Source organism: Spirosoma humi (genome assembly GCF_054776575.1).
The window spans coordinates 1-57671 of the sequence record NZ_BAAHBR010000017.1 but is presented as its reverse complement, the minus strand read 5'-3'; the positions used below and the strand labels follow the sequence as shown (position 1 = coordinate 57671).

Here is a 57671-nt window from a genome sequence, read left to right as displayed (position 1 = left end):
CCACCCCATAAAATAGTGGTCAAGACCGATGAACATTAAGCAGGATATCATCCAACGGGCGAATCACGTCTTTTACATTGTCATTTTCCTGGCCGTTGGTGTCGTGATCCGGCTCGTTTCGGTGCAGTATTTCAAGAAAGACCTGAAAGGAAAATTCTGGCGGGAACGGGTAGCTGCCACCCTGATTCAGCGGGACACCGTGCGGGCGATGCGGGGCAATATCTACGCGAATGATGGCAGCCTGCTGGCGACTTCGCTGCCAACGTATGTAGTTGGTCTGGACCCCACGATGGCCAAACCCGAATACTTCAACAAAAAGGTAGACTCCCTGGGCTTGCTGCTATCCCGAATTTACCGGGATCGCTCGGCGCGCGACTATACGGACCTTGTTCGGGATGCCCGCGCCCACAAACGCCGGTATGTGCTGCTCAACCGCCGGCGGGTCACGTTTCAGGAGCGGCAGCAAATGCTTAAGTGGCCGTTTTTCCGGTCTTCCAACAAAGTTGCAGCCCGGGGTGGCGTCCTCCGCCCCTACTACGAACGTTACCACCCATACGACCAGATGGCCGAACGCACGATTGGTAACCTCAACGCCAAAACGGGGCGCGGCCTGATTGGCCTGGAGGCTAGTTTTCAACCAGCCCTGGCAGGCCGAAATGCGGTTGGTCTGGTGGAAGTACTATCGGGAGGAATCCGGAAACCCGTTGACGATGGCCCCGAGATGCGCCCCGAACCGGGCATGGATTTATACACGACCATTGATGTCAACTACCAGGATATGGCCGAATCGGCGCTCCGGTCAACACTGGAAAAGTACAGTGCATCGAAGGGCTGCGTTATTGTGATGGAAGTGGCCACGGGCGAAATTCGTGCGATGGCTAACCTGACCAAAGTAAAAAGCAACGCCGGTGGCGATCGCTACGTTGAGAATTTCAACCACGCGCTGGCTGGCCGAACCGACCCCGGCTCTACATTCAAGCTGGCTACCATGATGGCTCTGATGGAAGAAAAAGCGATTTCGCTCAATCAGACGGTTGAAACAGGCCAGCATGCGGTTAAGTACAACGGACTGAAAATCGTAGATTCCAACGGCGGTGGCTCGGGTACGCTCACTGCCCGTCAGGTATTTGAGAAATCATCGAACATCGGTACGCATTTGCTGATGCGCAGTTATTTCTACAAGCGCCCCGACCTCTATTGCCGCTACCTGCGCAAGTTTCACCTGACCCAGCCCACGGGTATTCACATGAAAGGCGAGGCCATGCCCGTTGTGCGCAATCCTGACATGAAAGGCTGGAGCAAAGTATCGCTAACGTCGATGTGCTACGGCTATGAAATGCAGATTACCCCGTTGCAGATGCTGGCCTTCTACAATGCCGTCGCCAACGGAGGCCGGTGGGTTCGTCCAGTTATCGTTAAGCAAATCAAACTAGCCGATGAGCTTATTGAGGACAATAAACCTTACATCGCTCCCGATCCCATCTGCTCAAAAGAAACGGCGCGTAAGGCACAGGAGTTGTTGCGGGGTGTTGTCGAACATGGAACGGCCAAACACATTAACAACCCATTTTATGCGATTGCGGGGAAAACAGGCACCGCCCAGAAAGTTATCGACGGACAGTATCAGGTAGGGCGTTATTATACATCGTTCATCGGTTATTTTCCGGCCAACAACCCCAAGTATAGCATGATTGCGGTGGTTGATAACCCACAGCAGGGCGAAAATAAGGGTAGCTTGTATGCGGGAGCCGTGTCGGCACCGGTCTTCAAGGCCGTAGCAGATCGGATTGTTGCTTACGATTATCAGATGCACGCGCCAATTCGCGCCAACGTATCACAACCCAATTCGTCGACTGATTTGGTAGCGGGCTACGCCGATGATATCCATACGATCAGTTCGGCCCTGAACCTGCCCAACGAGCCATCGACCGAAGGCTGGGTTGAAACAACGCCAAACGGGCGCTGGAAAGGTCGGCCAACCCGCGCCGACCGCGTTCCCGATGTGCGGGGCCTGCCCCTGCGCGATGCGTTGTTCCTGCTCGAAAATCGCGGCTTCCGGGTACTGGTCGAAGGGCGGGGGAAAGTAAAAGAGCAGTCGATAACGCCGGGCCAGGAAACCGATAAAACGACCGGAAAGGTAATAACCCTGACGCTGGGGTAATTCTTGTCAGACAAGGAATTCGCTAAACGTTTTTTTTGTCATTGCGACGCAGGAGCAATCTTCGGATGAGGAAATTTTTACAGCACCCGAAGATTCTTCCTGCGTCAGAATGACAGAAAGGAATATCACGTAAAAGTTTAAACAGACTCAGCGTCAAAATTAGGTAGTCCTGACCCTAATCTGTTTTTTTGCATATAGCAAGCGAACCCGTTGTTCGTTCACCCCGCGAATGCAACTCAAAGATCTCTTTTATAAAATTCCGCTGCTGGCGACATCCGGCAGCATGAACACCGACGTAACGAGCCTGACCATGGACTCGCGCAAAGTCGGACCAGGCAGTTTGTTCATTGCCGTACGCGGCACCCTTACCGACGGACATTCGTATATAGAAACTGCCATTCTGCAGGGGGCCAGCGCCATCTTGTGCGAAGAGCTTCCGGCAGCTATCGACGCCAACGTAAGCTATGTTCGGGTGCAGGACTCGGCCAGAACGATGGGTTTTGCGGCAGCCAACTTTTATGATCAGCCCTCGAAAAAAGTAAAGCTGGTCGGTGTCACCGGTACAAATGGCAAAACTTCTGTAGCCACGCTGCTCTTCCGGCTGTTCCGTTCGTTAGGCTACCGTTGTGGACTTCTCTCGACGGTCCAGAACCAGATTGACGACGAGGTAATACCCGCCACCCACACAACGCCCGATGTCATCACGACAAATCAACTACTCACCCGAATGCTGGCGCACGGCTGTACGCATGTGTTTATGGAGGTCAGTTCGCATGCGGTCGTACAGGAGCGTATCGCCGGACTAACGTTTGCGGGCGGTATTTTCACCAATATCACGCACGATCACCTTGATTTTCACGGAACGTTCGATAAGTACATACGGGCGAAAAAAGGTTTTTTTGATCAGCTTCCGGCAGCCGCCTTTGCCCTCACCAATGTAGACGATAAGCGTGGTTTGGTGATGCTTCAGAATACGGCTGCCCGAAAAGAAACGTATTCCCTTCAAACCCTGGCTACATTTAAGGGGAAAATCATTGCCGACAGCCTGTTTGGGCTCAATATGCTTGTCGACGAACGCGAGGTCTGGTTCAAGCTCATTGGCCGTTTCAATGCGTACAACCTGCTGAGTGTATACGGAACCGCTCTGTTACTGGGCGAAGACCCGACTGAAGTCCTGACGTCGTTATCGGGCATTACGCCCCCATCGGGCCGTTTCGAGCAAGTGGTTTCCGATGACCAGATTGTAGGTATTGTGGATTATGCCCACACCCCCGATGCCCTGCTGAATGTTCTGGAAACGATCAATGAGTTACGCACGACTGATGAACAGGACTATCTGCCACAGGTCATCACCGTGGTTGGCTGCGGAGGCAACCGGGATGCGGCCAAACGCCCGATTATGGCCGACATAGCGTGCCGGTTGAGCAACCAGGTCATTCTGACCTCCGACAACCCCCGCAACGAAGATCCAATGGCAATTCTGGAACAGATGCAGGCGGGTGTTTCTCCGGTTGACGTTAAGAAAACAATAATGATACAGGACCGGCACGAGGCCATCCGTCGGGCCGTTGCCCTCGCGCGTCCGCACGATATTATTTTGATAGCCGGCAAAGGCCACGAGACCTATCAGGAGATAAAAGGCGTTAAATATGACTTCGATGATCGGGTTGTCCTGCGGGAAGCTTTTACAGAACGTCGAAATCAGTAACTTTGGTCCATATACAATTTTGAATGATTGAATGATTGAGTGATTGAATAATTGCCTGTGCTCTATTCAATCACTCAATCATTCAATCATTCAATCATTCGCCATCATGCTCTATTACCTCTTTCAGTTTCTTGACGAACGCTACAACTTCCCCGGCGCGGGAGTTTTCCAATATATTTCTTTCCGGGCACTCGGCGCTGTTATTACTTCCCTGCTCATCGCGGCTATTTTCGGTCGACGCATCATCGACACGTTGCGTAATCTGCAAATTGGTGAGTCGATTCGCGATCTGGGACTGGAAGGCCAGCTCCAAAAACGCGGTACGCCTACCATGGGCGGCTTTATCATCCTGGCATCTCTGCTAATTCCCGCCCTGTTGTTTGCCAAACTGTCAAACGTCTATGTGATACTGGCACTTGTATCAACCGTCTGGACCGGTTTGATTGGTTTCCTCGACGACTATATCAAGGTTTTCAAGAAGAACAAAGAAGGGCTGGAAGGGAAGTTCAAAGTGGTTGGACAGGTTGGTCTGGGGCTGATTGTTGGCTTAACCCTGTACTTTAATGACTCCGTCAAAATTCGGGTCTACGCTCCTCGGCTACTCAGCACCTCCAACGTACCGGACGTGTACACCGACATCAAGTCCACGCTGACAACGGTTCCGTTCATAAAGAACAATGAATTCGACTATCACTCGCTGCTGTTCGGGTTGGTGCCGGATAGTTATACGTGGATCATTTACGTCATTATCTGCATCTTCATTATTACGGCCGTCTCGAACGGAGCGAACATCACGGACGGTATCGACGGGCTGGCCGCCGGAACGTCTGTCATCATTGGCCTTACGATTGGGGTACTGGCCTACCTATCGGGTAACAAGGTTTTCTCGCAATACCTCAACATCATGTACATCCCGAATTCGGGCGAGCTGGTAATCTTCTGTGCGGCCTTTGTGGGAGCCTGCGTCGGGTTTTTGTGGTACAACTCCTACCCTGCCCAGGTATTTATGGGCGACACGGGCAGTTTGATGTTGGGGGGCGTTATTGCGGTGTTGTTTTTAGCCATTCGAAAGGAGCTGATGATTCCCATTATTTGCGGCATTTTTCTGGTCGAGCTGGTTTCGGTGATCATGCAGGTCAGTTATTTTAAATACACGAAACGCAAGTATGGGGAAGGCAGGCGAATCTTCCTGATGTCACCCCTGCACCACCATTTCCAGAAAAAAGGGTACCACGAAGCCAAGCTCGTCACGCGCTTCTGGATCGTCGGTATTATCTTGGCAGTACTGGCCTTAGCGACGCTGAAGCTGCGGTAGTAACTCATTAAAGAAGGGTCAAGATTCTTATTCGCGACTCTTCCTTAATTGTTCTATATCGTTCAAGTCTCTTGGTCGTCCAGCCGCTTCTTTTGCACGAATAAGATGATTGTAGTGGATAAGCCGTATCGTTAGTCCATCCACCTCTACTTCGGAAGAATGGGCAAAAACCTCCGTAAATGTGAGCCCTTTGATTGCGGTCAAAATGTCAATAGCTACAGGTTGCCGACCAAATGTAAACACATCAAAAGCTGGATTGCCAAGAAAATTATCAGCAGTCATATCGAACGTTGGCATGCCAAAATCCAGAAATGCGTCAACAATGCGCCCATAATTTTCAACGGTTTTTTCAACCAGAATATCCATATCACCTGTGGTCCGGCTGTAGCCGTGTAGAATTACAGAATACCCGCCAACCAATACATAGAGGACCTTTCGTTTCTGTAAGGCTATCAGAAAATCCTGGAAATCTACATTAAATAGATCAGCCATTTTCGTGTTTTCGAGTGGAAAAAGCAGTGCGGTCTAAGGAAGGAGGGGTATTTATATCGTACCGAAAAGCGATACTATTCAAATAAGCAGCCACCTTTAGCCGGTCAGCAAACGTTTCTGGTTGATTTCGGGCGTGATAGCGTTCTGTTTCTTCGTGAGTGCCCATATTAAACGCAGTCCTGTCAAGTCGAAAAGAATCAGCCATTTGATGTGATCAAGTTAGATAGGGCGAAAATAAGGCTTCGCTTTCATATTTTAACTATAGCCTTGTATTTCAGTGCTATATCTCCTATATTTGCACTCCCGTTTCAGGACGGGCCTGTTTTTTATACAGGTAAGGTATTATAAATCAAACAATTAGTCTCCATAATAGTGAATACGCTCAGTTACAAAACCATCTCTGCCAACAAAGAAACGGCGCAGAAGGAGTGGGTTGTGGTTGACGCTCAGGGTGAAGTGCTCGGTCGGCTGGCCAGCAACATCGCACGCCTGATTCGCGGCAAACACAAAACCAACTTCACGCCACACGTTGACTGCGGAGACAACGTGATTGTCATCAATGCCGATAAGGTTCGCCTGACCGGTGCCAAGATGACCGACAAAGTCTACGTCCGCCACACAGGTTATCCTGGTGGTCAACGGTTCGCATCGCCCCGGTTGCTGCTTGAAAAACACCCCGAGCGTATCATCGAACACGCCGTAAAAGGTATGTTGCCGAAAAATCGGCTCGGTCGTCGGTTGTATACCAACTTGTACGTTTATGCCGGTGGTCAACACCCTCACGAGGCTCAGCAACCAACAGAAGTTAAATTCTAAGTCATAATGGATCGTATTAATACCATTGGCCGCCGTAAAACTGCCATCTCCCGCATTTATATGTCGGCGGGCAGCGGAGCCATCTCGGTGAACGGAAAAGATTACAAACAATATTTTCCTACCGAAGTCCTGCAAATCATTCTGAACCAGCCGTTCGCAACGGTCAACGGTGTTGGCGGTTACGACGTAAAAGTGAACGTTCGCGGTGGTGGTGTATCCGGCCAAGCCGAAGCTACACGGATGGCTATTGCCCGTGCACTTGTCGAAATGAACGCTGAGTTTCGTCCAGCCCTCAAGAAAGAAGGCTTCCTGACGCGGGATTCGCGTATGGTAGAACGGAAAAAATATGGCCGTCGGAAAGCCCGTCGCCGGTTCCAGTTCTCGAAACGTTAACAGCGTTTTCGGTTCAATGTTTTGGATCATTTCGATGGCCCTGGACCAGAAGCCGTACAGCAAATTTATTTGTCCAGACTACCCTTAGATGATGCCGACGGGTGGTGCTGCGTATTTTTTAACAACATTCATTTTTTAAGTCGGAAATGGCACAAATTGAATATAAAGACCTCCTCGACGCTGGTGTGCACTTTGGCCACCTTACGCGTAAGTGGGACCCCCGGATGGCTCCGTATATCTTCATGGAGAAGAACGGCATCCATATTATTGACCTCAACAAAACAGTTGCTGCGCTGGACGAAGCTGCGAACGCCATCAAAGGTATCGTTCGCTCAGGCCGGAAAGTGATGTTTGTGGCTACGAAGAAACAGGCTCAGGAAATCGTTTCGGAAGAAGCGCGTCGCCTGAAAATGCCTTACGTTACAGATCGCTGGCAGGGCGGTATGTTGACGAACTTCGCCACGATCCGCAAGTCGCTGAAGAAAATGCAAACGCTGGACAAAATGCTGAAAGACGAGGAGACCGTCAAAAGTATTGCCAAGCGGGAGCGTTTGACTCGTACCCGCGACAAAGAAAAACTGGAGCGCGTATTGGGCGGTATTGCCGACCTGACTCGTTTGCCAGCCGCTTTGTTCGTTGTTGACGTAAAGCGTGAACACATTGCGGTTGCCGAAGCACACCGTCTGGGTATCCCCGTATTTGCCATGTGCGATACGAACTCGAACCCCGAAGAAGTTGACTTCGCTATCCCAGCCAACGACGATGCATACAAGTCGATTTCACTGATTACGCTTGCCATCGGTAAGGCCATCGAAGAAGGTCTGATGGAGCGGAAACAGGATAAAGACGATCAACGCGTTCAGGAAGAAGAAGAAGCCAAACGGTCTGAAGATCTTGCCCAGGCTAAGGCCGAAGGTGAAACTCAGCCTGAAGCTACTGCTGCTCCGGCCGCTGTCGCTGAAGACGAGCAAGACGCATAAAAGGTTTAGGGTATACCGTCTTTGGCGGCCCGTTGCTACGGTTGCCGACAAATTAGAACTGTATACCGAATACTATAAACCTGAACTTGAAATAGCCCGTAGCCAGCCGCTATGGGCTATTCCATTTCGGGACGCAACGCCTTGAGTACCAAACATTTTTTGGCAATTTAATTAGACAATCACCTATTATTATGGCAATTACTGCTGCTGACGTAAATAAACTTCGGCAAGAGACCGGAGCCGGCATGATGGACTGTAAAAAAGCCCTTACCGAAGCCGATGGCGACTTTGAAAAAGCAAAAGAAATCCTGCGGAAGCAGGGTCAGAAAATAGCCGACAAACGGGCTGACAACACAACAGCCGAAGGCATTGTACTGGCGCACGTTAGTCCTGATGGCAAAAGCGGTAAAGTAATCGCCCTGGCCTGCGAAACCGAGCCAGTGTCTAAAGTAGCTGATTTTCAAAACTTGGCAATGACCGTCATGAGCACGGCTGTTGCTACAGAGGCAACGGACAAAGCTACGTTGCTGGCTACTCCTCAAGCTGACGGTCGTTCCCTCCAGGATCACATCACCGACCTAATGGGCAAAATTGGTGAGAAAGTTGACGTTGCTTCTTTTGAAACCGTTTCTGCCGATCAGGTTGTGTCGTATATCCACTCGAATGGCAAATTAGGCGTATTGGTTGGGATGACGAATACGAATGGTACCGACGTTACGGAAGTAGGCAAAGATATCGCTATGCAGATTGCGGCTATGAAGCCCGTTGCGTTGGATAAAGACGGCGTTGATGCAACAATTGTACAGCGCGAAATTGAAATTGGCAAAGAACAGGCTCGTCAGGAAGGCAAGCCAGAAGCTATGCTCGAAAAAATTGCAATGGGTAAACTCAACAAGTTCTACAAGGATAATACCTTATTGAATCAGGAGTTTGTTAAAGACAACTCGGTAACGATTGCCCAGTTGTTGGAAAAAACAAGCAAAGGACTAACCGTAACGGCTTTCAAGCGGGTATCGATTGGTTAATAGTGCTCGTTTGTAGCATTGAAAAATACCCGGCTCATGAGTCGGGTATTTTTTTGTTTATAGGAACCCCTTGTAAGCCTGAGCTGAAAAGGGTAAGGACAACAAAAGTTTTCCATAAAGTGAAGCCACAGAAGCAAAGACAGCTATAAAGCAAATCGGTAATTCATATCTAAAAGAAATAAATATGGCTATGATCAATTCTGTTTTTATATACTTACCCAACTTATGAATATAAGTAAGTATCCATTTTTTATTATTTTTGAGTTTTATAGGTGTTCCTTACTTAACTCAATATTGTCCCAGAAGCCAGTTTTGTAAGGCCGACATAGCCCATATCCAAGGGCATCCTGCAATTTGTAACCTTTCCCATATCTATTTAACACTAATGAACTTTTTCTTAACAAGACCTTAAGTTGCTGTTACTTTCAGCACCTTTTCATGTCTTATCAACCATCCCTGCAAAGAATGGACACGATTTCAGATGAGGAGCTAGTACGTTTATACGTAGAGACACAGCGGAACATATATTTTGAGCGGTTATACAAACGATACTGTGACAAAGTGTATCGAAAATGTCTGTCGTTTACCAAAGACCCGCTTCGTGCGGAAGATCTAACCCACGATATTTTCCTCAAATTAGTTGTAAAACTGAGCAGCTTTCGGGAACAGGCTAAATTTTCAACCTGGCTGTACTCAATCACCTACAATCACTGCACCGATCAGTTACGATCGCAAAACCTGCGCCGGGAAGTGTATATGGATGATGGTTGGGAACGATTAGACGTTGGCAACGACGACGGCCTGGCCGAGATAGCCGAGATGGAGGCTAAACAACTTCAAAAAGCCCTACGGCAACTTCCTCTGGAAGAACAAACCCTGTTGCTTATGAAATACCAGGATGACATCAGCATCCGGGATATTGCCGATTTAAACGGTCTGACAGAGAGCGCAGTCAAAATGCGGCTCAAACGGTCCCGTGATAAACTACGCAAACACTACCTCGAAGGGGCTGTTTTCTGGCTGCTCGTAGTCATAAAAGTCGCTCTTTCCATTCGCTGGCCTTTTCGCTAAACAACTCCCGATGGAAACTCCAAACCCATTTAAAGAATTTGAATCAGACGCTGTCTGCCCACCTCATCTGAAAGACGAGTTAGTTTCTGAAATCGATCTGATCCGAAACGCGATCACGCTTGTCGATGTCTATATCGGCGATTTGTTCGACCTCGTTTCTACCCTGGCAGACCCACTTCTCATCACGTCAACTGAAAAAAAATCCCCTTTATGAAACAGCTTCCTAATCTGGCCGAAGTAATACGCAATACATTTCAGAATCTGATCAATCAATTCATTGAATTTGTACCCCGCATATTTGGGGCCATGCTGATCCTGTTAATTGGCGTTGGTGTTGCCCGGCTAGCAGCGTTTATCATTCAGCGAGTTTTGGGCAAGGTAGGTTTCGATAAAATTGGAAATCGGTTAAACGAAATCAGTATTATAAAGCAGCTAAAAACCGAAATCAAACTCAGCGAAATCATTGCCAAAGTCCTCTACTATTACATTCTGCTGATGTTCATTACAGCCTCAACCGAAACGCTGGGTGTGGCTGTAATTACCGATATGGTATCGTCGCTGGTGAATTTCATTCCCAAGCTGGTTGTGGCAGCCATCATGCTGCAGGTAGGCGTTTTACTGGCCGATGCATTGCGCGAAGCCGTCCTCGGATTATGTAAATCGTTCAATATCAGTTCCGGACGCCTGCTCAGCATGATTGTCTTCGTGTTTTTTCTAATTATAACCGTTATCAGTGCACTTGGGCAGGCGGGCATCAATACGGAACTCCTCGAATCGAGTTTTAATCTTATTATTGGAGGCATAATTTTCTCGTTCGCCGTAGGTTATGGCTTTGCCTCACGGGATTTGATGGCCAACATTCTGTCATCATTCTATACAAAAAATAAGTATCAGGAAGGGCAGACGGTTCAGATTGATAATGTGAAGGGCGAAATTATTAAAATTGACTCCTTGTCATTGACACTTCGCACAGGCGATACAACCACAGTCATTCCAATCCAGGTATTGCAAACGAAAAATGTAGAAATATTCCAACCGTCTGATTTGCAATAGTCTAAGCGCACATTCTTCTTTTTATTCATGAAAAACGTAGTATACCTACTTGTGAGCTGGCTTTGCGTAACTCAGGCAACAGCACAGGACTCAGTTAGAGTAACAACAAATTTTAAGGATACAGTAGCCGTTAAAATTGACACTTCTTACTGGCAACGATCATTTAGTGGCGGGGTTAATTTCAATCAGGCCTCATTCAGCAACTGGTCAGGCGGGGGAGTAAATTCGATCGCGATTGGGGGCGTTATTGCCGCCCGCGCTTTATATGAGAAAGGAAAAACATCCTGGGACAATACCGCCGATCTTCAGTTGGGCTATGTTACCCAGTTAGGAAACACCCGCAAAGCAGCCGACCAGATTATTATTATCTCGGTGTTGGGTCATCAAATAGCGCCTAAGTGGGATTTATTTCTTTCAGGCACGTTCAATACATTCTTCGCTGCCGGTTATCGATACGACAAGCTTCCGACGGATCAAACCAGCCTCAAAGTATCTAACTTTTTTGCACCCGCCCAATTAACCTTTGCCGCCGGTTTGGCCTACAAGCCCACAGACTGGTTTGCTCTCCGGCTGAGTCCTATAGCCCCCCGCTTTACGTTCCTGGCGGATCAGAGCGTGCGCGTACGGCAAGACGCCGTAACGGGTAATTATGTTCCCGATCCCACACAAAAAGCTTATGGTGTTGATCCCGGAAAAAGCAGCCGGACCGAATGGCTGGCGTTTCAATTACAGGCGGTACTCAATAAAAACCTCAGCGAAAATATATCGTTAAATGCACGTTATCAACTCTTTACAGAATACTCGCAACTCGATAACATCAACCACCGGCTCGACCTCATTTTGACAGCAAAAGTCAGTCGGTATTTAAATACGACGTTTGGCTTAATTGCGCTTTACAACAAGGATTTTAGCGCTTCTCTACAAATTCAGCAAACACTGGCGATTGGCCTTTCCTATAACTTGAGTTCTTTCCGTAAAAAGAAAGACAAAGCAGATCCTACTTTTGGCCGCTTTTAGCGTATATTAATTTTCTAACTAACTTAATAACCTTATGCTAAGCGAATTCCGTACATTCATTGCTCAGGGCAACGTGTTAGATTTAGCCGTTGGTGTCATTATTGGCGCTGCTTTTGGTAAGATCACAACCTCTTTGGTCGAGGACATTATCAACCCGATACTGGGTCTGGTTCTTGGCGGTGTTGACTTCAGTCAATTAAAAATTGTGCTCAAAGAGGCCGTTGGTACAACCCCGGAAGTGGCCATCCGGTATGGTAATTTCATGAATACACTTATACAGTTCCTGATCATTGCCTGGGTCGTTTTCCTGATTGTTAAACTAGCCAATCGCGCCCGTTTATCAAGCTCATTAGCCGCCAAAGGCTAACGCCTGTTAAGAAAAATTTACCATCCAAGCCCTGACCTATAGTCAGGGCTTCTCCATTTATGCGTTATTTTGCTGATTGTAACGTTTTTTTATGTCAGCGCAAAAAATAGTCATTCTGGGTGGGGGCGAAAGTGGCGTCGGGGCGGCTCTGCTGGCGCAAGCCAAAGGTTTCGATGTCTTTCTCTCTGATAGAGGGGCACTTAAGCCCGAATACAAGGCCACTCTTCTGGCAGCAGGCATTCCCTTTGAAGAGGGCCAACATACCGAAGAGCGTATTCTGGCGGGCACTGAAGTCGTAAAAAGTCCAGGTATCCCATCCACTGTTCCACTTGTTCAAAAGCTACGGGCCCACAACATACCCATAATCTCTGAGATCGAATTTGCGGCCCGCTACACCCAGGCAAAGTTGATTGGGATAACTGGCAGCAATGGCAAAACCACCACTACGCTTCTAGCTTACCATATACTCAAAACGGCGGGGCTGAATGTAGGGCTGGCCGGAAACATCGGCGATAGTTTTGCCGAGCAGGTTATTACGGATCGTTTCGATTACTATGTACTGGAGTTGAGCAGTTTTCAACTGGATGATATGTACCAAACGCATCTCGACGTTATGGTGCTGCTCAACATTACCCCCGATCACCTCGATCGCTACAACTACGACTTCCAGAATTACGTAGATTCCAAATTCCGTATTTTGCAGAATGTACGGCCGCAGGACGACTTCATTTATTTTATGGAAAGCCAGCCCATCCTGGATGAATTGGCAAAGCGACAGCCAGACGTCTATCAGCTCCCCATTTCCCTGAAAGCCGCCCCATCGCCCGGTGGCTATGCGGTCGATGGAACGTTAACGGCAAAAAACAAGGCTCATTCATTTACTATTTCACAAAGCGATACACCCTTACGCGGACCACATAATGCCATCAATATGCTGGCGGCCATATTGGTGGCCCAATCGGTGGGTATACCCAATGACAGTATCGACGCTGGCCTGAAAACATTCCAGAATGCCGCCCACCGACTCGAGCCCGCCGGGACGATCAATGCCGTTGAGTTCATCAATGATTCGAAAGCCACGAATGTCGATTCCGTTTTTTACGCGCTCTCCAGCATGGACGCGCCGACAATCTGGATTGCAGGGGGCCAGGACAAGGGAAACGATTATCGTCAGTTAGATGAACTGGTGCATGACAAAGTAAAAGCGCTGATTTGTTTAGGCGTAGACAATCATAAATTAGTAGACCATTTTGGCGGTACGGTTCCCTTGCTGTATGAAACGCAGGACATTACCGATGCCATAGCAAAAGGACTGGAATGGGGCGCTCCCGGCGATGTCGTGCTGCTATCACCCGCCTGTGCGAGCTTTGACTTATTCAAAAATTACGAAGACCGCGGAAATCAGTTTAAAGCGGCCGTCCAAACCTTTCTGATGAAAGACAACTGATGGATACGCGTATCCATCAGTTGTCTTTCATCATTTATCATTCAAAAAAGCATGTTTCTTCGCGACTGGATTCGTACACATCTTAAAGGCGACCGTCAGATCTGGTGGATCGTGCTTTATCTATCCATCATGAGTGTGCTGGTTGTTTACAGCGCAACGGGTACCAAGGCCTTTCGTGAACTCGATGGGAATACTGAAATCTTTCTGCTCAAGCACGGGTCTCTCCTGCTCATTGGGCTAGCCTGTACGTATTTTGCGCACAAGATCAACTATGTGTACTACGCCCGGCTATCGAAGTTTGGCTTATGGCTCTCCATTCCCCTGTTACTCTGGGCCTTCTTTAAAGGGTCAACCCTGAATGATGCCTCGCGCTGGGTAACAATCCCCATTATTAACCAAACGTTTCAGCCCTCCGATTTGGCCAAGCTGGCCCTTATTTCCAACCTGGCTGCGATGCTGGCCAAGCGGCAGCGATTCATGAGCGACCCCATTGTGCTCTTCAACCTGATTCTCTGGATTGGGGTTATTTGCTCGCTCATTATTCTGTCAAATACGTCCACAGCTCTGTTGCTGGGTGCCACCTGCTTTTTGCTGATGTACATTGGCCGGGTGCCTGTGCGCTACCTGGGTTATATGATTGCGGTCTGCGTCGTGTTTGGTGGTATAGCCCTGGCAGCCGGGCAACGCTTTGGTACAGCCTCGAACAGGGTAAAGAATTTCATGAGTTCCGATACGATTTTTTATCAGGTCGAGCAATCCTACATTGCCCTTGCCAATGGCGGGCTAACGGGCCAGGGGCCTGGCAATAGCCACCAGCGAAATACCCTGCCAAACCCATTCTCCGATTTTATTTACGCCATCATTGTCGAAGAATACGGGCTGTTGCTGGGGGGCATTCCGGTCGTGCTGGCCTACATCTGGTTTTTGTGGCGAGGCATGAAAACCCTTCAAAAGGCAACCCGCCCCTTTGGAGGACTGTTATCGGCGGGTTTAACGTTCAGCATTGTCTTTCAGGCCTTTGCCAGTATTTGTGTGGCGATTGGGTTGGCCCCCGTAACGGGTCAGCCACTCCCTTTACTTAGTATGGGCGGCACATCGCTCATTTTCACGGGTCTGGCAATTGGTATTGTGTTGAGCGTAAGCCGCGACGAGGCCGACGAGAGTAAAATTTAATGTTCATGGTTTGTGCTATGTAGTTTGTCAGGGTAAGGTCAATAAGCACGACCAACGCTCCGCAAGCAACTACATAACACAATCCATAAGCCCATAATAAATGAAAGTTATAATTAGTGGGGGCGGTACTGGAGGGCATATCTATCCAGCTATTGCTATTGCCAACGAGCTCAAGACCATCGACTCAACCACCGAAATTCTATTCGTTGGCGCTGAAGGAAAAATGGAAATGGAAAAAGTACCCCGCGCTGGCTATACCATCGTGGGGTTACCTATTGTTGGCATAAAGCGTGAACTGACACTGGCAAACCTGGCTTTTCCGTTCAAATTAGGCACCAGTTTACTCCGGGCCCGGCAAATTGTTCGCGACTTCCGGCCCGACGTGGCCGTAGGCGTAGGAGGGTACGCCAGCGGTCCTCTTCTCCTGGCTGCGTCTATGAATGGCACGCCGACCTTAATTCAGGAGCAAAATTCGTACGCTGGTCTGACCAACAAAGTGCTGGCCCGCTGGGCGAAACGTATTTGCGTGGCTTATCCGGGCATGGATGCGTTTTTCCCGGCCGAGAAGATCAAGATTACCGGTAACCCCGTTCGCAGTGACATTCAGTTTTCCAGCGAAAAAGTAGCAGCTGGTCAAGCCCTGTTTGGTTTGCAAACAAGCCGACCGACGTTATTGATTATTGGTGGTAGCCAGGGAGCCCGAACAATAAACGAAAGCATAGAAACTGGGCTGCAACGCTTTGTAGAGGCCGGCATCCAGGTAATCTGGCAAACAGGGCCGGCCTTTATCGAACGGGCCAGAACAGCCATAGCCGCCACAGGATCTGATCTGATTAAAGCCTATGACTTCATTTACGACATGGATAAGGCCTATGCGGTTGCCGACTCGGTTGTGTCGCGGGCAGGTGCATTATCCGTATCGGAGTTATGTCTGGTTGGTCGCCCGGCCATTTTGGTGCCATTTCCCGCAGCCGCCGAAGACCATCAAACTAAAAACGCCATGAGTCTGGTCGACCACAACGCAGCTTTGCTCGTCACGGATCGAACAGCCAGACAGGAACTGGTTACGGCGGCCCTTGCGCTGTTAGCGAATGAAGCCCAACAGCAGCAGTTAAGTCAGCAAATAAAGACGTTGGCCCGGCCAAATGCCGCTCGGGACATTGCCAGTGAAGTAGTAAATCTAACAAAATGAGGCAAGTTGGAGTAGTGTATTAGCATGTGACGTATATTCATGCTCTTCGGCTCCCTCCTCCCCAAAAGAATGACAGTAGACCAATTTAAGTACGTTTATTTTCTGGGAATCGGCGGAATCGGCATGAGTGCGCTTGCCCGCTGGTTTCGGGTAAATGGCTATACCGTAGCCGGATACGACAAAACGCCCACTGCCCTTACCGAAGCGCTTCAGGCCGAGGGTATGGTTATTCACTTTACGGACGATGTTGAGCAGATTCCGGCCGAGTTTCGGGCAAACCCAACCGAAACGCTGGTTATTTATACGCCTGCCGTTCCCAAAACTCATTCTGAATATATATACTTTACCGAACAGGCGTTTACCCTTCAAAAACGCTCACAGGTGCTGGGCCTGCTGGCGGGCCAGATGACAACGATTGGGGTTGCCGGTACGCACGGAAAAACTACAACCTCATCCATGGTGGCGCACATTCTGCGTGACGCCGGGGTTAACTGCGCGGCTTTTCTGGGGGGTATTACCAATAATTATGGCACAAATTTTCTGCTTAACCAACCCACCGACGACCTTCGATCGGTAGTATGTGTGGTCGAAGCCGATGAATTTGACCGTTCTTTTTTAACCCTGTTTCCAACCTACGCCATTGTTACCTCCACCGATGCCGATCACCTCGACATTTATGGAGCCCATGACGCTGTTCTCGACTCGTTCGGCAAGTTTGTTAGCCAGATCGAACCCGAGGGTGTGCTGTTTATGAAGCAGGGCTTGTCGCTTGCCGATAAAACGAAGGCTTCTGTTCGCCCTTATTCATTGACAGAAGGCGACTACTACAGCCAGAACTTACGCATCGAGCAGGCCATGTTCGTCTTTGACCTAGTCTATCCGGGTGGTGTTATTACCGATATTCGGTTAAGTGTTCCGGGCTTCCACAATGTCGAGAATGCGGTGGCTGCTGGCGCGGTGGCGCTTGAAGTCGGCGTATCGCCGGAAGCTACCCGCCTGGCACTCAACAGTTATAAGGGCGTTCGCCGTCGGTTCGAGTACATTTTAAAAACCGATTCTGTCGTATTTATTGATGATTATGCTCACCACCCGGCTGAAGTGCAGGCTTTTCTGTCGTCAGTGAAAGCGCTTTATCCGGATCGAGAAATAACGGCGATTTTTCAACCCCATTTGTTCAGCCGTACCCGGGATTTTGCTGAGGGCTTTGCCCAAAGTCTGTCCGTAGCCGACCATGTTATTCTGCTGGATATTTATCCGGCCCGTGAATTACCCATAGAAGGCGTTACCTCAGACCTGATTTTTGAGGGCGTTCACTCGAAAACAAAGAAAAAATGCACCAAAGCTGAATTACCCGACGTTCTTCGAAAAATGAAACCTACCTTACTTGTAACCATTGGGGCGGGAGACATTGACCAAATGTTAACCCCATTAAAAAACATACTTGTAGACCAATAGATAAATATATCCCAGAAACAATCCAGCTTATTTACAGATGTTTTCTACCTTTAAATCATCCAAAAAGTGGTTACTCACGGTCGGAAGTGTTTTATGCCTGTTTGGGCTTATTGCGTTTACCGAAATTCGGCACGGCCAAAAGTCTGTTCGGGATGTACTTATTCAGTTGGATCAGGTAGATGGTCATCGTTTTCTGACACGTCGGGATGTGATGGGGTATTTAACCAATCAGGGAGCAGACCCAGTCATTGGTGAAAATTACAGTGAGGTTGATTTGCGTAAGTTGGAAACAAGGTTACAACAACATGGCTTAGTAAAAAAATGCCAGGTTTTTCGTGACTTAAGCGGCAGCCTCCTCGTCGTGATTGAGCAACCTCGCCCGTTAGCCAGGCTAATGCCCTCGGGCGATGGAGTTCGACACGTATCAGGACAGTATGTAAGTGAAGAAGGGCGTTTTTTTCCGGTTTCAATGAATTACTCGGCACGGGTGCCGGTTTTAACGGGCAGTTATTTTGCCCAAAACCGTTCACTGGCCAATGAGCGAAACAAACCGCTGCTGGACTTACTGAAACGGATTCACGACGATCCGTTCTGGCGGGCACAGATTACCGAATTATCGGTCGATGAGCGGGGTGAAATAACAATGTGGCCTCAGGTGGGTAATCATACCATTGACTTTGGGCCACCTACGGAACTGGACGAGAAACTTAAGAAGTTGAAACTAGTATATACAGACGTTTTACCGGCCAAAGGCTGGGACCGCTATAGCAGGGTAAGCGTTCAGTATCGAAATCAAATAGTGTGCGAATGATACCAACGGGCATGGACGAGAAAATAGTGGTGGGTCTGGACATTGGCAGCACCAAGGTATGTGCGGTTGCCGGTCGATTGATTCGAAACAATAAAGAACAGGAAACGCTCGAAGTATTGGGCGTGGGCGAAACGAACTTGACCGATGGCGTAGCGAAAGGCTCCGTTGTCAACGTCAACAATACAGTAAATGCCATTAAACGGGCGGTCTCTGATGCATCGAACCAGTCGAACTTAAACATTCACCTGGTCAATGTCAGCTTTAGTGGCTCGCACGTAACGTCGGTCAAGTCAAGCGGTAGCATTACCCGGTCGTCTTCGGGCGACGAAGTGCAGATCGAAGACATTGACCACTTGCTCAACGATATGTATCGTACCTCTATTCCGGCCGACAAGGAAATTATCCATGTGCTGCCAATGGACTTTGTGGTCGATAACGAAACCAGTGTCAATCAGCCCGTCGGTCGAAACGGCGTCAAATTAGGTGCTGATTTTCAACTCATTACAGCCCAAGCTAACGCAGCCCGAAACATTCGTAAATGTATTTTGCGCAACAACTTAGCGCAGGATACCATGATGCTATCGGCCCTGGCATCGGGTTTGGCGGTGTTAACCGACGAAGAGAAATACGCGGGTGTTGCCCTGGTCGATATTGGGGGTGGTACCACCGAAATGGCGATCTATTACCGAAACGTATTACGCCATGTCGCGGTATTTCCCTGGGCCGGCAATAGCCTGACGTCTGATATTCAGACCGGTTGCAAAATTCTTCCCAATCAGGCAGAACTCCTCAAGAAGAAATTTGGCAGTGCTAATCCCGGCGAATACAATCTCAATGAAGTTGTAGCCGTTCCGGGTCTCAGCAACCGCAAGCCTAAAGATGTGCTGCTCAAAAACGTAGCCGTCATTATTGAAGACCGGCTTCGCGAAATTGCCGCGTTGGTTCAGGCTGAAATTATTCGGTCGGGTTACGATGGCAAGTTACTGGGCGGTATTGTATTGACCGGGGGATCGGCCCTGATTCCGGGCGTAGAACACATTTTTGGCCGGGTGACCGGTGTCGAAGAAGTTCGTGTTGGCTATCCGGAGCATCTTGAACCCAATGGTCGGGCCGACTTAGTTGGAGACCCAGCCTATGCTACGGCCGTTGGCCTTGTTTGGGCAGGTTACAAAACGATTGATAATCGAATCTCGTTTATCAGTGATCCTAATCGGGCTTACAAAGAAGACGAACAGCCTATTGGCCCCATTCGTCCTGCTTACCCAACAGGGGGTAGTACGCAAAAACCACCCGCCAGCGTTAAGGTACCCGAACCCGAACCAAAGAAGAGTTGGTTTGATAAGCTTAAAGAAGCACTTCAACCAACGCGGGGTAACGAAACCGATACGTATTGATGATGAGATCGAACCGGCCTGAGCCGGAACAGAGGCAAGCAGGCAGTTTTCACAACGAACAGACACCATATACCCACACGATGAATAGTCAGGGCTATAGATTCGAACTTCCAGACGACAACCCAATTATCATTAAGGTTGTCGGCGTGGGCGGCATGGGCGGCAATGCCGTCAAGCACATGCACAAATTAAAAATGCAGGATGTGAGTTTCGCCGTCTGCAATACTGACCGGCAAGCCCTTATGAGTAATCCTGTTCCAACCAAGTTGCAGTTGGGCGATGGATTGGGGGCCGGTACCGAAGCCAAAGCCGGTGAAGATGCGGCTCGTGCCAGTATCGATGAAATTCGGAATTTGCTGGCTCCTCCAACCAAAATGGTCTTCATTACGGCGGGGATGGGCGGTGGTACAGGTACGGGCGCAGCACCTGTAGTCGCTGAGGTTGCGCGAGAAATGGGCCTACTGACCGTAGCGGTAGTAACGGCCCCGTACTGGTACGAAGGAACGGACAAGAAAGAACAGGCCCGCGAGGGTATCGAAAAGCTTAAGAATAGCTGCGACACCGTACTGGTTGTCTTAAACGATAAGCTAGCTGAGTTATACAGCGAATTAACCTGGACAGAAGCCTACGCGCATGCTGATGACGTGCTGGCAAATGCGGTGAAAAGTATCGCGGAGATCATCACAACACAGGGTGATATCAACGCTGACTTTGCCGACGTTAAGAAAGTGCTCGAACAGGCTGGGCAATCCGTAATGGGATCGGCCGAGATCGGGGGTGAAGACCGCGCGCTACGGGCTATCGAAGCGGCCTTGAATTCGCCCTTGCTCAATGACCATGATATCCGGGGAGCCAAACGGATCCTGCTTACCATCTCATCGAGTAAGGAGCATGCTATGCGTTTGAAAGAACAGATGGCGATTTCGGAGCACGTGGCTAAAAAGATTCAGAGCGAAGCCAAAATGTTCAAGTTCGGCGCCATTACGGACGACAACCTTGGCGAAAATCTGCGCGTAACTATCATTGCAGCGGGATTCGACGGTACAACGACCCTGATGGATCAGTTGAAGGATACAACCTTACCAGAAGTTCCTGCTGAACCAGACGCCATACTTTCGGATGTGCCGGAAGATAGCCTGGATCAGGAGGACACGAAAGAAGAGCTGGTACTCGTCGACAGTGATGGCGAAGAGATTGACCCTGCTCTTCCGGGACTAAGTGTCAAGTCGGACGACAAGCAAACCCCAACCAGCTACAATGGGACAACGATCATTCGCCCCGAAACGCCCGGCATTATTCGCCCCTACCAGGATGAAGCCGATGTGCTGCTGCTCGACGATGAAGAGCGGCCTAGCGATGCCGATCTGATCAGGCGCACAGTAGAGGCCTTCACGAAGGGACAGTATTTAGCCGCCGACCTCGATCGGCCTACCTTCGAGCGGAACAAAACAATGCTTTACTCCCTACCGATGCTGTCTGAACAGGAGTTCGTTCGTTCGAAACTAAATGATTGATCGAACGCGTAAATGCGTTCCGGTAGTGGGCAGGGATTTGTGTAAATCCCTGCCTTTTATTTTGCTCTTATGGAATCAACGTTTGGGGATGTCAAAGACACATTGATAGCAATGGCCCAGCCGGAGCGGGCTATTCTTCTAACCCGCTTTTTCAAAACCGGGCCGGGTCAGTATGGCGAAGGCGATCAGTTTTTGGGACTTTCCATGCCACAGCAGCATGCGGTTGTCCGGCAGTATGCCAGCCTATCCCTATTGGATGTAGAAAAACTGGTGCAGGATCCACTCCACGAATGCAGAATGGTCGGATTACTCATCTGGGTGAAGCAATTCGGTAAAGCAACGTCCATTCGACAGGAAATTATTCGGGAACGCTATCTGGCTAACCGTCGCTACATTAACAATTGGGATCTTGTCGATGTTACGTGTACCCATATTCTCGGTAAACACGCCCTAACAAACGATCGGTCAACTCTTTACGAACTGGCGGGCGAGGCTAATTTATGGAGTCAGCGCCTGGCAATCGTCTCAACCCTGGCGCTGATTCGGGTTGGGCAGTTCAGCGACACGTTTGCCATTGCCGAACAACTATTGCCTCACAAACACGACCTTATCCACAAAGCTGTTGGCTGGATGCTTAGGGAAGTGGGCAAACGCAATGCTGACGCGCTGGAGGAATTCTTACATGACAACGTCAGCCGGATGCCCCGGACGGCCCTTCGCTATGCTATCGAGCGATTTGAGCCCGCGAAACGAGCTTACTACCTGGCATTATAACTTTTGAGGTTTGTCGTTAGCTGACACGTTAGCCAACGACAAACCTCAAACGTTGCTTCTTTCAACACGCTTATCGTGTCATCTTAGGCATCTTGCCAGACGCCTGCATGGTGTTCATTTTCTTCATCATCTTCCGCATCTCATCGAATTGCTTCAGCAGGTTATTCACCTGCGTGATGTTCGTGCCACTACCAGCAGCAATGCGTTTCTTGCGGCTTCCATCAATGATATCCGGACGACTACGTTCTTTGGGCGTCATCGAGCTAATGATGGCTTCGATAGGCTTGAACGAGTCATTATCAATATCCAGGTCTTTTATCATCTTGCCCATACCCGGAATCATACCGAGCAGGTCTTTGACGTTACCCATCTTTTTAATCTGCTGCAACTGCGACAGGAAATCGTCGAAATCGAACTGATTCTTACGCATTTTGGCGTTAATGCGCTTGGCTTCGTCTTCGTCAAATGCCTGTTGCGCCCGCTCTACCAGCGAAATAACATCGCCCATGCCCAAGATCCGGCTAGCCATCCGATCAGGATAGAACACATCGAGGGCTTCCATTTTTTCGCCTGTGCTAATGAACTTGATGGGCTTATTAACGACCGTCTTGATAGACAGGGCCGCTCCACCCCGTGCGTCGCCGTCGAGTTTGGTTAAAACAACGCCGTCGAAATTGAGCCGCTCGTTAAATGTTTTAGCGGTATTGACGGCGTCCTGTCCGGTCATGGAATCCACAACGAACAGCGTCTCGGAAGGAGAAATGGCCCGTTTAAGCGCTTCAATCTCCTGCATCATGGCTTCATCGACGGCCAAACGCCCAGCAGTATCTACAATAACGATTTTCTTACCGGCCTTTCGCGCCAACGCAATACCGTTTTGAGCAATCTGAACGGCATTCTTGTTTTCTGGTTCCGCATATACGTCTACGCCGACCTGCTCACCCAGTACTTTCAACTGGTCGATAGCGGCTGGACGGTAGATGTCGGCAGCAATCAGTTGCACACCCCGACCCTGCTTTTTCAGATACGAAGCCAGCTTACCCGAGAAGGTTGTTTTACCAGAGCCCTGTAAGCCCGCAATCAGGATGATCGCCGGATCACCTTTGGTATTGATTCCCTGTGCTTCGCCCCCCATCAGCTCGGTCAGTTCTTCCTGCACGATTTTGACGAACAACTGGCCGGGTTCAACCGATATAAGCACCTTCCGATCGAGTGCTTTTTCACGAATACGATCCGTGATTTCCTTCGCCACTTTGTAGTTAACGTCGGCATCCGTCAGCGCACGACGTACTTCTTTGATCGTCGCGGCAACGTTGATTTCGGTAATACGGCCCTGCCCCTTTAAGGTTTTTATGGCCTTATTTAATTTATCCTGAAGGTTTTCAAACATAGTCTATCACAAACAATGACACAAAGATAACAGTTTCTGCCGGGCGTTTTTGCAGAGACATACTACTAAGATAAGCTTATACGTTATTCTCGCATGATCGCTATTCACCCATCGGCAAAGAATTGCGAAAAAATCCCCACCCGCCTTCGGATCAATAAGAACTTTCTTTCCTGGCAGTATAATGATCGGCAAAATCAGGAACCAGGCAAAAAAAAGTTGGCACTGTGTTTGTAGCTGCCAACAGTAGGGCAATTATTTTTCAATTACTTAATACAAATATATGAGGTAATAATACTATTACATATATTTGTGATGAAGGCATATCGTTTTGCAGTCGTCACTGATGTACATCATTAGGGATTATAAAACCAATTTCTTTATGAGAGTCAATTTAAGAAAAACTGCAACGGGTTATTTGGCCATTGCCTCGCTACTAACCTGCCCGCTTATCTTATCAGAAATCAGCGCGATGCCAGTGCGAGATGCCTTTACAACCATATCGCCCTTAACGACAGCCCCCCTTATAGATACCCAAACACGACCGGTCAATTACGATAAAACACCCGTTTTAGTCAGAAACTCGTCGGCTAAGCCCGAATCGGCAGTAGCAACGGCTGTCGCAAAGGAGAAAAAAGCAGAAGATAAAAAGACTATTGGCCGGTGCTGGAAACGGCTTATGAATATGGCGCGGGAAATACGGCACGCGCATACGAACACTAGCAAGTAATATTTTCTACCCTCACCTACGCGAATGCCCGGTGGTCGACTCAGACTGCCGGGTATTTGTGTTTTAAGCTGGGCCTACTAAAAATGCTTAATATACAGTGTCCAGAGTTAACGGTCCCATAACATAGACACGCCTAATTTTGCGATATCCAAGACGTGTTTTGGCATTAAGAAGGACTGAGCATCGTGTCGTCTTTGTGTCATGATTCAAACTATCGAGCATTTATGTTTGTGTCTTGGGTCGATAGAAATACCCTAATTTTTGGTTTGTAGTCTGTAAAGGATATCACGGCGAATGACCTTACCCCTTAACAGACAATGAACCGCAAACCAATTATCTTTTTAAACTTGACAAAAATGCGTCTTTTGATTTTTCTCCTGCTTGGCAGTTTACTATCAACGACTACGTTCGCTCAAAAAGATACCCCAATGACTGTTGCTACCTATAACCTTCGCTACAACAACAAAGGCGATGGTGTGAACGCCTGGCCGAACCGGAAAGAGAATGTGAAAGCGCTCATCCAGTTTCATGAATTCGATCTGTTCGGCACCCAGGAAGCCCTGCGCGACCAGTTAAACGATGTGGCTGAATTAACCGAATTTGCCTTTCTGGGCGCGGGACGCGATGATGGCAAGGAAGCGGGCGAGCACTCGGCGATTTTCTACAAGAAAGACCGATTTAAACCCCTGGCGTCCGGCAATTTCTGGCTCAGCGAAACCCCCAACAAACCCGGCAAGGGCTGGGACGCCACTTGCTGCAACCGCATTTGCTCGTGGGCAAAATTCAACGACCTGAAAACGAAGAAAGACTTCTATTTCTTCAGCGTCCACTTCGACCACCAGGGCGTAGAGGCCCGGCGGCAATCGGGTAAACTGATGGTCCAGAAAATCAAGGAGATTGCGAAAAACACCCCCGTTATCCTCGTTGGTGACTTGAACTCGACGCCCGACACGGAGCAGGTGAAAACCATTAAGACGCTGCTGAGCGACGCGCACGATGTAACAAAAATGCCGCCCTACGGCCCGGAAGGAACGTTTAATAGTTTCAAGTTCGATGCACCGATGAATGATCGTATCGATTACATCTTTACCAGCAAACAGTTCGATGTGCTGAAATACGGTGTCCTGACCGACGCCAAAGAGCAACGTTATCCGTCGGACCACCAACCGGTCATGGTGAAGGTGATCCTGAAGTAATGGCTTTAAAACCAGAATAGCAGAACAGCATAACCGTCAGGTTAAGTCGTTCTGCTATTCTGGTTTTAGAGACTACCGGGAGGACGACGACGAAACTTTAGCCGCGGCTTTCTCCACTTCTTTTTTCACTGCTGCCCGCTGATCGTCGCGAACCGTTGGATATTTGATCCCTAACTGCTCCAAGTACGTTTTGTACTTACTTGGATCGTAGTAGAACTTCTCCAGCTTGGGCTTAAACTCGGTCATAATCTTCTTATTCAGGTAGATAGCCGGTTGCTCTTTCGACGTAATCAACGATTCATACTTGATGTCTTTAGTCTGTTCGTCTTTGTAATACGCCCAGGCATCTTTGATGATCTCCGGTTTTAGCAGCATATCCAGCAAGGTCATGGCCTCAGCCTTGGCACCCGCCACAATACCTTTGTGCGCAATGGGCGTCGCCATCGAAATGGCGTTGGCCCAGTGGTGACCGGGCAGTCCCGGAATGTTGCTGGGATAGCGCAGAACAATGGTTGGCAATGACCACGAAATATCGGCAATATCGTCCGAGCCGCCCCCCATTGGCGTCATCGCCTGTCCACCCATCATCACTACAGGAGCCGTAGACGTTGGCATACCCATCGAATCCAGCTTGACGGCCAGCCCCTCGACCTTGGGGGCCTGTAATTCCAGTTGAGAAGCCCGCGCTAACAGTTGATCGTCATCGGTCCAGGTTGGCAGCCCAACTTTCTTGATGTTGTCATACATAACCGAGGCAATCGGGCGGTTGGTGTGCACCGGCCAGGCCGACCCCAGTATCTCGTAGGTAAACTTGGTATCGGTCATCATGGCGGCTCCCTCGGCCATCTTCACGCCTGTTTCGAAAAGCTTCTTGATCTTCGGGTAAGTCCGTTCGCGAAAGTAGTACCAGACGGCGGCTTTGGAAGGGACTACGTTGGGCTGATCGCCCCCGTCAGAGATAACGTAATGCGAACGCTGGGTCAATTCGAGGTGTTCGCGCCGGAAGTTCCAGCCGATGTTCATTAACTCGACCGCATCCAGCGCCGACCGACCACGCCAGGGGGCACCCGCTGCGTGAGCCGCCTGCCCTTCGAAGTTAAACCGCACCGAAACCAAGCCATTGTAGCCATTGTCGCCCCAGGAAACGCCGAGGTTATTTCCAACGTGCGTAAAAATACAGGCATCTACATCCTTGAAATAGCCATCCCGAATGTAAAACGCTTTGGTGCCAACGAGTTCTTCCGCAACACCCGGCCAAAGCATGAGTGTACCGGGGATTTTTTCCCGTTCCATCAATTTTTTCACGGCCAGCACCGCCACAATATTGAGCGCCTGCCCGGAGTTGTGCCCTTCACCGTGGCCCGGCGCACCCTCTACAATCGGGTCTTTGTAAGCCACACCGGGTTTCTGGCTGGCTTTGGGGATACAGTCGATATCGGAGCCAACAGCAATCAGCGGTTTCCCCGATCCCCAGGTAGCAATCCAGGCCGTCGGGATTCCGGCGACGCCTTTCTTCACCGTAAAGCCTTCTTTTTCGAGGAGTGTAGTCAGGTATTTAAACGACTCTTCCTCCTGAAAGCCCAGTTCAGCAAAGCTAAACAGCATATCGTTGATTTGCTGCGCCTGCTCCTTGTTGGCCTCAACAGCCGCTACCGCTTCGGCCTTGAGTTTTTCTATTTTGTCTCCGCCCTTAGCTCCCTTCTTTGACTGACCGAAGAGCACAGCCGGCACCAGAAGAAAAGCCAATAATAGATTCGTACACTTTTTCATGAGTAATGCCAAATTTTGTTTAGGTCGTTTCCTTACGAACCAATAAATGTACCGAAAAACAGATTATAAGGCGTATCTATTTTTTCAAAAATTGATTTAAAGTGGAAAGGTAAAAGCGGAAGCGAACCTTCTCTCTTTCTTTTTAAGAATGACAGAATGGAGTAAACAGCAAGCGTTAAACCGGCTTTATGTTATTCGCGAAACCCGCATGCAAATCAGGCGTAGACTTGTTTCTTTTCATTTTCTCCCTTGCCCCGGTTTCACTACTTTTGCAAAGAACAGGCTGCCCTGTCAAGTTTTCGTATCGTTTTCAATCGTTTATAATCAAGTCAAATGGAAAAAATTAAAGTGGCGAATCCGGTTGTCGAACTGGATGGCGACGAAATGACCCGTATCATCTGGAAATTCATTAAAGACAAGTTGATTCTGCCCTACGTTGACGTTGACATTAAATACTATGACCTGGGTATCGAGTATCGCGATGAAACCAACGACCAGGTAACGATTGATGCAGCCAACGCTATCAAAGAATTCGGTGTCGGTATCAAATGTGCCACCATCACCCCCGACGAGGACCGCGTTAAAGAGTTCAATCTGAAGCAGATGTGGAAGTCGCCGAACGGCACGATCCGCAACATTCTGGATGGTACCGTTTTCCGGGAGCCTATCGTCATGAACAACGTTCCCCGTCTGGTCACCAACTGGAAAGCCCCCATCATTGTCGGCCGCCACGCCTTTGGTGACCAATACCGCGCAACCGATTTTCTGGTACCAGGCAAAGGTAAGCTGACCATGAAATTCGAAGGCGAGGACGGAACAGTACTGGAGTACGACGTATTCAACTTCCCCGGCGCCGGTGTCGCGATGGGTATGTATAACCTCGATGAGTCGATTCGTGGTTTTGCCAAAGCCTGTTTCAACATGGCGCTGCAAAAAGGCTGGCCGCTGTACCTGTCGACCAAAAACACGATCCTGAAAAAATACGACGGTCGTTTCAAGGATATCTTCCAGGAAATTTACGACGCTGAGTTCAAAGCAAAAGGCGTTCATTACGAACACCGTTTGATCGACGACATGGTTGCGTCGGCTCTGAAATGGGAAGGCAACTTTGTATGGGCTTGTAAAAACTACGATGGCGACGTTCAGTCGGATACCGTAGCCCAAGGATTCGGTTCGCTGGGTCTGATGACGTCGGTACTGGTTACGCCCGACGGCAAAACGATGGAAGCCGAAGCGGCTCACGGTACGGTTACGCGCCACTATCGCGAGTATCAGAAAGGCAACAAAACGTCGACGAACCCCATTGCCTCGATCTACGCCTGGACGCGTGGTCTGGCTTTCCGCGGCCAATTGGATGGCAACCAGGAACTTATCGATTTCGCTAACGCCCTAGAAGCCGTATGCGTAGAAACCGTTGAAAGCGGCAAAATGACGAAAGATCTGGCTCTGTCGGCTTACCCATCGGGTACGAAGTTAATCGCTGGTGAGCATTACCTGAACACCGAAGACTTCCTCGAAGCACTCGACGAAAATCTGAAAGTGAAATTAGCTTAATCCGAACCGCCCGCCCACCGGGCGGCTCAGACAATGCCGCTCATAGTAGAGCGGCATTTTTTTTATCTTTATAGCTCAAACCCCTGATCGCTTTATGAAGTACCTGCTCACAATCGCCGTTCTTTCGTTGCTTACGATCGCGGCTTATGCTCATACGCCAACCAGCGAACCACCCGTCAAAAAAATGAAAAGCAGCTCCGTTCAGCACATTGTGCTTTTTAAGTTCAAGCCTGAAACAACGGCCGAAAAAGTGAAAGAAATTGTGGCCGCTTTTGAAGCGCTGCCCTCGCAGATCAGTCAGATCAAGGGCTTTAAGTGGGGCACGAACAACAGCCCCGAAAATCTGAACAAAGGGTTGACACACGCGTTCATCCTGACCTTTGACAATGAAAAAGATCGGGATGCTTACCTACCTCACCCGGCGCATAAAGCATTTGGTGGCATCGTTGGCCCCTGGCTGGCCGAAGTTACCGTCGTCGATTTCACCGACCAGGCCAAGTAAGTGGTGTACTCCTTGTACCAGACAGCATCTTGCTGTCTGAGTGAATCTGCGAGTTAGTTTAGCGCAAGGCTACTCAGACAGCAAGATGCTGTCTGGTACAAATAAAAAGCGGTGATAAGGCTCAAAACCTTATTACCGCTTTTTGTCTATAAAATACGCTGGCTGCCGTTTTGGGAGCGGCAGGTAAATGGTATCAGTCACTCTTTAAGGAGCCGTTAGCTGGCCGTATGTACTGGGAAAGAAGGTCACCGAGCGACGGAACGGCCCTTGATGAATACGCAGCCGGAATAAGTTGTCGAAGTCGCCCGATTCTATTTTAGCCATTGAGGGTTTCGCACCTAGCCCGCGGGCAATTTCAAGGATCGTATTGCTATGCCCCACCACCAATACGGTTTTATGGCGTATTTGCTTAACTCGATTCACAATGGCTTCGATTGGCTTGGCCGGATAGTCTGTCACCGGAACGCCGATGCGCGTAGCCAATGCCTGAGCCGTCTGGCGGGTTCGGTAGTAGGGCGTCGAGAAAATCGAGTCGATTCCGCGGTTGCCCAGCGTTTTGGCAAGCGCAGTTGCCCGCTCATATCCCGCCGGAGTGAGGTCGGTTGTATCGGTTTCGTTTAGCTTCTCAGCATGGCGAACAATATATACGGTCGTTGTAGAACAGGCTGTCGACACGACGATCAGAAAAATAAGCAACGTAAAGAAGCGCATAGGTGTACGGACTTACGGAATAAAAGGTCAACACTCAGACTACAAGTATACAAAAAAAGCCCCCGGCATTCACCGAGGGCTTTCGTTACGGATTAAGTCAATGACTGTGCATACAGGTCATTATAACTCGCGAACCCAGATATTGCGAAAACCAACTGGATTGCCGTGATCCTGCAACAGGATTGGGCCAGCGCCGTGCGGCTGCACTTTCGGATAACCAATGTATTCGGTAGTACCCCGAATGGCTGCGTGGTTTTGCACCAGAATACCATTCAGCAACACCGTTACGTAGGCGTAATCGAGCATCATACCGGCTTTGTTGAACCGTGGCGCCTGATAAATGACATCGTATGATTGCCACTCGCCAGGTTTACGGCTTGGGTTGACCAACGGAATCGCCTGTTTGTAGATCGAACCAACCATCCCGTCCACATAGGTAGGGTTATTGTAGTTGTCGAGTACCTGCAGTTCATAACGGCCCTGCAAAAAGACACCGCTATTGCCCCGGCCCTGGCTGTTTCCCTCTACCTTCTCGGGCGTTTTGAACTCGATATGGAGCTGAAAATCATTAAACTCTTTCTTCGAGCGGGCCGAGAACCCTTTGGTCGAATACATCACCCCATCGGTTACGGGCCATTTCAATGGTCCCTCGTTGGTTTTCTCCCAGTTGGCGGGCGAGTAGCCTTTAATGGCAACCCATTGGTCCGTGTTTTTACCATCAAAAAGCACAATGGCATCAGACGGGGCCGTCGTGCCACTTGTGCTGGCCGAAAAATTACCGGGTGTCACAACGGGTGGTACCGGCTCCCAAATTTCGGTAGATTGTGGCGTTTGTTTGGATGGCTCAAGCTGGGCTAACGCCTGATTCATAAAGGCAAGGCTAAGGCAAACAGCCAGCGATACGCTTAGGTTTTTCATGAAAAAATTTCGGGTTAAAGAATTCCGACTATTAAACGCTCAAAGATAGGTTAAATGTCAATTTGCGGTCTTTTACATGGAAAAAATGTAATTTTCACTCCTCAAAACTTTACTATTTACTTCATGATAACCCCCTTTAGAACGACCCGTTTTTTCTGGTCGATGGGCGTAGGCTGGGCAGTTGGTATCGGGTTGGCCATGGCTCAACCGGCACCAACGCCTGGTATTACCATCCCGCTCAACGACTTAAGTGCGTTTACCTCCCCCACCGACAACTGGCGCATCGTTGGCAACGTTCGGGCTGACCTGAACAAAGCCAACACCATGACAACCGAAAAAGGCTCCGGCATTTTAGTCAACGTTCCGCTGGCAAAAATGCCCGTTGATGCCAAAAACCCCTACAAGTACGATCTGGTCACCACACTTCAGCACGGCGATATCGATCTGGAATTCGATTACATGATGGCGTCGAAAGCCAATTCAGGCGTATACCTGCAGGGCCGTTACGAAATTCAGTTGCGCGATAGCTGGGATATCCGCACGCCAAACGTGCACGACAACGGAGCCGTTTACGAACGCTGGGACGATAAACGTCCCGAAGGCCAGAAAGGCTACGAAGGCCACGCGGCCCGTCAGAACGCCAGCCGTGCACCGGGCTTGTGGCAGCACATGAAAATCTCGTTCCAGGCGCCACGCTTCAGTGCAAACGGGCCCGTCGGGGTACCGCAGAAGGCCGAGAATGGACGCGTGATCCGGATTGAGTTGAATGGGGTTCCCATCCAGGAAGATGTTGAACTGACCGGTCCTACCCGTGGCTCGGCGTTCAGCGATGAGAAACCCACGGGTCCACTCCGTTTTCAGGGTGATCACGGCGCGGTAGCGTTTCGGAATATCCGCTACATTGCTTACGACAAACCCCGCCCCGAACTGCTGAATCTGAAGTACGCGGTCTACAAAGGCAAATACGAAAAAGAACCCGATTACGACAAAACAGCACCCGAATCGGAAGGAGCGACGAAGGTACTTTCGGCTTCGGTCAGCCGAATCCCAAACGAGTTTTTGATTCGGTACTCGGGTACGTTGCGCGTTGCCGAGCCTGGTGAGTATCGCTTCAACCTCGGGGTACCAGGGGGCGGAGGTATGCTCAAGATCAACAACCAGTCGGTGGTTAGACCAGGGGGCTGGAATGGCAGCGGCAAAGTAACCCTACCCAAAGGCGATCTGCCCTTCGAACTCTTCTACGCCAAATTTGTGGATTGGGCACAGCCCGCCCTCGGCCTGACCGTAGCCGGACCCGGTGTGCGTGAGTTTGTTATCAGCGAAGGTGCGGGTAGCAATGGCGAAGAGGTCGACCCAATTATGATCGACGCCCCCAATAATACGGTTCTCCGCAGCTTTATGGACATGCCCGGCGTGGATTCGCCGGGTGAGAAGAATACCGCATCGGCGGACCGCCAGGGACGTACACTCCGCGTGGTTCATGCCATCTCAGTGGGCAGCCCCGAGCAGGTGCATTATACGTACGACCTGGACAAAGGCGCTCTGCTCCAGGTTTGGCGGGGTTCGTTTCTGGACGCTACACCCATGTGGCACGATCGGGGTGACGGTTCGTCACGGCCGATGGGTATGGTTCAGCGGTTAGGCGCGCCAGTACTGTTCCTGAGCAAACTGGCGTCGCCACAGGCCAGCTGGGCTACCGATACGACCGGTTCCAGCTACCGTCCCAAAGGCTACGTGCTGGACGAGAATGACCTGCCTACATTTCGTTACCAGAGCTTTGGCTCATCGATCAACGATAAAATCCGGGTGCTGCCCGAGGGCAAGGGCGTTCAGCGCGAAGTGACCATCACCAACCCCGCTGGCGACCTATACGCCCGGCTCATTAGCGGCTCAAGCATTACGCCCGTAGAAGGCGGCCTGTACCTGGTCGATGGACAGGAATATGTTCGGGTAGACGATGCCTCTGGCGCAAAGCCAGCCATTCGGGATGCCAACGGCCGCCAAGAGCTGATCGTTCCGGTAAAAGGAAAAGTGACCTACTCAATCTTGTTCTAAAAGAGAATGAAAAAGATACTAACCACGCTTCTAACAGCCGCCACACTGACGGCTGCTTTGGCTCAGGAATCGCCGAAGGAGGAAGATTTTTTCAAGATTCTGAAAGTATCAGCTCCCGAAGGTACGCTGCTGGAAGTGGGCGGCATGACGGTGCTGCCCGACGGTAATCTAGGGGTAGCGACTCGCCGGGGCGATGTCTGGATTGTCGAGAATCCAACCAGCCGCAAGCCCTTCTTCCGAAAGTTTGCCTCCGGTCTGCACGAGATTCTGGGACTTACCTACAGAGACGGTGCCCTTTACTGCGCGCAGCGTGGCGAGCTCACCAAGATGGTCGATTCCGACAAAAACGGGAAAGCCGATATCTTCGAAACCGTTTATGCCTGGCCATTATCGGGTCACTACCACGAGTATAGTTTCGGCCCGAAAATTGCGCCCGACGGCCAGTTCTTTGTAACGGGCAACGTGGCCTTCGGCGACGAAGAGTGGTGGCGGGGCGAAAGCCGCGTCCCCTGGCGGGGGTGGACGATGAAGATCAGCGAAAACGGGACGATGCAGCCCTGGGCAACCGGTATGCGCTCTCCCTGTGGGCTGGGTATTTACGAAGGTGAACTGTTCTATACCGACAACCAGGGCGAATGGATGGGCTCCGGGGGCGTTTTCCACGTCAAGAAAGGTTCCTTTACGGGTCACCCGGCGGGTTTACGCTGGACGGGGCTGGCCAACTCACCCGTTAAATTCACGACCGAACAGTTTGTGGCCAAGATCGACGAACGCCGTCGGCGGGACGAAAACGGCCGGGCCATTAAACCCGAAAACGTCGTTAACGAGACCCCTACCCTGCTCTACGGCCTGAAAGAGATGTTTCCCAATGTGGATGTGCAAACGCCCGCCGTTTGGTTGCCCCACGGTATTCTGGGTATCTCGAACTCCGAAATCGTGGAAATTCCTCAGGGTGCCTTTGGTCCTTTTTCGGGGCAACTGCTGGTTGGCGACCAGGGGATGAGCAAAATCTCGCGGGTCTTTATGGAAAAAGTAAACGGGGAATACCAGGGTGGTGCTATTGAATTTCGCAATGGATTTCGATCGGGGGTACTACGGATGGCCTTTGCGAAAGATGGCTCATTGTTTGTTGGCGAAACCAACCGGGGCTGGGGATCGGCTGGCGAAGCCAACGAAGGCTTGCAACGCGTAGCCTGGAATGGCGCTATCCCCTTCGAAATGCGAACGGTAAAAGCCATGCCCGATGGCTTCGAAGTCGAATTTACAAAGCCCGTCGATCGGAAATCGGCCGAGGATTTAGCCTCGTACCGGGTCGAAAGCTTCCTGTACAAATACCACGCCGTATACGGTAGCCCGACGATCAACAAAGAAGCGTTACCTCTGAAAGGGGTGAAAGTGTCGGCCGATGGCCTGAAAGCCCGAATCATTGTCGGTGATTTGCGTAAATACTATATCCACCAGTTAACGCTGGACGGCGTTCGGGGTGCCGAAGGTTCTTATTCGCTGGTTCATCCAATTGCCTACTACACGCTCAACAACATCCCTGAAGGTGAAAAACTAGCCATTGGTGACGTAAGCACGCGGAATTCGGCAGCTACTCCAGCCACACCAGCCGCGGCTGAAACGGGCAAAAAAGCCACTCCTACCAAAGCCGGAGCCAAACCTGTTACGGGTGCGAAACCCAAGTTGGTGGAAGGTCAGGCTGTTACGATGGCCAAAGCGCCAACCTACGATGAAGTAAAAGGACTACTCACTCGCCACACCTGTTCGGCCTGCCATCAGGCTAACAAACGGCAGGTGGGCCCGGCTTTCGCCGATGTGGCGAAACGCAAATACACCAACGATCAGATTTTGAACCTGATTTATAATCCAAAGCCAACCAACTGGCCCGACTATTCTACCGAAATGCCACCTATGCCACAGGTTCCCAAAGCGGATGCGCTGAAGATAGCGGCCTGGATCAACTCCCTGGCAACCTCGAGCGGTAGTGCGTCGGCATCAGAACCCAAGCCGTAAGGAGTTATCATTTTAGGATAATAAAGACGACAGAACAGTACAAAACGCGCATAGGAGCTCTTATGCGCGTTTTGTATTAACGTTAGGGAAGGTGAAGCCAGTTCGTACCGGTAAACTACCATTTTGATGTAATTTCCCTCCGACAAGCATTAATTTATTTGTTCAGTGGGTTTCACTTCAAACGAAAAATTAGCTGTAGCTACATGCTTATGCGTATCATAAACATGTATAAATAAGCGGTAAGCGCCTGGCTTTTGAGGAAGCCTGAAAAGAACACGCGATGAATTGGCCCCTGCCAGTAAGTGCTGCATATTGGAAGAGGGAGGAGTAGCCACCTTAAAGATTTTCGGATCAAAGCGAGGCCTAATTTCCCAATAGTAAGTCAGCGAATCGCCATCTGGGTCAATAACTTGTATATCAGCCTGGTGAGGATTCGGCGTAGGAGCAAACGATCCATGTGAGATCACCTGTTTATCCACACGCAACGACTGTATTACGGGAGCTTGATTTGCTGGTCGTTGGGCTGACCATAGTTCCTTCATCAAACCTACTATCGGCGTTTCATGTCCATCCTCATCAAATACACTAAACCAGGTGTGTGATTCTTCAACCTTGCTGCCCCAGTAAAAAAGGTACCCTCCAAAGCAGTTAAGCGGACGAGACCCAATGTATTTGGTGTAGTACTGTCGAACATACGCTGCTTTCTGCTGGCTGTTAGGTTCATCGGGGGCATCCCAGGGAGCTACAGGGGTCTCCCAGTAAGCCTGGGCACCGTATTCTGAGATAATATACGGTTTTGGCCAGCCATCTTTGCCGAAGAATGTACTCATTTCATCCTTCATGGCGTAATTATTAATTGACAAAATATCTACGTCTGGACAACGATCACTAATCAATTGTATGGCTCTTTCGGTAGGCGCCATTATGGCGGTACTTACGGGGTGGCTGGGGTCAAGTTCGTGAACCAGCTTAGCCAGACGGTTTACTTCATCATAAACATTAATATTATCGGCTCCCCAGGTCACTTCGTTTCCTATACACCAAAAAAGTAGCGCTGGATGATTTCGATATTTGATGATCGTTTTACGAATGCGCTCATGCTGCTGTTCAATAGCCTTACGATCATAGTAATCAAAGCCCTCACTCTGCCGCTCAACCCACAAACCAAACATTACGGTTAGCCCCAACTGTTGGGCTTCATCTAAAATTTGCTCCGCGTCAATATCATCCCAAATACGAACAGAGTTTCCACCACAGTCTTTTAGTTGCTCAAAATGGCTAACACCACCTGCACCTTTGATGAAATAGGGTTTACCATAGCGCAGCAATTCATAAGAAGTACCGTTGAAATGAACGGCGGTAGGAAGTGTCGCCTTATCCGCTACTGTTGGTCGACTTTGTTTGGCTGGCTGGCATCCAGTGAGCAATCCAGATAACAGTACAGTAAGAAACCAGGTTGACCGTAAAAAATGGCATGAACAACTGGACATTGGCATTTCTAAATCAGAAAAGAGTATAAAGTATCTCTACACAACAACGTGCTATAGACTAGACAGATACAACTAAAATTGAGTTTGTAATTTCCCCTCGCTGAAGACTTCTATCTGGAGGATTGCATGTTCATCGTTTGGATTATGTCCGCTCGTAAATGTGACTGGTCAGCGAACATAATACCTCGAATCTCGGGATAACGTTCTTGTATTATATTGATAGCTTCCGTTTCCCAATGCTGGGCTTCTTCTCCCCCTGCTTCTGAACCTAAAGATGTGATCAGAATTGGCTTTTGGCGAATACTATAAGATTCATGCATACGCACAGTTTTATACGGAACCTGAAAATGAGCGGCAAAAGAATGACGCTTGTGATCGGAAGAAACAAGTGGATTATCGATAACGGAAAAGCCGAGCCAATCAACGTACTCATCCCCCGGATAATGGGTAGCTAACGTATAGGGAATGGAGGGACACCAAACCCAGGCTACATTGTCGGCCTGCTGTGCCCTGCAGAAATGCACTATATACTGCCAGGCTCGGCGACATAGAATTAATGATTCTTCTTGCCCAACACCCCACGGCTTGTTCAGGTTGTCGAACTCCGGCATAAAACTGGCCATTACAGGTCGTCCGTAGCCTTTAACATCCTGGGAAAAACGATTCAGAACGGTATCAAGTTCGCCTTTGAGAATGCTACGAAGAAAGGATTTAACATTCACATCCCCTGTGGCCTGGGCAGTTCCAGGTTCAATATAAAGTAAGGGTATCTGGCTGGTTTTATCCGACCAGTGTGTTTCACGAATTACTGAGTGAGCATTCGTTGGCCAAGTCAGATGGTAAGGAACTATGGGAACGGATGAAGCGATCGTACTTGGCTGGGGCGCTGGTCCTGAAGTCAAGCCAAAATAAAAGGATTGTGTATTTGCATAGCGCAGGTCTTGACGATAAGAAGCCATTTTTTTGTAGTGCGAAAAAAATAGTATCCCTACCGTCAGTACCAGGACTCCACCAAATACTAGTATGGTTGACGAACGCAACCGATAATAAAAACCGTAAAGGGAACTCCAGAAAGTAACACGTATCGTCCGAAAAAACAGTGGATGATTGAGCGCTAGTCGACTCAGCAAATTGCGTAACCAGAGCACTACCTTTTCCTGGCCGATAAGTACATTTAAACTTAAAATCAGCGCGTTTAACAGGCCAAAGCCAATCATTAGGTGGGCATACACGTTGTGCACAGTAAACCGCCCATACCAATAAACACTAAAGCCAATAGCACCAAGCGTCAATAGACACATTAGTATGTTAGGCAACACAAGGAGGAAATTATTTTGAGGACGGTCGTCTTTGGGCGTAGGTATGTAAGGCACTTTTACGCGAAAAATTGTGTAAAGCAGCCCTAACACATACACCCACCAAGTACCACTTGCCAAAATACCACCGATAAGATGAAAGCCTATCTCATGACGCTCAATTAGCCATCGTTGCGCGTATTGACGAATTAAAAAACTTGTCAGTAACAGAGGTATATAAACGCTACCAAATAACAATAAGTCCAATTGCAAGGGAAGTCGCATCAACACAAGCGACGCAATAGGAATGAGCAGATCAATAAGTTGGATACAACCCACCAGGTAATAGAGCGGTAAAGTACCATAGTGAAATCGTTGACGCAGGGTAAAGCGGCTGAATAATTTAGGATAGGTTATAAACAGAAGTTCAAACGTGCCACGTGACCATTTAAGTTGCTGCTTATAATAAGCGGAGAGCGTAGCCGGTACTAATCCATAAGAAAGAGGCAACGGCACGTAGGCAGACTTCCAGCCCTTAGCATGTAGTTGCATAGCAGTATGCATATCCTCCGAAAGCCCATCAGCATGCCCACCTATAGAGTCAAGGGCCGCCCGTCTGAACATACAGTTAGCGCCAATGGCCTGAGCCGTGCCATAGTTTCCCATACAAGTCATCATGGGACCGTAGAAGCTATACGTTTGCTCGGCGGCCCCATACGCGACAATGCTTTCGTTACGGTTATAATAGCCCTGAGCACACTGCACAAATCCTATGTCTGGATCTTCGAAATAAGGCAAAACATGATCGATAAAGTCAGGTACTGGTATATGGTCAGGATCAATGACCAGGCAAATTTCGCCGGTAGCCTCACGGAGGGCATTATTAATATTACCTGCTTTTGCCTTACTTTTTTCTACTCGGGTTACGTGCCGAACCCCCAGATCAACGCACACCTGCTTTAAAGAAGGGTCATCCGCTTCATCACAAAGATAGGTCGTATGTGGATAAGGCAACCTCTGAATCGCCTTCAACGTATTGATAACCATTCCCTTAGGCTCTCCAGGGCAGTAAGTTGTCAACACATCAATTGTCCAAGTTCTGGTTAATGGTGGAGGTGTCGATGGAATCACTTTCCAGTAATGATACCACTCGTGCAGAAGTCGAAGTAACTTAAAGGCAACGGAGACTGTAAGCAGGCCAAATAGCCAGGAATACTCCTGATTTTCGGGTCGAAAGTAAACGGCTAAAAACACAGCCATAAATAGTAATCCGGCTATAATCAATAATTGAACCGGCCGATTATCCCCTGGTTTAGACGAAAAGTTATAAAGCTTATTTGGTGAACAATCAGTATAGGTAGGCCATTTCATTCGTATGTATGAGTTTAGTATTTACTAGCTATTAACATCTATCTCTCACTGAAGACTGACTCTCTTATTGGCATCTCTCATTTACGCACATCCTCGACACTCAGCGTCAGTATATACATGTATACTTTATCAATAAGTCAACGTGTATCCTTATTTTCTATATAGATTAATAAACAGCGCGGATTAGCTGGTTTTTGAGGCTTGTAGAAGGCTCATGCGTTTCAAATGGTTTAATGATCCAGTGTATTAGTTACTTACAGCATGGCTTTCAAACGCTTAGCGAAAATGGCGCTGCTTAAGCCAAGTATGGCACCTGTAGCGCCCCAAATAACATCCCACCAATCAAAGCGTCGTTGTGGTAAGAACAATTGCCCTGTCTCGGCAAGAAGAACAACGGTCACCAAACCTAACCAGGAAGCAGCCCAGTAATACCAGGAGTAATTCATTTTCTGTAGCCAGCTGCCTATAATAAGTCCCAATATGACAAAGGGGACACCCGTTCGTAGCGTTTCATTTTCGTTAGCATCTGTCCATGTTGCCAACCAGTCTGGGATAAACCACATCAGACCTAACTGAGGTTTAGGTAACCAACTCAAGTATAAAGTAAACGCAACGCCAGCAGCGACCAACAGGCTAACAAAATTTGTACGCATGTATCAATATATAAATGAATACAAGTTGGTTAAAACTAATCAACTATTCGATCTTAAAACAGAAATTCATGCATAACTTTTCTTACGTATAGCTTTAACAACAATGTCTTCTCTACTGAAAATCATAACCCGTGTCCTATTCATTTAAGCTAATTTTTCTGACCTCAGCAGAAGTGAATTAGTGTCTGGATTGATTAAATACTGTAATTATATCTCGGTAAATTTATTAAAAGTAATCATAAAAAACATTTTTTCGATACGCCTATCACTAAAAAGGGTTAAATCCTGAAAACCAGACTACTAATTAACATAGATTTACCAAGCACTGACATACATTAAGTCGATTTTGGCAACAAAATGATTGTTTATAGATATTACGATTCAGGTAAATTACTAATTACCAATTTCTCCAATCACATCATATGGTATATTCCCGTAAATAATAACCTGACAGCCATATATAATTTAGGCTACCTTATAGTAAGCCCAGTAGCATTAAATTGAATATAAAATTAATAAAAACCAAATATCGATAACTAGTATAAATTCAAAATTACTTAATCCACAAAATTACTTTTCATTCAGAAAGGCTCGATGATAGCGAAGATAGTAATATTGCCTCTTGTACTCCATGAAACATTCACTTGCTTTAGTATCTCTTACAATAATTGTACTATATCCCGTTCTCGGATGATGGAAAATTGCCCGTAACGTATCAAAGCCCATCCGGTTTAAAGAGCAATAGACACTCTAATTATTGAGATACTTCCATTTTTAGGCCGCTCAACGATTTATAACCGGACGTTTGTGAGGTATCCTCAATTTGTGGACTGTTAAGAGGTCAGTCAGAGAGTACTTGTTTTAAAACGTCTAACCGAATTGTCAGGGCAGTTGAAACGTTAGCTGTCAGGACAGTTTCATGGCCGGGATCTTTTTCAAACACAGAAATGTGAGAATGGTGTGACGTTAAAATTCTGCCAAGAGCTTTTTTCATCCTAATCACGTCTGTAATCAGATCAGCATAGATAAACGGTTACCGCTAAAGTAATGATGGGGCGACTAAAGCGGATTCAAGCCATTTCAACAACCTTAAAAAAATTAGCGTTTCACTTCCTGAACGCTAGTCTGTCAGTAAATCCCGAATGTATGAATGAATAATTGTCACCTAAATAAAGAGAACCGTAGCTGTAATATAAGGCACTAAAAATGCAGAATTGGTTAGTATCACCAAAACCAAATCAACAGCGTTGTTTACTAGGCCAAAATAAAGTTTAAAAATTTTACTAATTGGATTATATCATTGATGATCAATATATTACGCCATAAATAACTCTCTTTTAATGCCATATTTACGCCATGGTAAGGCAAATAGAAATTTTATATTAAACACCCACAATAAGATACTCATAGTTATTAACTATCAATTTATTATGCTCCCATATTTACCAAAGACTACTTAAAGAAACATATTTTTTTAACCCCGATCATTTAAATCTAAACTTGTTCTTCATTTAGCTATAAAAGTTTATTAGTTTCTTAAATTAGATAACTATCTGAAAATCAGCACTTAAATTTGCTTGTTAAATGTCAATCAAGTAGTCTTGTAGTAAGTCTTTTTATCTATCAGATTGCGCTTCTCGAACAGCTCCGTTAATCGCTTAGTAAAGAAGTGGTATCAATTCGTACTGCTTATGAATCATCCTTTTACTTGTACGCTTGCAGAGCCTAAGTTACCTACAGATCTCACAGAGAGTAAGCGAAGTGCTTATCAAGCCTACCTACCCAGGCAATATCATTGCTTAACGACAAACGACTCCTAAAATAGACTGGTCAATCCGAAGACTATCTGCCCTTTAAGGATGTGACGCCAGATACGATTCATCCAATAATTGGCACGGTTTGCGAAAGGAATTATTTTAATCAACAGCCTCTATTTCGACTCGCTACCAATCAATATTGTATCAATAATGCCCGCGTCTTTACTCTTGTTCGCAGAAGTAAATTCATGCACACGTACGATAGGCCTATAATGACCATCTAAAAGGCTCGTTGTCGATAAATATTCGGAACCACGCACAGAGTATATCACCGTTGAATCAAAAATACGTACAACTGTATCAGTAATTATGCATCAAAAGAATATTCGATTACTCGTTGACTGCAGATATTATATTTATAGCCGACAGGAGTATAAGTAGACTATTTTCCTAACCATTTAGAGAATATCTTCTCAGGAAATTATGGTGATTTGAACAAAACTTTCCCTAAGTTACCTTATACCTTGCAAAAGAAACTTAATAAAAACCTTCCTCTTTTTATCCAACAATCAAGTAGTTAAGCAGCTAAAAATCAATCATTAACTCATACTAGTTTATTCATTTTAGTTTTACATAAAATATTATCTCCAACTGCTTAACTACTTTTTCATTAGATCAATAATTCAATATTAAAAAAGATTAAATTAGAATGTTTAGTAAAATAAATACATTAAATCCTAGTCTACCAAAAAAACAAACTACAGCATTGCAATTTGTGCATACATTGTTAATGATAAATGATAAACGCACGATTTCAATGATGAAATTCTACTCTATGGTTTTATTTTTTATTTTTTCACTACTGTTAATTTTTCACACACCAGTGTAAGCCTATTTAAAAATACCAATAAACTTAAAATCCATGAGAGAACTATACAATATTGATATAATTGAGAATGCTTTATTACAACAACCTGGCATACGGCAGGCTCATATAGTATCTTGGGAAGATGATTTAGCGAAAGAGACATTAGTTGCTTACCTGATTGCCAACGAAGCCCAAACAGACATTATAAGAATTCGCACGGCAATTGAGCAGCAGCTCCCTAGTTGTATGGTACCGGCTCACTTCATCTGGGTAAGCGAATTCCCCAAAACTACTAATGGAGAAATTGTAGTAAATGAATTACCTAAACCTGAATTACAAGATTCATTCACAACTAATGATGACAAATTAATAATAAATCTTTTTGCCAGACAGGCCAGGAAGACTCCAGAAAATGTAGCCGTAGTTTTTGAAAATAAATCTATTACGTATCGGCAATTAGACGAAAGATCAAACCAACTTGCTAATTATCTTAGGAAGCATAATGTAAAGGAAGAAACACTTGTTCCAATATGTATAAACCGCTCGCTGGAAATGATTGTGGGCCTACTGGCTATTCTCAAAGCTGGTGGAGCCTATGTGCCAATTGAGCCAGATTACCCTGAGGAACGGCTAAAATATATTCTGTCCGATACAAAGGGAGACGTGACGATTACCAATGCTCGCTCAAGTGAGTCACTGGCAGGACTGGTCAATCCTACCAACTTAATTTGTGTCGACAAGGATTGGGAAACTATAGCCCAGGAATCAATACAGGCACCAAACACTGCTTTAACTGCGCAGAATTTGGCTTACGTGATTTACACATCTGGTTCGACCGGCCAGCCAAAAGGCGTCATGATTGAACATCAATCCATGGCGAATGAAATTAGCAGTTATTCTACCCTCTTTGGATTTGATAGCTCCGATAAGCAATTGGTGCTGGCCAACTACACATTCGATGCATCGGTTGAGCAAATTTTCGTTCCTCTGATAAGTGGAAGTAGTATAGTCTTACTGTCTGTAGATGATCAACTAGATCCTCACAAATTAGAAAAAGTAATTGAAGAAGGAGGAATTACCCACTTTCAAACTACGCCTTCCTTCTTGAGAACAATAAAACCTCGGCCTTATGCTAACTTAAGACGAGTTTGTTCAGGAGGAGAACCATGTCCAGTTGAGCTGGCAGAGCAATGGAGCCAGTATGTCAGCTTCTACAATAAATATGGACCAACAGAAACGACAATCAATGTAAGCTACCATACGTATGATTGTGAAAAAGAATATTCATCTTATCTACCAATTGGAAAGCCACTTCCGAACACACAACTATACATCCTAGATGAATTTAACAAAGTAACTCCGGCTGGCGTACCGGGTGAGTTACATGTTAGTGGTGTTCAAGTAGCCAGAGGCTATTTGAACAATGCAGCGTTTACCGAGACCAAGTTTATAGAAAATACATTCGATCCAAACGGCTCACGTTTGTACAAGACAGGCGATTTAGCCAAGGTATCAGCAGACGGTAATATAGACTATTTAGGCAGACTAGATAATCAGGTAAAAATCAGAGGATATCGTATTGAACTGGGTGAGATTGAACATACGCTCAATCAGCATCCATTAATTAACCAGTGCGTTGTCATCACTAGAGAAGATCAATTCAAAGACAAACAACTAATCGCTTATGTATTGACTAACAATAAGTTAGACAGCACATCTATTAAACAATATCTAAAGAGTAAGCTACCTGATTACATGGTGCCCTCTCATATAATTAAGCTGGATAATTTCCCTTTAAACAATAGTGGAAAAATAGATTATAAATCACTAAATAATTTACAATTAAAAAACCGTGAACTAACAACAGTATATAGAGCACCTGAAACTAATCTAGAAAAAGAAATTGCCGGTTTATGGAAATCATTACTACAAGTAGATGAAGTAGGTTTAGATGATAATTTTTTTGAATTAGGAGGAAATTCTTTATTAGCCATAAAATTCATATCTTCTCTAAGAGATCTATATAATTATCAACTTCCGATTACGGCATTATATCAATATCCTACCATTAAAGAAAGTAGCCAATCGTTAGAAAACAAGGCTAATAATAAGCCACAAAATCCTACGAACGAACGAGTTATCAATAAGCCCACAGACGACGTTGCAGTCATTGGTATGGCAGGGCGGTTTCCAGGGGCTACGACAATCGGAGAGCTTTGGGACGTATTAAGAGCGGGAAGAGAAACAATTCGTTTTTTTTCTGATCAGGAATTAGACCCAAGCATACCAAAAAAGTTAAAATCTGATCCAGATTATGTAAAAGCCCGAGGTATAGTAGATGATGTTGACCAGTTCGATCCGGCTTTTTTTGGCATTAACCCAAAGATGGCGGAGTTGATGGACCCCCAGCAGCGGGTATTTTTAGAAATTGCTTGGGAGGCCCTCGAGAGCGCGGGATATGTGCCGGAGAAAGACAAGAGTACGATTGGAATTTTTGCCGGATGCCGCTTTAATTCTTATTACTTAAATAATATTATACCCAATCCAGACTTAATTGACGACGCTGGTTTTTTCAATGTAATGACTTTTAACGATAAGGATTACATTTCATCCCGCACAGCGTATGCATTGAATTTAAAAGGTCCTGCTGTTACCGTACAATCTGCCTGTTCTACCTCCTTATTAGCTATTGCGCAAGCAGTTGAGAGCATTCGAAAAGGCCAATGTACTATGGCGCTGGCTGGGGGTGCTACAATCACAGCACCGGTCAACAGCGGCCATTTATATCAGGAGGGTTCTATGTTAAGTAATGATGGCCACTGTAGGCCGTTTGATATAGATGCAAAGGGAACCGTGTTTAGTGATGGGGCTGGTGTGGTCTTGTTGAAAAGCAGAGAGCAGGCCGAAGAAGACGGTGACCTTATTTATGCTGTTATCAAGGGCGTCGGAGTAAACAACGATGGTGGAGGAAAAGGGAGTTTTACTGCTCCTAGTTCAGAAGGGCAGGCCGGAGCTATTAAAATGGCGTTACAAGATGCGGGTGTAGACCCCTCGTCTATTTCTTATGTCGAAGCTCACGGTACTGCTACGCCATTGGGCGATCCAATAGAAATAGAAGGCCTAAAAAAAGCGTTTGATATTCAGGAGAAAAACCAATTTTGTGCTGTAGGCTCTATCAAAAGTAACCTAGGACATTTAGTGGCAGCTGCGGGCGTTGCAGGCTTTATAAAAACTGTTTTGAGCTTATACCATAAGCAAATTCCGCCGTCATTGTTTTACAAAACGCCAAACCCTAATATAGACTTCAGCCGTAGCCCTTTTTATGTCAATTCAAGCTTAAAAAACTGGGAATCAGCGACTATTCGACGAGCAGGCGTTAGTTCTTTTGGCGTAGGTGGAACGAATGTGCACGTCGTTTTAGAAGAAGTTGAACAGGCAACCAACACGGTAACGACAGCTAAGAGCAGGCCACATCAGCTTATTGCCTGGTCGGCAAAATCAGCGAATAGCCTCGACACTTACGCGCAACGTTTAGCTGCTTATTGTCAACAGAATGATCCATGTAATCTGGCGGATATTGCCTTTACCTTGCAAACGGCACGGTCTGATTTCAATTACCGCCGGTTTGTGGTAGCCACTACCGGACATGAATTAATCGAAAAAATCCATACAGCCAACGCTTCTTCACTAAACACAAATGTCTTAAAAGAAGCACCAGGAGAAATCGTCTTTATGTTCCCTGGTCAGGGGTCGCAGTACCCTAATATGGGCTATGAACTATACCAGAACGAACCTGTATACCGGCAAGCCATAGATGAATGTGCCGAGTTGCTCAAGTCGCATCTGGACACAGATATCCGGCAGATCATCTATTCCGAAACGATTAATAAAAGCGAACAGGAGCGCTTACAAAATACGCGGTTTACCCAACCTGCCTTGTTTATTACGGAATACGCTTTGGCAAAATTATGGATGAGCTGGGGCATTAATCCGTCCATACTTTGTGGGCACAGTATCGGCGAGTTTGTAGCAGCTCATTTAGCGGGTGTCTTTACACTAGCCGATGCGTTAAAGTTGATTGCTATTCGTGGCCAATTGGTAAGTGAGCTTCCTCGCGGAAGCATGCTTTCCGTAAGACTCGAAGCCGATAAAATTGGGGCCCTAATGCCCGAACCTTTGTCTATTGCCGCCATAAATAGCAGCAAGCTATGCGTAGTTGCCGGTCATGATGAAGATATTGCTGATTTTGCCAGCGCTTTAGACGGGCTGGAAATAACCAACCGCGTTTTGTTAACCAGTCATGCTTTTCACTCAGTTATGATGGAACCCGTCGTTGCTGATTTTGAAAAAGTAGTCGCGGATGTTGCCTTGAGTGCACCAACTAAACAGATTATATCTACCGTAAGTGGCGTCCGGTTAACGGATTCCCAGGCTACCGATCCACATTATTGGGCCATGCACTTACGTTTGACAGTGCGCTTCTCGGATGCCCTTGATTTCATTCTAACGCAAAATCAACCCATTTTTTTGGAGGTTGGCCCTGGTAACGCCACCGCATCATTCGCTCGCCATCAGACAGGGTCCGCGCCAGTAACGATACTGGGCAGCTTAGATACTAAAGAGGGCAAATCTGATTATGAATTAATGCTCAAAAGCCTGGGGCAGCTATGGCTAAAGGGTTTGGAACCGGATTGGCAGGCTTTCTACACCAATCAAAATCGGGTCAAAGTAAACCTACCAACCTATGCTTTCGATAAGAAGCGTTGCTGGGTTGATTCTGTACACAAAGTGCCGCAACTAACTGACATTTTACCAACTGTACCGGTGGCCCAGGAGACTCCAAACAAATTTCCGACTCAACAACAGGTCTATCCACTTACGATGAGAAAAGATGTACTACTAAATAAAGTCAAGCAAATACTGGAAGATGCCTCTGGCATTGAGATGAAAAGCGTAACGCCTGATATGAGTTTTTTAGAAGTTGGATTTGACTCATTACTGCTTACGCAACTATCCCTTACCTTAAAAAAGCAATTTGATCTTCCCATTACATTCAGACAGTTGAATGAGGATTACGCTACGCTTGACTCCCTGGTCACCTACCTCGATGAGGCCTTGCCCGCCGATGCTTACCAACCTCAGGTAATTGCTCAGCCAACTACAGCACCGATAGCGCCAATAGCGCCCTATGGCAGTACTAGTGCCGTTTCAGCCCAGGGACATACCGTGCTGGACCTAATGGCCCAGCAACTGCACATTCTGTCGCAGCAGGTTGCCGTCATGAAGAATGGCGGCCTTGAGTCAATGTCCGAAACGGCCCTCCCGTCCGTAAGGAGTGACCAAAGTAAATCTGCGCCAATAAAATCGCCGGATTTAAGTCCGGAAGAAACCACTGAAATCAGGAAACCATTTGGTGCAGCCGCCCGTATTGAGCGGCAGGCGACCGAACTCACCCGACAACAACAGGAGTTTCTAACGCAGCTTATCCAACGGTATACCTCAAAGACAGGGCGTAGCAAAGCCTATACGCAGGAACACCGCTCCCATATGGCCGATCCCCGGGCCGTTACGGGCTTCAGGCCGATGACCAAAGAGATCGTTTACCCAATTGTCGTTGACCGCTCAAAAGGTAGCCGACTGTGGGATATTGATGGGAACGAATATATTGACATTCTGAGCGGATTCGGTTCAACTATGCTTGGCTATCAACCACAAACCGTCATGGATGCGTTGATGCAGCAGGCTGCTAATGGATTTGAAATCGGACCGCAGCATGCTTTGGCTGGGGAAGTTTGTAAGCTGCTCTGCGAGTTTACGAGTTTCGACCGGGCTGCATTATGCAGTACGGGTTCGGAAGCTGTGCTGGGCGCTATGCGGATCGCACGAACCGTAACCAACCGATCCCTTATTGTAGCCTTTTCCGGTTCGTATCATGGTATTGTAGACGAGGTCATTGTTCGGGGCAGCAAAAAACTAAAATCGTATCCAGCCGCGCCGGGCATTATGCCCGAAGCGGTGCAGAACATGCTGATTTTAGACTACGGCACCGACGAAAGTCTGCAAATCATTCGCGAACGAGCGCACGAACTGGCGGCCGTCCTGGTGGAGCCCGTCCAAAGTCGCCGTCCTGAATTTCGACCAGTCGAGTTTTTGAAGCAACTCAGGGCCATTACGGCGGCATCGGGAACGACCTTGATTTTCGACGAGATGATAACTGGTTTCCGGCTACATCCCGGCGGTGCGCAGGCCTTATTCGGCATCAAGGCCGACGTCGCTACCTATGGCAAGGTTATAGCGGCTGGTATTCCCATCGGTGTCATTGCAGGCGACAAGAGATTTATGGACGCATTAGACGGCGGTTCCTGGCAGTACGGCGATGATTCGTTTCCTGAAGTGGGCGTTACCTATTTTGCGGGCACATTCGTTCGACATCCTCTGGCGCTGGCCACTGCGAAGGCATCGTTGACATATATGAAGGCGAAAGGCCCGGCGTTGCAGCAGGCACTTAATGCGAAAGGGGAGCGGGTGGCGAATACGCTAAACGCCGAGTTTGAGCGACTTCGGTTACCAATGTACGTAGCTCAGTTCGGTTCGCTCTGGAAAATCAAGTATAAAGAAGAAATTCCATACAGCGAACTGCTCTTCACATTGATGCGCGAAAAAGGCGTTCATGTCTGGGACGGTTTCGCCTGCTATATAACCGAAGCGCATACCGATGCCGAACTGGACCGGGTAATCAGCCTGTTTATTGAAAGCACACACCAGTTGATGGCGGCAGGCTTTTTCAAACCCTCCTCAGCCCTCACGTCGGGTTATGAGTCGACCGCAGATACGAAACAGATCAATCCGAACACACCTGAGCCCCCTGTGCCCGGCGCAAAAATCGGCCGGGACCCATACGGTAACCCAGGTTGGTTTATGTCCAGTCCGGATTCATCTGGCCGATTTATGCGGGTTGAGACAGAGGGCCTTATTCGGCATGAAGCGCACTTTACCATTGTCGACTATAACCCATTCGCCGGTCCTAAAATCAGCCGTTTAGCCCCCACGACCGAACCGCAGTTAGAAATCTGGATGGCTTGTCAATTAGGAGGTGATGACGCCAACCGGTCTTATAACGAATCGAATTCGATTCGATTCCAGGGAGCGCTCAACCGAACGGCGATGGATCGTGCGATGCAGGAATTACTCCAGCGCCACGAAGTGCTACGGTCTGTTTTCAGTGGGGATGGTGAACACATCTGTTTCCTGGCTCAGGCGACCAATGGCCTTCTTTATCAAGACTTCTCCCATGAAACAGCCAATGACGCCAACCAGTTGGTCCGGGATTACGTCGGGCAAGAAATTCGGCATGTATTCGATTTAGCAAATGGCCCTCTCTTCAGAATCAGTCTACTCAAACTGTCAAACGATGAGCATTACTTAGTATTAACGGGCCATCACATTATCATTGACGGCTGGTCGATGCACGTCATTTTGCAGGATTTAGGCAAATTATATTCAGCTCATTTCCAGGGCAGTTCGATTGACCTCCCACCAGCTCTATCGTTTGGTCAGTACGCTCTCGAACAAGCCCGGTTCATAAAGAGCAAAGCTTATGAGCCGGTTAAAAAATTCTGGCTCAATCAGTACGCCAATGACGTACCCATCCTCAACGTGCCAACAGATGTGCCCCGCCCGGCTTTGCGCACTTATCAGGGTAATCGCATCGACTACGCGGTAGACCCTGAGTTGGTGGCGTCTATAAAGCAGATGGGCCTGGGAGCGGGTTGCAGCTTTGTAACAACACTGATGGCGGCTTTCGAGGTATTCCTGTACCGCCTGACCGGCCAACAGGAATTGGTGCTGGGCTTACCGGCCGCTGGGCAGTCATTTACGGGAAACACCCGGTTAGTAGGCCATTGCGTCAATATGCTACCCCTGCGTAGTCATGTAAACGCTGACGACCGTTTTCTGGATTACTTGAAGCAACGCAAAACGGCGCTGTTCGACGCGTACGAACAGCAACAAATTACGTTTGGCAGCTTGCTGAAGGAATTAAATTTGCCACGCGATCCATCGAGAGTACCCCTAGTGCCTGTCGTATTCAACATCGACATGGGTAAGGCAATCGGAGTCGACTTTGCCGGACTTACGTACCAGACAATCACCAGTAATCCGCGCGCGTACGAAAACTTTGAGCTATTCCTTAATGTTACTGACGCCGAATCCGTCATGACGCTGGAATGGTCCTACAATACGCACCTATTCAAGGCGAGTACCATCGATCGCCTGATGCGTGAATTTGAGCAATTGCTTAGGGTATTAGTGGCTGCCCCCTCCGTCCGCATCGGCTCGGTACCCACTTTTTACGATTCTGAACGGCTCGCTCAACTAGCGCGATTGAATCAAACCGAAGCCGATTATCCCCGCAATGTAGCGCTGACCCAATTAATTACCCAAACCGCAACGCTATATCCGGATAACACGGCCATTACGTTCAACGGACAGCAAGTGAGTTACCATGTTATGGATGAACGAGCAAACCAGCTTGCTCACTATCTCGTCCAGCAAGGCATCCGGGTCGGCGACTTAGTCGGCGTAGCTTTAGACCGCTCACCCGATATGATAATCACATTGCTGGCGGTTATGAAAGCCGGCGCGGCCTATATTCCCCTTGATCCTGCTTATCCGCAGGACCGCATTACGTTCATGCTATCCGATTCGGCGGCTAAACTCCTGATTACATCCCAAAAGCACAGTCGAAGATTAACTCATACGACAGCGCAGGTATTGATAGAGACCGGGCTAGCCGAGTCGGGTCAGTATCCAAAAACTAACCCCGATGTTACCGTCTCGGGTAGTGATCTGGCTTATGTGCTTTACACATCCGGTTCTACGGGCAAGCCCAAGGGCGTATTGATTACGCATCGCAATATCGTCAATCTACTATGGAGTATGCGTGCGGTGCCCGGCATTCAAACGAATGACGTTCTGCTGGCAGTCACCACCATTTCGTTCGATATTGCGGGCCTGGAGCTGTACTTACCCCTTATTGCCGGGGCCGCTGTAGCCTTAGCCGATGCCGAAACCGCCAGAGACGGACGTGCTTTAGTGCAAATCATTCAGGAGCAGCCAATTACGCTGATCCAGGCAACACCGGCCACCTATAAGATGATGCTGGATGCGGGCTGGGAGCCAACGACTACCCCTGGCGGGTCTGCGCTCAACATTCTGTGTTGCGGAGAGCCAATGTCGAAAGATTTAGCTCAAAAACTGATTCCCCGCTGCCACAGGCTCTGGAACATGTATGGCCCAACGGAAACGACAATCTACTCCACGGGTAAACAGATTCTGGCCACCGATCCCGTCATCACCATTGGCCGTCCAATTAACAATACCCAGGTTTACATACTGGACCCATCGCTGCAGCCAGTCGCTGAAGGCATCGAAGGGGAGATCTATATCGCTGGCGACGGCGTTGCACAGGGGTATCTCAACCGGCCGGAACTGACCACGGAGAAATTTGTCAATAACCCCTTCAGTGAGTCCAAGACGGGCAAAATGTACAGAACGGGCGATCTGGGTTTATTCATGAAAAACGGCGAAATCCTGTGCCTGGGCCGCCTTGATCACCAGGTTAAAATCCGGGGCTACCGCATTGAACTCGGCGAAATTGAGAACACGCTTAATACGTTCGAGGGCCTCAAAGAAGCAGTTGTCATAGCGCGTGAAGACTACCCGGGCGATCAGCACCTAGTAGCGTATGTCGTTCCGGAGTCAGTCTTGGATAGTGACGAAGTGCCCAGCTGGCACGAACAGTGGGATCGGATTTACCGCACGGGGGAAGGAATTACCGCGCAGGTCAGCGGTCGAGAGGGGTTTGAGTTCGAGGTTCAGGAATGGGAACAGCAAACACTGAGACGCGTGAGGGCGCTGAACCCCCGACGCATCATGGAAATCGGCTGCGGAGTTGGACCGCTCTTGTTTGCCTTGGCTCCCAATGCCGACCAGTACATCGGAATCGATTATGCAGAGTCTGCTATCCATACAGTACGGCAAAAAATGGCTATTCAACCGGATCGTTGGCAACATGTATCCGTTGACACGGCCCCGGCAGGGGACTTCTCCCTGGTCAGAGAGCCGCTGGATATGGTTTTGATGCATAGTGTGGCTCAATACTTTCCGGACGTTAACTACCTGATGCGGGTGCTTGAACAAGCCGTCACCGTCATGTCTACAGGAGGCTGTATTTTCATTGGTGACATGCAAACGAAAAGCACCCTGAAAATGCTTCACACGGCGGATCAGTTTTCACGCTCAGCCTCAGATACAACTCTTCAGAAATTTAAGCAGATTATCGACCGGCGAATTTTCCTGGAAGACGAGATGATGGCTGATACCGCTTTCTTCTACAGACTTCCCGAGCTTATACCCGCCATTAAAGGCGTTGACGTTCAGCTACGTGAAGGAAGTTATATCAATGAAGCGACCAAATACCACTACGATGTTTGGTTATACGTCGGCGAATCGCCCCGAATTATTGATCCGGAGCAAACGATTCATTGGAACCCAGCCTACACACTAGATGATCTGGAAGCGGCATTAAGGGCAAATGAAAACCGGGTAATTGAGCTAAAAGCGGTAGCTAACCAGCGAACTGCGTCGGACTATGCCTTGTTTCAGGCGGTCGAACACCTCGACGAGAAGCTATCGCTAGCCGAAGTTAAGCAACGGATTCAACCGCTCGACGAAGGCGTTGATCCGGACATTTTTCGAAAGTTGGGTGAACGACTCAACATCAAAACACACATACGATGGGCTAACAATGGGACCGACCGGTGCTTTGATGTCGTGTTTATTCCTGCTCAACATGCCAACACGATTCCTAGCCCACCAGAATCTACCAAATTCAGTTATATGTCTATAATGGACTTTGTTCGGAACCCATTCAAACCCGATCAGGCCATTTCTCCAGAACAAATTCAGGAGTGGAAACAACGGGCCAAGATGTCCTTACCAGACTATATGGTACCTAATCAGTTCGTTGTCTTATCTAAGCTTCCCCTGACACCGAACGGTAAAATAGACCGCAAGGCACTCCCTGCCCCCAACCCGGAAAAATCAATACGCAAAGAGACGTATACAGGTCCTCGCAACGATCTGGAAAAGCGGGTAGCGACTGTATGGACTGACCTGTTGAAATTAGACAGAATAAACATATTCGATAATTTCTTCGAACTTGGTGGGCACTCGCTGATCGCCCTTCATATCATGGTCCGTCTGGAGAAAGAGACGGGTAAGAGATTACCCTTATCGGCTCTGCTCGAACATTCGACCATCGCAGAACTTGCTCAATTGCTCCAAACAGACCGCACTGTCACACCCGTAGATTCATTGATTCCCATCAAGACCAGTGGCACCAAAACTCCGCTTTACATTGTGCATGGAGCGGGATTACAGGTTCTGTTATTTAATTCTTTAGCCATGCATATGGACCCTGATCAGCCGGTTTATGGCTTACAGCCAACCGCACTGAACGGTAAGGACAAACCGCTTGACAAAGTGGAAGAAATAGCGTCCTCTTACGTCAACGCGATTATAAGGCAAAACCCCCATGGACCTTACGCGCTAGCAGGATATTCGTTGGGCGGTCAGATTGCTTATGAGATGGCAAAACAGTTAATCGAACGGGGTAAGCAAATAAGCACGTTAGCCATGTTCGATTCAGCCGTCGATGACAACTATCACTTTGCTCCCTGGCTTCGCAGAACGGTAAAAAATAGTCAGCTAACCATAAACAAAGTAGCCTATACGCTTAAATCGTTTGTCGAGAACCCAAAACAAACGATTACCTACAATAAAGCTTCTTTTGCAAACAAAGTCAGGAACTTACAGTGGAAGATAAAACGCCCCGACGATCACTTTCAGACAGAGTCAGGCCAATTCCCCATACTTGAAAATATTTATCGGCAAGCCCTCCGTAAATACCGCCCGACTTCTCAGGGCATCGCAATTGACTTATTCAGGGCTAAAAAGCAGGCGTTTTACCGGAATGACTTTTCTTATTACGGCTGGAAGCCCTTTGCCTTAAATGGGATCAATATTTATGAAATTCCGGGAGATCACTTTACTATTTTTTCACCACCACATGACAAGGAATTTGCTCGCATCCTACAGAATGTCTTAGATAACGCTGACAAACCCATTGTTGCTCCGCTCGAAATGACGTCTGTGTGCTGAACTCACTTAGGCAGCGCACCTAAATGGTATTGATAATTGATACTGTTCCGTATAATCAGGGAATATGGTATTCATACCTTAACCAAACACTACTTGTAGAGCAGCTGGATTAATTAATCTGGCTGCTCTACAGCGTCATTAATTCAGTATTTTATTTAATCTTATTTTGATTACTATGATCCCTCAACTATTTACCTCAACTTTTGATCAGTCTGACCCTAAGAAAATCGCCCATGAACTTAGGTATAATAAAGGGTATTATATTTTCGAAGAGGCTGTAAGGGCAGATATATTATCGGAAATTGTTAACAAAATAATATCAGATGACTACTTAGTTAATAATAATGATGTAGGTGTTGTTCGGGCCTCCTGGGCTAATTACTTATCACATACACTTGCCGTGTCGAAGCAGTGTTACGACATAATAACATCCGAAAAAATAAGGGCCATTTGCCAAAATTACTTCGATGGACCGTTCAAAGTCAGTAATCAGCGTTTATTCGAAACACACACGAGAGCGCACTTGCCATGGCATACCGATAATAACCTTCATTCTGGATACTCGTTTAAGGGCAAGCACAATCTACCCGGAATTGTATTTCTGTTTTACCTTTCTGATGTCTCGGATACAAATCCATTTCAGCTAGTTCCTGATTCATACAAATGGTCGCACGAAAACACGGAGCGTTTTTTTTCTGATAATTTTATCGAACAGAACTATGCCGACAAAGTTGTTTCTGTGCGGGCTCCCAAGGGTACATTGATAATCTGTAATTCCCACTTAATACACCGCGCAGAACCGTTTAACCGAGCTGGCTTCAAAAGGCACACATTCGTTTTTCAAGTTGATGAAATTTCAGAGGCTCATACAGGCCATGGAGAGACACTGCTGATAAATCCTTCTTTTGTTAACGACAGGAATCCAGACATTTTGAGCTATTTAGGTTTTGGAACAAAATCCGATTATCCAGCTCTTCCTCAGACATCTGTAGCAACTATGCTGCCTAAAGATATATTTTCATTACAAAAAAACATCTTGCCAAAAGCCTTACGAGGTTTAATGATATCTATGGCTAAAGGTTTACTACCCGGCTCCATTTTAACTTCAATCAAAAATCGGGTGTACTAGTAAGTTAAACAGGCTTTGAAAAAGGATAATACGCATCAAACCCGGCTACATAATTAGATATTATTTATATTAAGTTCTAGATAAATAAAGCCCTCAAGCCAGACTTGCCCAGTTGAGCCGCTCATATGAGCGGCTCAACTGGGCAAGTCTGGCTTGAGGGATATGTACACAACTTCCCATAATTGATTATGTGACTTTCGAAAAAGAATGATTAAACTAGAAGTATATCATTAAAGCTAATTTAACTACGATACAAATTCACAAGACGACTCGATAAGCTTTGGCGGGAGTTGACCACCTTTTCATCTAGCTACTTATAAGTGTATACTATTTGAGTATTTAGTATATCCCAATAATTAACCCTCGATAACTTATTCCAAACTAGATTTGTTCACAGGCAAGTCATTATTTCATATGATTTTTTTATTTTTAATCTCTTTTTAATCTACCTACCGTTTAATAAACAAACTGTTCCAGTTTTCTTTGTAAGAATGTTTTGGTAAAAACATAGTTCATCAAGACAAACTAAATAGAACTGTTTACTTTATTCGCTCTAAAGTGCTTAGAAAGGCCATTAATAATACTAGCCCAAGCTACCATAGCTTATTTATTATCAGCCTTACAACGGTAAAACAGCATACAAGCTGGCAGTTGGCGTCAACATTAACGAATCAATATGTTGCGCCTTCACAAATTACTGTTAACAGTAATTATCTCATCAAATTGTTATCTTATCTACATTATAAAGTAAATCGTCGGCTTACCGCTAGCAACGCTTCTTATAAAAGCCAAGCCCATGGTCATCATGTTGGCAGCAAAGAGAGCACTTACCCACACTTAATGATTCTTTTAAGGGCGCTTGTTCAGATTCCATTTGAAACCTATTCTGATGGGCGATATCTACTATTCAGTTAAGGTAGACACTTCCTCTTGAATCAGCATTTTCACATAGATGTTACTACATTATTTACCCGTTGTATCCGTGGTAAATAAATAATAAATAACATACTATGTACTTACAATATAGTAAAGACCAATAACCTCATTTGTTCCTTTTTAGTAAGTCTCGCATTTTATACACTGAAGACAGATATAGTATATACTTGAATTTGTGTAAAACCAGTCAATAAACGCCGAATCATTCCAATCACGCCTTCAGGTGCAGTACGAATCTTTCAAATTTAACCCACCCTCAAATGGTAATTCATTTTAATCAAAACGGTACGTCGAAAACGTACCGAATTCAATCAAAGCTCGCTTCAATTTGGATTTTTATTAGTGTAAATTTTGTGCTGGTTCAGCAAGCTAAGGCGCAAAACAATCTCCCTGCCTTTTCCAATTTTACTACCCCCAACCCCGCCCCTGCGGCTCCAGGGGAGGCCTTCTCCAGCAACTTCAGCGGCTCGCCCAACCCCAACGCACCCGCCTGCGCCGAGTGGACCCGAACCGCAGCTCCCGACGAATCCATCGTCATCACCGGCGCCAACTTCTCCCGATACCAGGGAGACCAGCACGCCAAAGACACCCGATTCACCCTGATGACCGCCAACGGAACCACCACACAGGCCAGCATCCAGCGAATCGATGACGACAAAGCCCTCATCACCCTGCCCAAAAACCTTCCCCCCTGGAGCATGTACCTGATCTGGCCGGGCAATGAAAGTGGCTATGGCAGCCCCATCGCCCTCAACAAAACCGACGCCTGGTGGCTGGGGCCCGACAAGGCACCCCAAGCAGCCACCCTCTCCGTCTTCGGCCGAAACCTGGCCCAGAACAACGGCACCTCCTCCGCCAATGTCTACATCAAGCCCCCCAACGCAGCGGGCCAGTGGGCCACCACCACCCGGGTGAACCCCTACAAAGTGGACTTCACCCTGCCGCCTTCGCTG

General features: G+C 47.6%; 38 protein-coding genes (1 of these 38 running past the window's edge). 30 read left to right on the top strand and 8 right to left on the bottom strand.

The window, feature by feature from the left end:
• The 4 genes from ACYU8Y_RS22480 to mraY all read left to right on the top strand — a co-directional run.
• Positions 1–39, top strand: the end of a protein-coding gene (locus ACYU8Y_RS22480) for an FtsL-like putative cell division protein (protein ID WP_460940378.1). The gene continues 360 nt to the left of window position 1, outside the view; 39 of the gene's 399 nt are visible here — the last part of the coding sequence; its start codon lies off the left edge, out of view; it ends in the stop codon at positions 37–39.
• Positions 29–2161, top strand: a complete 2133-nt coding sequence (locus ACYU8Y_RS22475; RefSeq protein WP_460940377.1) for a penicillin-binding protein — start codon at positions 29–31, stop codon at positions 2159–2161. The genes ACYU8Y_RS22480 and ACYU8Y_RS22475 overlap by 11 nt, the downstream gene beginning before the upstream one ends.
• Before the next feature lie 229 nt (positions 2162–2390).
• Positions 2391–3869, top strand: a complete 1479-nt coding sequence (locus tag ACYU8Y_RS22470) for a UDP-N-acetylmuramoyl-L-alanyl-D-glutamate--2,6-diaminopimelate ligase (RefSeq protein ID WP_460940376.1) — start codon at positions 2391–2393, stop codon at positions 3867–3869.
• Positions 3870–3975: 106 nt separating this feature from the next.
• A complete protein-coding gene (gene mraY / locus ACYU8Y_RS22465; RefSeq protein WP_460940375.1) occupies positions 3976–5184 on the top strand; it encodes a phospho-N-acetylmuramoyl-pentapeptide-transferase in 1209 nt (402 codons plus the stop codon).
• A 27-nt stretch (positions 5185–5211) separates the two neighbouring features.
• On the opposite strand, the gene ACYU8Y_RS22460 is transcribed toward mraY, so the two are convergent.
• Positions 5212–5676 carry a nucleotidyltransferase gene (locus ACYU8Y_RS22460; protein ID WP_460940374.1) on the bottom strand — a complete coding sequence of 155 codons (465 nt, stop codon included), beginning with the start codon at positions 5674–5676 and terminating at the stop codon, positions 5212–5214.
• Positions 5677–6048: 372 nt separating this feature from the next.
• Here ACYU8Y_RS22460 and rplM point away from each other — a divergent pair, with 372 nt between their 5' ends.
• The 17 genes from rplM to ACYU8Y_RS22375 all read left to right on the top strand — a co-directional run bounded on the left by rplM (position 6049) and on the right by ACYU8Y_RS22375 (position 22158).
• Positions 6049–6492 (top strand): 50S ribosomal protein L13, encoded by a 444-nt coding sequence (gene rplM / locus ACYU8Y_RS22455; protein ID WP_046576880.1) that lies wholly within the window; start codon positions 6049–6051, stop codon positions 6490–6492.
• Between the two features lie 6 nt (positions 6493–6498).
• Entirely contained in the window at positions 6499–6885 is a 387-nt protein-coding gene (gene rpsI / locus ACYU8Y_RS22450; RefSeq protein WP_460940373.1) for a 30S ribosomal protein S9, read from the top strand.
• Between the two features lie 146 nt (positions 6886–7031).
• Positions 7032–7865: a 30S ribosomal protein S2 gene (gene rpsB / locus ACYU8Y_RS22445; RefSeq protein WP_460940372.1), complete on the top strand. Its 834-nt coding sequence runs from the start codon at positions 7032–7034 to the stop codon at positions 7863–7865.
• Positions 7866–8056: 191 nt separating this feature from the next.
• Complete coding sequence (tsf, locus tag ACYU8Y_RS22440; RefSeq protein ID WP_460940371.1) at positions 8057–8890, top strand: translation elongation factor Ts; 834 nt, start codon at positions 8057–8059, stop codon at positions 8888–8890.
• A 465-nt stretch (positions 8891–9355) separates the two neighbouring features.
• Positions 9356–9961: an RNA polymerase sigma factor gene (locus ACYU8Y_RS22435; protein WP_460940370.1), complete on the top strand. Its 606-nt coding sequence runs from the start codon at positions 9356–9358 to the stop codon at positions 9959–9961.
• A 10-nt stretch (positions 9962–9971) separates the two neighbouring features.
• Positions 9972–10175, top strand: coding sequence for a hypothetical protein (locus tag ACYU8Y_RS22430; RefSeq protein WP_460940369.1), 204 nt, complete (start codon positions 9972–9974; stop codon positions 10173–10175).
• On the top strand, positions 10172–11014 hold the full coding sequence (locus ACYU8Y_RS22425; protein WP_460940368.1) for a mechanosensitive ion channel family protein: 843 nt from the start codon (positions 10172–10174) through the stop codon (positions 11012–11014). Before ACYU8Y_RS22430 ends, ACYU8Y_RS22425 begins: the two co-directional genes overlap by 4 nt.
• Before the next feature lie 27 nt (positions 11015–11041).
• On the top strand, positions 11042–12031 hold the full coding sequence (locus tag ACYU8Y_RS22420) for a DUF3078 domain-containing protein (RefSeq protein ID WP_460940367.1): 990 nt from the start codon (positions 11042–11044) through the stop codon (positions 12029–12031).
• Between the two features lie 34 nt (positions 12032–12065).
• Positions 12066–12398: a large-conductance mechanosensitive channel protein MscL gene (gene mscL / locus ACYU8Y_RS22415; protein WP_460940366.1), complete on the top strand. Its 333-nt coding sequence runs from the start codon at positions 12066–12068 to the stop codon at positions 12396–12398.
• Between the two features lie 91 nt (positions 12399–12489).
• On the top strand, positions 12490–13845 hold the full coding sequence (murD, locus tag ACYU8Y_RS22410) for a UDP-N-acetylmuramoyl-L-alanine--D-glutamate ligase (RefSeq protein ID WP_460940365.1): 1356 nt from the start codon (positions 12490–12492) through the stop codon (positions 13843–13845).
• A gap of 51 nt (positions 13846–13896) precedes the next feature.
• Positions 13897–15018 (top strand): FtsW/RodA/SpoVE family cell cycle protein, encoded by a 1122-nt coding sequence (locus tag ACYU8Y_RS22405; RefSeq protein WP_046576897.1) that lies wholly within the window; start codon positions 13897–13899, stop codon positions 15016–15018.
• Positions 15019–15118: 100 nt separating this feature from the next.
• Positions 15119–16210 carry an undecaprenyldiphospho-muramoylpentapeptide beta-N-acetylglucosaminyltransferase gene (gene murG / locus ACYU8Y_RS22400; RefSeq protein WP_460940364.1) on the top strand — a complete coding sequence of 364 codons (1092 nt, stop codon included), beginning with the start codon at positions 15119–15121 and terminating at the stop codon, positions 16208–16210.
• A gap of 69 nt (positions 16211–16279) precedes the next feature.
• Positions 16280–17665: a UDP-N-acetylmuramate--L-alanine ligase gene (murC, locus tag ACYU8Y_RS22395; protein WP_460940363.1), complete on the top strand. Its 1386-nt coding sequence runs from the start codon at positions 16280–16282 to the stop codon at positions 17663–17665.
• A gap of 37 nt (positions 17666–17702) precedes the next feature.
• The gene (locus tag ACYU8Y_RS22390) at positions 17703–18476 is read left to right on the top strand and encodes a cell division protein FtsQ/DivIB (protein ID WP_460940362.1); all 774 of its coding nucleotides are present in this window, start codon (positions 17703–17705) and stop codon (positions 18474–18476) included.
• 11 nt (positions 18477–18487) lie between these two features.
• Complete coding sequence (gene ftsA, locus ACYU8Y_RS22385) at positions 18488–19870, top strand: cell division protein FtsA (protein WP_460940361.1); 1383 nt, start codon at positions 18488–18490, stop codon at positions 19868–19870.
• 80 nt (positions 19871–19950) lie between these two features.
• Positions 19951–21384 carry a cell division protein FtsZ gene (gene ftsZ / locus ACYU8Y_RS22380; RefSeq protein WP_460940360.1) on the top strand — a complete coding sequence of 478 codons (1434 nt, stop codon included), beginning with the start codon at positions 19951–19953 and terminating at the stop codon, positions 21382–21384.
• Positions 21385–21453: 69 nt separating this feature from the next.
• Positions 21454–22158: a DNA alkylation repair protein gene (locus tag ACYU8Y_RS22375; RefSeq protein ID WP_460940359.1), complete on the top strand. Its 705-nt coding sequence runs from the start codon at positions 21454–21456 to the stop codon at positions 22156–22158.
• A 70-nt stretch (positions 22159–22228) separates the two neighbouring features.
• On the opposite strand, the gene ffh is transcribed toward ACYU8Y_RS22375, so the two are convergent.
• The gene (ffh, locus tag ACYU8Y_RS22370) at positions 22229–23548 is read right to left on the bottom strand and encodes a signal recognition particle protein (RefSeq protein WP_460940358.1); all 1320 of its coding nucleotides are present in this window, start codon (positions 23546–23548) and stop codon (positions 22229–22231) included.
• 379 nt (positions 23549–23927) lie between these two features.
• On the opposite strand from ffh, the gene ACYU8Y_RS22365 reads away from it, so the two are divergent.
• Both ACYU8Y_RS22365 and ACYU8Y_RS22360 read left to right on the top strand, forming a co-directional pair.
• Positions 23928–24275, top strand: coding sequence for a hypothetical protein (locus tag ACYU8Y_RS22365; RefSeq protein ID WP_460940357.1), 348 nt, complete (start codon positions 23928–23930; stop codon positions 24273–24275).
• Between the two features lie 356 nt (positions 24276–24631).
• Entirely contained in the window at positions 24632–25471 is an 840-nt protein-coding gene (locus ACYU8Y_RS22360) for an endonuclease/exonuclease/phosphatase family protein (protein WP_460940356.1), read from the top strand.
• Between the two features lie 72 nt (positions 25472–25543).
• Here the strand turns inward: ACYU8Y_RS22360 and ACYU8Y_RS22355 are convergent, their stop codons facing one another.
• Positions 25544–27241: an amidohydrolase gene (locus tag ACYU8Y_RS22355; protein ID WP_460940355.1), complete on the bottom strand. Its 1698-nt coding sequence runs from the start codon at positions 27239–27241 to the stop codon at positions 25544–25546.
• Between the two features lie 333 nt (positions 27242–27574).
• Between ACYU8Y_RS22355 and ACYU8Y_RS22350 the strand changes: the two genes are divergently transcribed.
• Together ACYU8Y_RS22350 and ACYU8Y_RS22345 are read left to right on the top strand one after the other, a co-directional pair.
• A complete protein-coding gene (locus tag ACYU8Y_RS22350) occupies positions 27575–28795 on the top strand; it encodes an NADP-dependent isocitrate dehydrogenase (protein ID WP_460940354.1) in 1221 nt (406 codons plus the stop codon).
• A gap of 94 nt (positions 28796–28889) precedes the next feature.
• Positions 28890–29297, top strand: coding sequence for a Dabb family protein (locus ACYU8Y_RS22345; protein WP_460940353.1), 408 nt, complete (start codon positions 28890–28892; stop codon positions 29295–29297).
• A gap of 204 nt (positions 29298–29501) precedes the next feature.
• Here the strand turns inward: ACYU8Y_RS22345 and ACYU8Y_RS22340 are convergent, their stop codons facing one another.
• Positions 29502–30008, bottom strand: a complete 507-nt coding sequence (locus ACYU8Y_RS22340) for a SixA phosphatase family protein (protein ID WP_460940352.1) — start codon at positions 30006–30008, stop codon at positions 29502–29504.
• A gap of 120 nt (positions 30009–30128) precedes the next feature.
• Positions 30129–30926: a 3-keto-disaccharide hydrolase gene (locus tag ACYU8Y_RS22335; RefSeq protein ID WP_460940351.1), complete on the bottom strand. Its 798-nt coding sequence runs from the start codon at positions 30924–30926 to the stop codon at positions 30129–30131.
• Positions 30927–31049: 123 nt separating this feature from the next.
• On the opposite strand from ACYU8Y_RS22335, the gene ACYU8Y_RS22330 reads away from it, so the two are divergent.
• Both ACYU8Y_RS22330 and ACYU8Y_RS22325 read left to right on the top strand, forming a co-directional pair.
• A complete protein-coding gene (locus ACYU8Y_RS22330) occupies positions 31050–32981 on the top strand; it encodes a family 16 glycoside hydrolase (RefSeq protein ID WP_460940350.1) in 1932 nt (643 codons plus the stop codon).
• A gap of 6 nt (positions 32982–32987) precedes the next feature.
• Positions 32988–34997 (top strand): c-type cytochrome, encoded by a 2010-nt coding sequence (locus ACYU8Y_RS22325; RefSeq protein WP_460940349.1) that lies wholly within the window; start codon positions 32988–32990, stop codon positions 34995–34997.
• Positions 34998–35146: 149 nt separating this feature from the next.
• Here the strand turns inward: ACYU8Y_RS22325 and ACYU8Y_RS22320 are convergent, their stop codons facing one another.
• From ACYU8Y_RS22320 to ACYU8Y_RS22310, 3 genes are all read right to left on the bottom strand, one after another.
• Complete coding sequence (locus ACYU8Y_RS22320; protein ID WP_460940348.1) at positions 35147–36424, bottom strand: glycoside hydrolase family 2 TIM barrel-domain containing protein; 1278 nt, start codon at positions 36422–36424, stop codon at positions 35147–35149.
• Positions 36425–36597: 173 nt separating this feature from the next.
• A complete protein-coding gene (locus ACYU8Y_RS22315) occupies positions 36598–39153 on the bottom strand; it encodes a glycosyltransferase (RefSeq protein ID WP_460940347.1) in 2556 nt (851 codons plus the stop codon).
• 254 nt (positions 39154–39407) lie between these two features.
• The gene (locus ACYU8Y_RS22310) at positions 39408–39806 is read right to left on the bottom strand and encodes a VanZ family protein (protein WP_460940346.1); all 399 of its coding nucleotides are present in this window, start codon (positions 39804–39806) and stop codon (positions 39408–39410) included.
• 2679 nt (positions 39807–42485) lie between these two features.
• On the opposite strand from ACYU8Y_RS22310, the gene ACYU8Y_RS22305 reads away from it, so the two are divergent.
• The 3 genes from ACYU8Y_RS22305 to ACYU8Y_RS22295 form a co-directional block, all read left to right on the top strand.
• On the top strand, positions 42486–54653 hold the full coding sequence (locus ACYU8Y_RS22305; protein ID WP_460940345.1) for an amino acid adenylation domain-containing protein: 12168 nt from the start codon (positions 42486–42488) through the stop codon (positions 54651–54653).
• Positions 54654–54828: 175 nt separating this feature from the next.
• Positions 54829–55782 (top strand): phytanoyl-CoA dioxygenase family protein, encoded by a 954-nt coding sequence (locus ACYU8Y_RS22300; RefSeq protein ID WP_460940344.1) that lies wholly within the window; start codon positions 54829–54831, stop codon positions 55780–55782.
• Positions 55783–56978: 1196 nt separating this feature from the next.
• The coding region (locus ACYU8Y_RS22295) for a hypothetical protein (protein WP_460940343.1) at positions 56979–57671 on the top strand (693 nt) is incomplete at its 3' end.

Coding starts and splice junctions, on each gene's coding strand:
- ACYU8Y_RS22475 (WP_460940377.1), top strand. CDS start 29: ATGAACATTAAGCAGGATATCATCCAACGGGCGAATCACGTCTTTTAC.
- ACYU8Y_RS22470 (WP_460940376.1), top strand. CDS start 2,391: ATGCAACTCAAAGATCTCTTTTATAAAATTCCGCTGCTGGCGACATCC.
- mraY (WP_460940375.1), top strand. CDS start 3,976: ATGCTCTATTACCTCTTTCAGTTTCTTGACGAACGCTACAACTTCCCC.
- ACYU8Y_RS22460 (WP_460940374.1), bottom strand. CDS start 5,676: ATGGCTGATCTATTTAATGTAGATTTCCAGGATTTTCTGATAGCCTTA.
- rpsI (WP_460940373.1), top strand. CDS start 6,499: ATGGATCGTATTAATACCATTGGCCGCCGTAAAACTGCCATCTCCCGC.
- rpsB (WP_460940372.1), top strand. CDS start 7,032: ATGGCACAAATTGAATATAAAGACCTCCTCGACGCTGGTGTGCACTTT.
- tsf (WP_460940371.1), top strand. CDS start 8,057: ATGGCAATTACTGCTGCTGACGTAAATAAACTTCGGCAAGAGACCGGA.
- ACYU8Y_RS22435 (WP_460940370.1), top strand. CDS start 9,356: ATGGACACGATTTCAGATGAGGAGCTAGTACGTTTATACGTAGAGACA.
- ACYU8Y_RS22430 (WP_460940369.1), top strand. CDS start 9,972: ATGGAAACTCCAAACCCATTTAAAGAATTTGAATCAGACGCTGTCTGC.
- ACYU8Y_RS22425 (WP_460940368.1), top strand. CDS start 10,172: ATGAAACAGCTTCCTAATCTGGCCGAAGTAATACGCAATACATTTCAG.
- ACYU8Y_RS22420 (WP_460940367.1), top strand. CDS start 11,042: ATGAAAAACGTAGTATACCTACTTGTGAGCTGGCTTTGCGTAACTCAG.
- mscL (WP_460940366.1), top strand. CDS start 12,066: ATGCTAAGCGAATTCCGTACATTCATTGCTCAGGGCAACGTGTTAGAT.
- murD (WP_460940365.1), top strand. CDS start 12,490: ATGTCAGCGCAAAAAATAGTCATTCTGGGTGGGGGCGAAAGTGGCGTC.
- ACYU8Y_RS22405 (WP_046576897.1), top strand. CDS start 13,897: ATGTTTCTTCGCGACTGGATTCGTACACATCTTAAAGGCGACCGTCAG.
- murG (WP_460940364.1), top strand. CDS start 15,119: ATGAAAGTTATAATTAGTGGGGGCGGTACTGGAGGGCATATCTATCCA.
- murC (WP_460940363.1), top strand. CDS start 16,280: ATGACAGTAGACCAATTTAAGTACGTTTATTTTCTGGGAATCGGCGGA.
- ACYU8Y_RS22390 (WP_460940362.1), top strand. CDS start 17,703: ATGTTTTCTACCTTTAAATCATCCAAAAAGTGGTTACTCACGGTCGGA.
- ftsA (WP_460940361.1), top strand. CDS start 18,488: ATGGACGAGAAAATAGTGGTGGGTCTGGACATTGGCAGCACCAAGGTA.
- ftsZ (WP_460940360.1), top strand. CDS start 19,951: ATGAATAGTCAGGGCTATAGATTCGAACTTCCAGACGACAACCCAATT.
- ACYU8Y_RS22375 (WP_460940359.1), top strand. CDS start 21,454: ATGGAATCAACGTTTGGGGATGTCAAAGACACATTGATAGCAATGGCC.
- ffh (WP_460940358.1), bottom strand. CDS start 23,548: ATGTTTGAAAACCTTCAGGATAAATTAAATAAGGCCATAAAAACCTTA.
- ACYU8Y_RS22365 (WP_460940357.1), top strand. CDS start 23,928: ATGAGAGTCAATTTAAGAAAAACTGCAACGGGTTATTTGGCCATTGCC.
- ACYU8Y_RS22360 (WP_460940356.1), top strand. CDS start 24,632: ATGCGTCTTTTGATTTTTCTCCTGCTTGGCAGTTTACTATCAACGACT.
- ACYU8Y_RS22355 (WP_460940355.1), bottom strand. CDS start 27,241: ATGAAAAAGTGTACGAATCTATTATTGGCTTTTCTTCTGGTGCCGGCT.
- ACYU8Y_RS22350 (WP_460940354.1), top strand. CDS start 27,575: ATGGAAAAAATTAAAGTGGCGAATCCGGTTGTCGAACTGGATGGCGAC.
- ACYU8Y_RS22345 (WP_460940353.1), top strand. CDS start 28,890: ATGAAGTACCTGCTCACAATCGCCGTTCTTTCGTTGCTTACGATCGCG.
- ACYU8Y_RS22340 (WP_460940352.1), bottom strand. CDS start 30,008: ATGCGCTTCTTTACGTTGCTTATTTTTCTGATCGTCGTGTCGACAGCC.
- ACYU8Y_RS22335 (WP_460940351.1), bottom strand. CDS start 30,926: ATGAAAAACCTAAGCGTATCGCTGGCTGTTTGCCTTAGCCTTGCCTTT.
- ACYU8Y_RS22330 (WP_460940350.1), top strand. CDS start 31,050: ATGATAACCCCCTTTAGAACGACCCGTTTTTTCTGGTCGATGGGCGTA.
- ACYU8Y_RS22325 (WP_460940349.1), top strand. CDS start 32,988: ATGAAAAAGATACTAACCACGCTTCTAACAGCCGCCACACTGACGGCT.
- ACYU8Y_RS22315 (WP_460940347.1), bottom strand. CDS start 39,153: ATGAAATGGCCTACCTATACTGATTGTTCACCAAATAAGCTTTATAAC.
- ACYU8Y_RS22310 (WP_460940346.1), bottom strand. CDS start 39,806: ATGCGTACAAATTTTGTTAGCCTGTTGGTCGCTGCTGGCGTTGCGTTT.
- ACYU8Y_RS22305 (WP_460940345.1), top strand. CDS start 42,486: ATGAGAGAACTATACAATATTGATATAATTGAGAATGCTTTATTACAA.
- ACYU8Y_RS22300 (WP_460940344.1), top strand. CDS start 54,829: ATGATCCCTCAACTATTTACCTCAACTTTTGATCAGTCTGACCCTAAG.